Below are 54,434 nucleotides of genomic sequence, written 5' to 3' on the forward strand. Positions count from 1 at the left end.
CTGTACAGTGGGAGAGGGCTGGGGTGAGGGCATCAGACCGCATAAACACGTCCCCCGGCACTTTGTGATCGTCTTCTTTTTATTCATCTTTATAAGTAAAAACTCCTTTCCTTCCCCTCCCTCCGGGGTTATGGTCGGATAGATTTTTGACCATCCACTCAAAATATAAAGATAACAAACTGAATATTCAGGGGAAAATATGCGCAAGATCACACTGGCGCTCAGCGCCGCCTGCTTATTGTTCTCGCTTAATAGCGCCGTCGTCGCGCGAGCTTCCGCACCGACGCCGCTTTACACCGGCACCACCGCCGCCATCCTTGCCGAGCAGGCACCCATTCACTGGGTTTCCGTGGCCCAAATCGAAAACAGCCTGATGGGCCGCCCGCCAATGGCCGTGGGCTTCGACATTGACGATACCGTGCTGTTCTCGAGCCCAGGCTTCTGGCGTGGCAAGAAAACGTATTCTCCGGACAGCGAAGCGTATCTGAAGAACCCGGAGTTCTGGGAAAAAATGAATAACGGCTGGGATGAGTTCAGCATTCCGAAAGAGGTGGCCCGCGCGCTGATCGCCATGCACGTTAAGCGCGGCGACAGCATTTACTTTGTCACCGGCCGTAGCCAGACCAAAACGGAGACCGTCTCCAAAACCCTGCAGGACGATTTTCAGATCCCGGCAGCCAGCATGAATCCGGTCATTTTTGCCGGTGATAAAGAGGGACAAAACACCAAAACCCAGTGGCTGGAGCAGAAAAACATCAAAGTGTTCTACGGTGATTCGGATAACGACATTACCGCGGCGCAGGATGTGGGAGCCAGAGCGATCCGGGTGCTGCGTGCCTCTAACTCGACCTATCGACCGCTGCCGATGGCAGGCAAGTTTGGCGAGGAGGTGATTGTTAACTCCGAGTATTAGTTCTTGAGCGGCGGGTTTGATTCTTTTTTGAACAAATCCGCCGCTGCGGGTTTTACCTTTCGCCTTCTTGCTGCACACTTAGAAAGATTCATCTTTCAGAACGGAGCAGCTCATGTGGTATCAACAGACCCTGACCTTAAGCGCTAAACCCCGCGGATTTCACCTTGTGACGGACGAAGTCATCGGGCAACTCCGCGACCTGTCGCGCGTCAAAACGGGTTTACTGCATCTGCTGCTTCAGCACACGTCAGCCTCCCTCACGCTTAATGAAAATTGCGACCCTACCGTCCGGTCTGATATGGAACACCATTTCCTGAAGACGGTTCCGGACAACGCCCCCTACGAGCACGATTATGAAGGCGCAGATGACATGCCTTCGCATATCAAATCTTCTCTGCTGGGCGTATCGCTGATGCTGCCGGTTCATAACGGGCGGCTAATGCTGGGCACGTGGCAAGGGATCTGGCTGGGAGAACATCGCATTCACGGTGGTTCGCGTAAAATTATCGCAACGCTACAAGGGGAATAAAGATGACAATTTCGGAGATACTTCAGTACTGCATGAGCAAGCCTGGCGCGGAACAAAGTGTTCACAGCGACTGGAAAGCCACGCAGATCAAAGTGGGAGACGTGCTGTTTGCGATGGTGAAAGAGGTTGAAGGGCGCCCGGCGGCGTCGCTGAAAACCAGCCCGGAACTGGCGGATCTATTACGTCAGCAGCATGATGATGTGAGGCCGAGCCAGCACCTCAATAAGGCGCACTGGAGTACCGTTTATCTGGACGGCTCGCTGCCCGGCTCGCAAATTTACTATCTGGTGGATGCGTCCTACAAGCAGGCAGTTGAGCTGCTGCCGGAAGCGACCCGACAGCAGCTCTCCGTGTAACAATTACAACAACGGTTTAAGGAAGCGCGCGGTGTGCGAGGCTTCGCACTCTGCAACGGTCTCTGGCGTACCGGAGACGAGGATTTCACCCCCGCCGCTGCCGCCTTCCGGGCCGAGATCGACAATCCAGTCCGCGGTTTTAATCACGTCCAGATTATGTTCGATGACCACAATCGTGTTGCCCTGATCGCGCAGCTGATGCAGCACCTCAAGCAACTGCTGGATATCCGCAAAGTGCAGGCCGGTGGTCGGCTCATCCAGAATGTAGAGCGTCTGGCCGGTACCACGCTTGGACAGCTCGCGCGCCAGCTTCACGCGCTGCGCCTCACCGCCGGACAGGGTCGTTGCTGACTGCCCCAGGCGAATGTAGGTCAGGCCTACGTCCATCAGCGTCTGCAGCTTACGCGCCAGCGCAGGGACAGCGTCAAAGAACTCGCGCGCCTCTTCGATGGTCATGTCCAGCACTTCGTGGATGGTCTTGCCTTTGTACTTAATCTCCAGCGTTTCGCGGTTATAGCGCTTGCCTTTGCACTGGTCGCACGGCACGTAGATATCCGGCAGGAAGTGCATCTCAACCTTGATCACGCCGTCGCCCTGACACGCTTCACAGCGGCCGCCGCGCACGTTAAAGCTGAAACGTCCTGGCGTATACCCGCGCGAACGCGCTTCCGGCACGCCGGCGAAGAGTTCACGTACGGGCGTAAAGACGCCGGTATAGGTCGCCGGGTTGGAACGCGGCGTACGGCCAATTGGGCTCTGATCGATGTCGATAACCTTGTCGAAATGCTCCAGCCCCTGAATATCGCGGTACGGTGCAGGCTCGGCCAGCGTCGCGCCGTTCAGCGCCGTCTGCGCAATCGGGAACAGCGTATCGTTGATCAGCGTCGATTTACCGGAACCGGACACGCCGGTAATGCAGGTAAACAGGCCAACCGGCAGCGTCAGGGTGACGTCCTTCAGGTTGTTGCCGCGCGCCCCTGTGAGCTTCAGCACTTTTTCCGGGTTCGCCGCGACCCGCTGTTTTGGCACTTCAATTTTGCGCTTGCCGCTCATGTACTGGCCGGTCAGCGACTCGGGCACCGCCATAATGTCCTTCAGCGTACCTTCCGCCACCACCTGGCCGCCGTGCACGCCCGCGCCCGGGCCGATGTCGATCACGTGGTCTGCGGCGCGAATTGCGTCTTCGTCGTGCTCCACCACGATTACCGTGTTGCCGAGATTGCGCAGGTGGATCAGCGTGCCGAGCAGACGCTCGTTGTCGCGCTGGTGCAGGCCGATGGACGGTTCATCCAGCACGTACATCACGCCGACTAAGCCCGCGCCAATCTGGCTCGCCAGACGGATACGCTGGGCTTCACCGCCGGAGAGCGTTTCCGCCGAGCGGGAAAGCGTCAGGTAGTTCAGGCCAACGTTCACGAGGAACTTGAGGCGATCGCCGATCTCTTTCAGCACTTTTTCGGCGATTTTCGCACGCTGGCCGGAAAGCTTCAGGTTGTTGAAGAAGTCCATTGCGTGGCCGATGCTCATGTCTGAGATGGTCGGCAGCGCCGTGTTTTCCACAAACACGTGGCGCGCTTCGCGACGCAGACGCGTGCCCTCGCAGGTGGCGCAGGAGCGGTTGCTGATGAACTTCGCCAGCTCCTCGCGCACCGCGCTGGATTCGGTCTCTTTGTAGCGGCGCTCCATATTGTGCAGCACCCCTTCGAACGGGTGGCGACGCACGGAGGTATCGCCGCGATCGTTCATATATTTGAACTCTATGTTCTCTTTGCCGGAACCGAACAGGATCACTTTGTGCACGTTCGGGCTCAGGGTCGCCCACGGCGCTTCAACGTCGAATTTGTAGTGCTCCGCCAGCGACTTCAGCATCTGGAAGTAGTAGAAGTTACGCTTATCCCAGCCGCGAATCGCACCGCCCGCGAGCGACAGCTCGGGGTTCTGGATCACGCGATCCGGATCGAAATACTGCTGCACGCCCAGACCATCACAGGTCGGGCACGCGCCCGCCGGGTTGTTGAACGAGAACAGGCGCGGTTCCAGCTCGCGCATGCTGTAGCCGCAAATCGGGCAGGCGAAGTTGGCGGAGAAGAGCAGCTCTTCCGCTTTCGGGTCGTCCATGTCGGAGACCACGGCCGTGCCGCCAGAGAGTTCCAGCGCGGTTTCAAAGGATTCAGCCAGACGCGTGGCGAGATCGTCACGCACCTTAAAGCGGTCAATCACCACTTCGATGGTGTGTTTCTTTTGCAGCTCAAGCTTTGGCGGATCGGACAGGTCACACACTTCGCCGTCGATACGGGCGCGGATATAGCCCTGGCTTGCCAGGTTCTCCAGCGTTTTGGTGTGCTCGCCTTTACGCTCTTTGATGATCGGTGCCAGCAGCATCAGGCGTTTGCCTTCCGGCTGCGACAGCACGTTATCCACCATCTGGCTCACGGTCTGTGCCGCCAGCGGGACATCGTGGTCCGGGCAGCGCGGCTCACCCACGCGGGCATACAGCAGACGCAGGTAGTCATGGATTTCGGTAATGGTACCGACCGTTGAACGCGGGTTATGCGAGGTAGACTTCTGCTCAATAGAGATAGCAGGCGATAACCCTTCAATATGATCGACATCCGGTTTTTCCATCAGCGACAGGAACTGACGTGCGTACGCCGAGAGCGATTCAACGTAACGACGCTGTCCTTCGGCATACAAAGTGTCGAAAGCCAGTGAGGATTTGCCAGACCCCGAAAGCCCGGTCACGACGATGAGTTTGTCGCGAGGGATTATGAGGTTGATATTCTTGAGATTATGGGTGCGGGCGCCCCGAACTTCGATCTTATCCATTCACCTTTCCCGGTTGGAACACGGATTGCCTGGTTTGTTTGAAGGACAAACGGCTGTCAGAAACGGCTAATTATGACACAAAATGACCTGTTTGAATATACAGTATTGGAATGCATTTTCTGATTCACTGTGTAACAATGTTGAGTTCGCGGGAGAACTCTGGAACGTGCTACGCAACTATCAAAGTGCAGCATGGAAATGGTACACTCGCGCGTTTACACTATTAAGAAACGTATTCAGGAGACACGAACATGGCCAGCAGAGGCGTAAACAAGGTGATTCTCGTCGGTAATCTGGGCCAGGACCCGGAAGTACGCTACATGCCGAGTGGTGGCGCAGTTGCCAACATTACGCTGGCTACTTCCGAATCCTGGCGTGATAAAGCGACCGGTGAAATGAAAGAGCAGACCGAATGGCACCGCGTTGTGCTGTTTGGCAAACTGGCCGAAGTGGCCGGTGAGTATCTGCGTAAAGGTTCTCAGGTTTATATCGAAGGCCAGCTGCGTACGCGCAAATGGACCGACCAATCCGGTCAGGAAAAATACACCACGGAAGTGGTGGTGAACGTGGGCGGCACCATGCAAATGCTGGGTGGCCGTCAGGGCGGTGGCGCACCGGCAGGTGGCGGTCAGAACCAGCAGCAGGGTGGTTGGGGTCAGCCTCAGCAGCCGCAGGGCGGCAACCAGTTCAGCGGCGGCGCGCAGTCTCGTCCGCAGCAGCAGTCTGCTCCGGCACCGTCTAACGAACCGCCAATGGACTTCGACGACGATATCCCGTTCTGATCAACGGATGCTAAAACAAAAAACCCAGACATCGTCTGGGTTTTTTTATTGCTGAAGAGATCAGGTAATCACCATCGGCCAGTCTGGTGGCGTGTGGCTCATCGCTTCAACCATCACCACTTTAATATTTTCCCAGACGGCGGCCATATCCAGCAGCGTGATGCCCAGCAGGCCCGTCGCGAACCAACAGGCCGCCCCCAAGCCCAACAGGGTGCTGATCACCGCCAGACCCGTGTAGTCAGACTTACGAAACTGAATGTTCAGCGTGCTGGCTAAAAACATCAAAACCGCACTCAACAAGGGCCAGCGCAGGAGAACCATGCTGGTCGTAATGGTTGCCATAAAACCCATCCTCTACAAAACAGACGAACTGAATGAAACAGCGTTTCTCGTTACACAATATGTGTGAACTATATCACATTTGATGATTTATTCGCCAGTGTCTGTGCAACCCAAAAGGGGGATTTTATTACCCAAAAAAGCGTGTGTGGTACGGGGCTGCCTTTGCACAGCGGACCTGGGATCCACCACGTGTCGGTTTTTAGGCGTAGCCTTATTTTCTGATTATATTGTAGCGTTGGCTGATTATTTATAAATCAGCGAACAAAATATACCCGCGTAAATAGGATAAAACGTCATGCTGACGTTGTGCTTTTTTCATGCCACCAGAAGTTTTGCTTAATCAGCGATCCTCTGTTGTGTTCTCTTCAAACCTCCCGTACGTGATGGATAATTATTTTCCTTAATTGAAACGGAACGAATACTTACAGTTTAGCTTACGGGAAAATATTATCGTCATAACGAAATTTAAGATTTTTAATACTAAAAGTCAGTTGCTAACTTCGCATGATTCATGCAACGTAATCACCTGTTTAACAAAGCATCCGGCCTTCATTACTACAGGCGTACAACATGCAGGGATATAGGGCGGGAAATGAATCGTAGCGCGCGGCGCAAAATGCTCAGAGTGGTAGGGATCATCATGGTAGTTATGCTGCCGGTGATGCTTGCTCTATGGTTTGCCCAGCTACGAGCCGAGTCGGAAACGAGCGCTCAGCTACGGACATTTGCTGAACTGGCTTTAGACAAAACAGAACTGGTTATTCAACAAGTTGAACTGGCCAGGGGCGAGGCAGAAAAATATCAGGGTGAACGTTGTACGCCGGAACATCGTCAATATATGTTGAACGTTGTTCGTGGCCGCCTGTTTGTCGCCGATTTAATTTATGCTGAAGGTCAGAATTTTCTTTGTTCGACCGTTTTTACACCGGATCAACCCTACGTCATTCCGGTCGCTAATTACACGCGTAAACCTGACGTTGCTATCTATTATTTTCGCGATACGCCATTTTATACTGGCTATAAAATGACATATATGCAGCGCGGAAATTATGTCGTGGTGGTCAATCCGCTTTCTTACAGTGAAGTGATGTCTACCGATCATTCCCTCGCATGGGGGGTATACGACACGGTAACTAATGCCTTCTTTTCCGTCAGCCAGAAAGCCAATGCGACTTTATTAAATTCGATGATTCGGGATAAGGAATCGGTATTTCAAAAAGATAACTGTTTCTATACCGTCGTGAAATCGACAAATCGGCCTATTGCCGCCATCGTGTCGACGTCAGATAAACGTTTTTATGAAACGCTCTATCACCAGGCGACGTTGACGCTACCGCTGGGAATGATCTGCAGCATTATTATTTTGCTGGTGTGGTCCCGCACCCATCGTGAGCTTAATTCGCCGGGGCGCTTACTGCACCGGGCGCTGAACAAGCGCCAGCTTTGTGTGCACTATCAGCCGATTATTGATATCAAGAACAACCAGTGTGTGGGGGCAGAGGCGCTATTGCGCTGGCCTGGTTTCAATGGGCAGGTAATGAGCCCGGCTGAGTTTATTCCGCTTGCGGAAAAAGAGGGAATGAGCGAGCGGATCACGGATTATGTCGTTGAGGAGGTGTTCAGCGATCTGGGCCATTTCCTGGCGGCGCATCCGCATCTCTATATTTCGATCAACCTGTCGGCCACGGACTTCCACTCCTCGCGGCTGATCGCCATGATTTCTGACAAGGCCCGGCACTACGCCGTACGCGCCCAGCAAATTAAAATCGAAGTGACGGAACGCGGCTTTATCGATGTGCCAAAAACCACGCCGGTGATTCAGGCCTTCCGTCAGGCGGGCTATGAAGTGGCGATCGATGATTTCGGGACCGGTTATTCCAACCTGCACAACCTCTACTCGTTGAACGTGGATATTCTGAAAATCGATAAATCGTTTATCGACACCTTAACCACCAACAGTACCAGCCACCTGATCGCCGAGCATATTATCGAGATGGCGCAAAGCCTGCGGCTTAAAACCATTGCGGAAGGGGTTGAGACGGCTGAGCAGGTGAGCTGGCTGTTGAAGCGCGGCGTTGAGTTCTGTCAGGGATGGCACTTCGCGAAAGCGATGCCGCCCCAGGAGTTTATGACCTGGCAGCAGCAACCTTTGCACTGATATGCATTAATTCAACTGGTGGCGATAATCGCTCGGCGTACGGTCAAACTCGCGGCGAAACACGCGGGAAAAGGTTTGTTGCGAAACATAGCCAAGATCCATCGCGATATCAAAAATCGGCCGCTGCGTTGAGCGTAACGCCTGCGCCGCCAGCAGCAGCCTGCGCTGACGAATGTACTCCCCCAGCGTCTGGTGCATGACCGTGCGGAACATTCTCTGTAAATACCATTTCGAATAGCCCGATTTTTTTGCGACCACATCAATGTTCAACGGTTGGTCGATATGATCGTCAATCCATTCAATAAGTGTCTGAATAATTTGCTGATGCGACATAAGGTTGCCCCTCTGTAGATACAACTTTCTCGGTTGATTCGTCGTTTTCTCTGCGGGGGAGTATAATTCCTCAAGTTAACTTGAGGTAAAGAGGTTTTATGGAAAAGAGATTGCCGCGCATTAAAGCGCTTTTAACCCCCGGCGAAGTGGCAAAGCGAAGCGGCGTTGCGGTATCGGCGCTCCACTTCTATGAAAGCAAAGGGTTAATTAAAAGCATCCGTAACGGCGGAAACCAGCGCCGCTATACCCGTGACGTGCTCCGCTACGTGGCGATTATCAAAATTGCGCAACGCATCGGCATTCCCCTGGCGACAATCGGTGAGGCATTCGGCGTGTTGCCGGAAGGGCACACGCTTAGCCCGAAAGAGTGGAAAGAGCTTTCGTCCCAGTGGCGTGAAGAGCTGGACAGGCGTATCCACACGCTGGTGGCGCTGCGTGACGAGCTGGACGGCTGTATCGGCTGCGGCTGCCTGTCCCGTAGCGACTGCCCGCTACGTAACCCTGGCGACAGGCTGGGTGAGCAGGGGACCGGGGCGCGGCTGCTGGAGGAGGATTAAGTTCTTGCGGCAAAAAGCATAATAAAGAACTAAAGCGCCACTAAGGGCGCTTTAGTTTTTCCCGGTCTTTGTCTTTCTCTCTATCCCGCTGGTTCACGGGAGGGTTTCCCCCGACATCAGCACCCCTCGTGTCGAGCTGGTTGGGGAGGTTCCGGATTGTGCTGACACTTTAATTCTATGCAAGACCCGTTTTTTCGCCAGCCGCGCTAGCCGTTTTTTAGACGAAATTTTTTCGCGGTGTTGTTCGATTTTCTATAGTTAAAAAGTATGAATAACAGGAGAAAATCATGCTCACGGTACATCACCTTAACCAGTCGCGCTCGCACCGCGTGATCTGGGCGCTGGAAGAGCTCGCCCTGCCTTATGAGATTGTTCACTACCAGCGCGAAAAGAACATGCTGGCACCCGACTCCCTCAAAAAGGTGCATCCGTTGGGCAAATCGCCGGTCATTGAAGATAACGGGCTGATCCTTGCGGAGTCAGGCGCCATTCTGGAATATCTGCAGGAAACCTATGATGCCGAATCGCGGCTGAAGCCTTTAGACCCCGCGCATAAGGTGCAATACCGCTTCTGGCTGCATTACGCAGAAGGGTCTCTGATGCCGCTGCTGCTCATGAAGCTGGTCTTCAGCAGCCTGGGCAAGCCGCCCGTGCCGTTTGGCATCCGAACGCTGGGCAAGGCGCTGGGGCAGGGGGTACAGAAAGCGTATCTCAACCCCCAGCTGGAGACCCATGCGCGCTTTATTGACTCACATCTTGCTAAAAACAGCTGGTTTGCCGGAGAGACGTTAAGCATGGCCGACATTCAGATGAGCTTCCCCCTCTTTGCCCTGCTGGCGCGCGGCGGCATTGCTAATCTTCCGCATATTCAGGCATGGAAGCAAAAAGTGGAAACTAGTCCTGGCTGGCAAAGAACCCTGCAACAAGGTGGCCCGTTAACGATCCCGGGCGAGGATTGAAATGTAAACAAATTGCGCATAGACGATAACGTTTGCGCATCCTCTGTTTATTTCTTCATCGTCATAAGTGAATTTTAGCGAAAAACGACAAAGTTCAGTTGAAAAGGGCGGGTATTAGGCTGGATAATCGTTTGCCTTAATTTGACGACCCGTTTTATAAGCGCGGAGCTAAACGTTTGCTTTTTTTGTGACGCCCTTTCGTCGCAAACGCAACACACGGATTTGACGTTTTAGCTGGCAGCGGTGTCTCCACCACGCTTATGGACGTTCTATAAAAACTCTCAGGGGATGTTTTCTATGTCTACGCCATCTGCGCGTACCGGCGGTTCACTTGACGCCATGTTTAAAATTTCGGCTCGTGGCAGCACCGTGCGCCAGGAAGTCGTTGCCGGTCTGACCACGTTTCTGGCGATGGTTTACTCCGTCATCGTGGTGCCGGGCATGCTGGGCAAGGCGGGCTTCCCGCCTGCGGCTGTCTTTGTCGCCACCTGCCTGGTGGCTGGCGTGGGCTCCATCGTAATGGGCCTGTGGGCGAACCTGCCGCTGGCGATTGGTTGCGCCATCTCTTTGACCGCCTTTACCGCGTTCAGTCTGGTGCTGGGCCAGCAGATCAGCGTACCGGTTGCCCTCGGCGCCGTGTTCCTGATGGGCGTACTGTTTACCGTTATTTCTGCCACCGGCATCCGTAGCTGGATTTTGCGCAACCTGCCGCAGGGCGTGGCGCACGGAACCGGTATCGGTATCGGCCTGTTCCTGCTGCTGATCGCTGCCAACGGCGTGGGTCTGGTCATCAAGAACCCGCTTGACGGCCTGCCGGTAGCGCTCGGTCATTTCGCGAGTTTCCCGGTCATTATGTCGCTCATCGGTCTGGCGGTGATTATCGGCCTGGAAAAACTGAAGGTGCCGGGCGGCATTTTGCTGACCATTATTGGCATTTCCATTGTCGGCCTGATTTTCGATCCGACCGTTCACTTCTCCGGTATTTTCGCCATGCCGTCGCTGAGCGATGACAAAGGCAACTCCCTGATCGGCAGCCTGGATATCGTCGGCGCGCTGAACCCGGTGATCCTGCCAAGCGTGCTGGCGCTGGTGATGACCGCGGTATTTGACGCCACCGGTACCATTCGCGCGGTGGCCGGTCAGGCCAACCTGCTGGATAAAGACGGTCAGATTATTGATGGCGGCAAAGCGCTGACCACCGACTCCCTGAGCAGCGTCTTCTCTGGTCTGGTGGGTGCGGCGCCTGCGGCGGTGTATATCGAATCTGCAGCGGGTACGGCGGCAGGCGGTAAAACCGGCCTGACGGCCATCACCGTTGGCGTGCTGTTCCTGCTGATCCTGTTCCTCTCTCCGCTCTCCTACCTGGTGCCTGCGTATGCGACCGCGCCAGCGCTGATGTACGTCGGCCTGCTGATGCTGAGCAACGTGGCGAAAATCGATTTTGCGGACTTCGTGGATGCGATGTCCGGCCTGATTACCGCAGTGTTTATCGTCCTGACCTGTAACATCGTGACCGGCATCATGATCGGCTTCGCCTCGCTGGTGATTGGTCGTCTGGTTTCCGGAGAGTGGCGCAAGCTGAACATCGGCACCGTGGTGATCGCCGTTGCGTTGGTCGCCTTCTACGCGGGCGGCTGGGCAATCTAAATTATCCATTGATGCGAAAACGGGTGGCTCAGGCCGCCCGTTTTTATTTTCAGGACTCATCCCGTTGCCTTTTGCGTTACTCTGGAGAGGATAGAATAAGAGGCACGACGCCTCAGGTTTGGCTTAAAAAGAAACACAGCAAACAGGGAACGCATGGAAATTTTCTTCACAATACTCATTATGACCCTTGTGGTCTCATTATCCGGGGTGGTTACACGCGTACTGCCCTTCCAGGTCCCCCTGCCTTTAATGCAAATAGCCATCGGCGCGCTGCTGGCGTGGCCGACGTTCGGTCTGCACGTGGAGTTCGATCCGGAACTGTTCCTCGTGCTGTTTATCCCGCCGCTGCTGTTTGCCGATGGGTGGAAAACGCCGACGCGCGAATTTCTTGAGCACGGGCGAGAGATCTTCGGCCTGGCGCTGGCGCTGGTGGTCGTTACCGTGGTCGGGATTGGTTTCCTGATCTACTGGGCCGTACCGGGTATCCCGTTAATTCCCGCCTTTGCGCTGGCCGCCGTGCTGTCGCCGACCGACGCCGTGGCCCTTTCCGGCATTGTGGGTGAAGGGCGCATTCCGAAGAAAATAATGGGCATTTTGCAGGGCGAGGCGTTGATGAACGACGCTTCCGGCCTGGTGGCCCTGAAGTTTGCCGTGGCGGTAGCCATGGGCACCATGGTCTTTACCATTGGTGGCGCGACCCTGGAATTCTTCAAGGTGGCGATTGGCGGTATTCTCGCGGGCTTCGTGGTGAGCTGGCTGTATGGTCGTTCGCTGCGCTTCCTCAGCCGCTGGGGCGGCGATGAACCGGCGACGCAAATCGTTCTGCTGTTCCTGCTGCCGTTTGCCTCTTACCTTATCGCTGAACATATCGGCGTCTCGGGCATTCTGGCGGCGGTAGCGGCGGGGATGACCATCACCCGCTCCGGCGTGATGCGCCGCGCGCCGCTGGCGATGCGCCTGCGCGCCAACAGCACCTGGGCGATGCTGGAGTTTGTCTTTAACGGCATGGTCTTCCTGCTGCTGGGCCTGCAGCTGCCGGGCATTATGGAATCTTCGCTGATCGCGGCGGAGGCGGATCCAAACGTTGAAGTCTGGATGCTGTTTACCGATATCGTGCTGATCTACATGGCATTAATGCTGGTGCGTTTCGGCTGGCTGTGGACGATGAAAAAGTTCAGCGTCCGCTTCCTGACCAAAAAGCCGATGGAGTTCGGCTCCTGGACCACGCGCGAGCTGCTGATTGCCTCCTTCGCGGGCGTACGCGGGGCGATAACCCTCGCCGGTGTGCTCTCTATTCCGCTGCTGCTGCCGACGGGCGACGTCTTCCCGGCGCGCTACGAGCTGGTGTTCCTGGCGGCGGGCGTGATTCTCTTCTCGCTGTTTGTCGGTGTGATTATGCTGCCGATTTTACTCCAGCACATTGATGCCGGTGACTCGACCCAACAGCACAAAGAGGAGCGGATAGCCCGCGCGGCGACGGCGGAAGTGGCGATAGTGGCCATTGAGAAGATGGAGGAGCGTCTGGCTGCCGATGCCGAAGAGAACATTGATAACCAGCTGCTGAAGGAAGTCAGTTCACGCGTGATTGGTAATTTGCGCCGTCGTGCTGACGGACGTAACGACGTGGAAAGCTCGCTGCAGGAAGAGAACCTCGAGCGTCGTTTCCGTCTGGCGGCGCTGCGCTCCGAGCGTGCCGAGCTGTATCACCTGCGCGCGACGCGTCAGATCAGCAACGAGACGCTGCAAAAGCTGCTGCACGATCTGGACCTGCTGGAAGCGCTGCTGATAGAGAATCAGTAGCGCGTTGTTGCCCGGTGGCGCTGCGCTTACCGGGCCTACGTTTGAACCGTAGGCCGGGTAAGGCGAAGCCGCCACCCGGCACTATTCAGACCGCACCCAAAACCCCTCACAACATTGCAGCCACGCCTGTGCGCTGTGCGAAAGATACACCCCTTCACGCCAAATCATCCCTAACTGCCAGTGCAGGTCGCTCTCCAGCGGGATCCAGCGCAGCGTGTTTTTATCCAGCCGCTCGCAGATCGGCTGCGGCAGAATGGCAATTCCCACGCCCGCCTGCACCATTGCCGCGAGGAAATCCCACTGGCCGCTGCGCACCGCAATGCGCGGCTTCACGTTATGGTGGTTAAACAGGGTCATCAGCTGGCGGCTTAAGGCGAAGTCTTCGTTGTAGATCAGCAGCGGGTGTTCGCCGAGCAGATCGGGCTTCACTGAGTCTATCTTCAGCCAGTCGCCGGAGCGGGGCACCAGCACGCACAGCGGATGGCTGAACAGCGGCAGCGTTGCCAGCCCGCTCTCTTCCTCCACGGGAAGGGCCGTCATCGCCACGTCCAGCTCGCCGTTGATCACCGCCTGCTGCACGGTCAGGCCGCCAAATTCAGAAATTTTGAGCTCAACGCCAGGGTAGCGCTGACGGAACAGGCTTATCGGCCCGGCCATCATCATGCCAACCATCGGCGGAATGCCGAGCCGCAGCAGACCTTTCGTCAGGTGGTTGATGTCCGCAAGCTCGGCCTCAAGCTGGCGAAACTCCGCCAGGATCGCCAGCCCGCGCTCGAAGACCACGCGTCCGGTATCGGTCAGCAGCAGCTTGCGTCCGTCGCGGATCAGCAGGGTACAGTTCAGCTCGTCTTCGAGGTTTTTCAGCATTTTGCTGATGGTTGGCTGGGTAACGAACAACTTCTCCGCTGCGCGGGTAAAACTTTGCTGGCGAACCACCTCGACAAAATAGCGCAGCGTTCTTATGTCCATGATTATTCCTCGAAACTATACCTTCGATGATTTTAATTCATTTCAGTCGATGACGTACGCTCACTATACTGGCGCCTCGTCTCATTTCTGAGGAAAACCCCCATGGCCGTGGCGTTAAGCCGTGTTACGCCTGCCGTTGTGCAACGACTCCAGGTCCCGGTTCAGGTACTGCTCTACGCGGGACTGTTTATTTTTGCGGAATACCTTGTCGACTGGCTGCATCTGCCTTTACCCGCCAACCTGGTGGGGATGGTGCTGATGCTGGCGCTGATCCTCTGCCGCGCGTTGCCCCTCAGCTGGGTGCGCGCCGGCGCGCGCTGGCTGCTGGCGGAGATGCTGCTGTTCTTCGTTCCGGCCGTGGTGGCGGTGGTGAACTATGCGCAGCTGCTGATGGTCGACGGCTGGCGCATCTTCACGGTTATTGCCCTGAGCACGCTGATGGTGCTGGGTGCCACCGCCTGGGTGGTGGATAAGGTGTACCGGTTCGAAATCAGCAGGCAAAAGCATGACTAACTTTCAGATAAGCGTGCTGTGCCTGATCGTGACGATCGCCATCTACTTTGCCAACAAGCGCCTGTATCGCCGCTTTCGCACGCTGCCGCTGATGCCGCTGGTCTTCACGCCCATCCTGCTGGTGCTGATGCTGATCTTCGGCCATATCTCCTGGCAGAACTACATTGGTGAATCCCACTGGCTGCTGTGGCTGCTCGGCCCGGCAACCATCGCTTTTGCCGTACCCGTTTATGAAAACCTGGCCATTATCAAACGCCACTGGATGTCGCTCAGCGCGGGCGTCGTCACCGCGACGGTGGTGGCGGTCTGTAGCTCCGTCTGGCTGGCGCGGCTGTTTACCCTCTCCGATGAAATTCAGCGCAGCCTGGCCGTGCGCTCGGTGACCACGCCGTTTGCGCTGGCAGCGGCTAAACCGCTCGGCGGGCAGCCGGACCTGGTGGCGCTGTTTGTGGTGGTGACGGGCGTCTTTGGCATGGCGGTGGGAGATGTACTGTTCCTGCGGCTCTCTATCCGTGAAGGGATGGCGAAAGGAGCAGGGTTTGGCGCGGCATCTCATGGGGCAGGCACGGCGCGTTCGTATGAGCTGGGTCAGCAGGAAGGGGTCGTTGCAAGCCTGGTGATGATGCTCTCGGGCGTGACGATGGTGCTGATTGCGCCGCTGGTGGCGTGGGTGATGTTTTAAGCTCCCCGGCCAGAGCAACCGGGGAGAAAGGCTTAGTGCGCGCGGCCCTGCTCAACGCCGAGGCCGGTCTGCGAGCGGATAAACTGGGCGCGGAATTTCTCACGCTCCAGGTTACCCTCCGGCGAGTTGTCGGTAGCCGAGAAGACCCAGATACCGATAAACGCCACGGCAATGGAGAACAGCGCCGGGTACTCGTACGGGAAGATAGCGCTTTCGTGACCGAGGATCTGCACCCAGATGGTCGGGCCGAGGATCATCAGAATTACCGCTGTCAGCAGGCCGAGCCAGCCGCCTATCATCGCCCCACGGGTGGTCAGTTTGGACCAGTACATGGAGAGCAGAATGATTGGGAAGTTACAGCTTGCCGCAATCGAGAAGGCCAGTCCCACCATAAAGGCGATGTTCTGCTTCTCAAACAGGATCCCCAGCAGAATAGCGACCACGCCCAGCACCAGCACGGTGATTTTGGAAACCTTCAGCTCGTCGCGCTCGCTCGCGCCTTTACGGAAGACGTTGGCGTAGAGGTCGTGCGATACTGCAGACGCGCCCGCCAGCGTCAGCCCGGCGACCACCGCAAGGATGGTGGCGAAGGCCACGGCGGAGATAAAGCCGAGGAACAGGTTGCCGCCCACCGCGTCGGCCAGGTGCACCGCCGCCATGTTGTTACCGCCAATCAGCGCGCCCGCCGCGTCTTTAAACGCCGGGTTCGCGCCCACCAGCATGATCGCGCCGAAGCCGATGATAAAGGTCAGGATGTAGAAGTAGCCCATAAAGCCGGTGGCGTAGAAGACGCTCTTACGCGCTTCACGCGCGTCTGACACCGTGAAGAAACGCATCAGAATGTGCGGCAGGCCAGCGGTACCAAACATCAGGCCGAGACCGAGAGAGAGCGCGGAGATCGGATCTTTCACCAGCCCGCCCGGGCTCATGATCGCTTCTCCTTTCGGGTGGACAGCCATCGCTTCGGTGAACAGGTTATTGAAGCTGAAGCCGACGTGTTTCATCACCATAAAGGCCATAAAGCTCGCGCCGAACAGCAGCAGTACGGCTTTGATGATCTGCACCCAGGTGGTGGCCAGCATGCCGCCGAACAGAACGTACATCACCATCAGCACGCCCACCAGCACCACCGCGACGTGGTAGTTCAGGCCAAACAGCAGTTCGATAAGCTTGCCCGCGCCCACCATCTGGGCGATCAGATACAGCGCCACCACCACCAGCGAGCCGCAGGCGGAGAGGGTACGAATCGGCCCCTGCTTCAGGCGATAGGATGCCACGTCGGCGAAGGTGTAACGTCCCAGGTTGCGCAAGCGTTCGGCAATCAGGAACAGAATGATCGGCCAGCCGACGAGGAAGCCGAGGGAGTAGATCAGGCCGTCATAGCCGGAGGTGTACACCAGCGCGGAGATTCCGAGGAACGAGGCGGCGGACATAAAGTCACCCGCAATCGCCAGCCCGTTCTGGAAGCCCGTTATGTTGCCGCCCGCGGTGTAGTAATCGTTACGGGAGCGCACGCGTTTCGATGCCCAGTACGTAATGTACAGCGTCAGCACCACGAAAATCAGGAACATGATAATCGCCTGCCAGTTGGTGGGCTGGCGCTGTACCTCGCCGGTAATGGCATCCGCCGCGTGGGCGGCAAAGGGAAGTGTGGCGGCTAGCGCCGTCAGGACTCGCTTCATGATGCTTTTACCTCTTGCAGTACCGCTTTATTAAGACGATCGAACTCACCGTTCGCACGCCAGACGTAGACGCCGGTCAGCACAAACGAAATCACGATCACGCCAATGCCAATGGGGATACCGCGCGTCACGCTGGTGCCCTCATGTAACGGGGTGCCCAGCCAGTGCGGCGCAAAGGCGATGAGCAGAATAAAGCCGACATAGATAATCAGCATGATGATGGAAAGGGTGAAGGCAAACCGTTGCCGCTTATCGACGAGCTCCCTGTAGTGCGCACTATTCTCTATCTGCTGACAAATATCGTTATTCATCACAGAAATCTCCAGAGGTAAGGTTGGTTTGTTTTATCCCCTCTCCCCTATGGGGAGAGGGTGAGGGGAGAGGGAGAAAACACTAGGATGGCATCGCGATGGCCTGCTTCTCTTCGAGCAGTTTGTCCACCACGCCAGGATCGGCAAGCGTTGAGGTATCGCCGAGGTTGCTGGTATCGCCTGCCGCGATTTTGCGCAGGATACGGCGCATAATCTTGCCGGAACGGGTTTTTGGCAGCGAGTCTGTCCAGTGCAGTACGTCCGGCGTGGCAAGCGGGCCAATCTCTTTACGTACCCAGTTGCGCACCTCGGTATACAGCTCCGGCGACGGCTCTTCACCGTGGTTTAGAGTGACGTAGGCGTAAATCGCCTGGCCCTTGATGTTGTGAGGAATGCCGACCACCGCCGCTTCGGCAATCTTCGGATGCGACACCAGCGCGGACTCAATCTCTGCCGTACCCAGACGGTGGCCGGAAACGTTCAGCACGTCGTCCACGCGTCCGGTGATCCAGTAATAACCGTCTTCATCCCGGCGCGCGCCGTCGCCGCTGAAGTACATGTTTTTAAAGGTCGAGAAGTAGGTCTGCTCGAAGCGCTCGTGATCGCCAAACAGCGTGCGCGCCTGGCCCGGCCAGGAGTCTGTGATCACCAGGTTACCCTCGGTGGCGCCTTCCTGCGGATTACCTTCGTTATCCACCAGCGCAGGCTGCACGCCGAAGAACGGACGGGTTGCCGAGCCGGCCTTCAGCTGCGTGGCACCCGGCATTGGGGTGATCATGAAGCCGCCGGTTTCGGTCTGCCACCAGGTGTCCATCACCGGGCACTTCTCGTTACCGATTTTCTTCCAGTACCACTCCCAGGCTTCCGGGTTGATGGGCTCGCCCACGGAGCCGAGGATGCGCAATGAGGAGCGGTCAGTGCCCTCGATGGCCTTATCGCCTTCCGCCATTAACGCGCGGATCGCCGTTGGCGCGGTGTAAAGAATGTTGACCTGGTGCTTATCGACCACCTGACACATGCGCGCCGGGGTCGGCCAGTTCGGTACGCCCTCAAACATCAGCGTCGTTGCGCCGCAGGCCAGCGGACCGTACAGCAGGTAGCTGTGTCCGGTGACCCAGCCCACGTCGGCGGTACACCAGTAGATGTCGCCCGGATGGTAGTCGAAGACGTATTTAAAGGTGGTGGCCGCATAGACCAGATAGCCGCCGGTGGTGTGCAGTACGCCTTTCGGTTTACCGGTTGAGCCGGAGGTGTAAAGAATAAACAGCGGATCTTCCGCATTCATCTCTTCCGGCTGATGCTGGTCGCTCGCTTTTTCAATCAGGTCGCTCCACCACAGGTCACGCCCCTCGTGCCAGTCGATCTTGCCGCCGGTACGCTTGAGGACAATGACGTTATTGATGGATTTGACGTTCGGGTTTTTCAGCGCTTCATCGACGTTTTTCTTCAGCGGAATACCGCGCCCGGCGCGTACGCCCTCGTCGGCGGTGATCACCAGCTTCGAGTTCGAGTCAACGATGCGCCCGGCAACCGCCTCAGGGGAGAAGCCGCCGAAGATGACGGAGTGGATCGCGCCGATACGCGCGCAGGCGAGCATAGCTACCGCCGCTTCCGGCACCATCGGCATGTAGATCGCCACCACGTCGCCTTTTTTAATCCCCTGGTCCAGCAGCACGTTGGCGAAGCGGCAGACGTCGCGGTGCAGCTCTTTATAAGAGATATGTTTGCTCTGAGAGGCATCGTCGCCTTCCCAGATAATGGCCGTTTCGTTGCCGCGTTCGGCAAGATGGCGGTCCAGGCAGTTCGCCGCCAGGTTCAGCGTGCCGTCTTCATACCATTTAATGGAGACGTTGCCTGGCGCGAAAGAGGTATTCTTCACCTTCTGATAAGGTTTTATCCAGTCAAGGATGTGACCCTGCTCGCCCCAGAAGGCGTCCGGGTTGGTAACAGATTGCTGATATTTCTCGTGGTACTGCTCCGGGGTGATCAGGCAACGGTCCGCAATGTTTGCGGGAATGTCGTGTTTGTGTATTTGGCTCATGGCTTTTTTTCTCCTTGTAAGATGTTAATAATATGTCGCAAAAACGTTAATAGTAGGGGCTTTACAAGCTTTGTTTAGTATTTGGGCGACAGATCACGCATTGTTTGAACTGGTTGAAAATTGAGCGAATGAAACTTTGAAGGGAAATAATTCACGATGCCGATTATTCACAATTCTTTATAAAAAAGCGTTTTTATAACAAAAGGTTATTTATCAGAATTATGACAAACTCGCGTCATAACCGCTTTTGATAGTGAAATGCGTCGTTCTTTAAGGCTTGCGCAACAGGTCGTGCAAATGATACTCATACGCCGCGTTAAAAAATCCCATAAACCAACGCAACACAATTCATACCCTTTCAGTATGTCTCCATATTCATGCAGTTTTGCTGGTGCGGAGATTTCATTGAGGAAGTCAGTTTCTATGAAAAATTTGAAAGTCAGCCTGGCCTGGCAGATCCTGCTGGCCCTTGTGCTGGGCATCTTGCTGGGCAGTTATCTTCATTATCATAGCGACAGCCGCGAGTGGCTGATTGCGAACCTGCTCTCTCCGGCAGGCGATATTTTTATTCATCTGATTAAGATGATTGTGGTGCCCATTGTGATCTCGACGCTGGTGGTCGGTATCGCGGGCGTCGGCGATGCGAAGCAGTTAGGCCGCATTGGCGCGAAAACTATTCTCTATTTCGAAGTGATCACCACGGTTGCGATTATCCTCGGCATAACGCTGGCGAACGTATTCCAGCCAGGCTCCGGGATCGATATGTCACAGCTGGCGACGGTGGATATTTCGAAATACCAAAGCACCACCGCTGACGTGCAGAGCCATTCCCACGGTCTGATGGGGACTATCCTGTCGCTGGTGCCGACCAACATCATTGCTTCCATGGCGAAAGGCGAGATGCTGCCGATCATCTTCTTCTCGGTGCTGTTTGGTCTGGGGCTCTCCTCGTTGCCAGCGACGCACCGCGAGCCGCTGGTGACCGTGTTCCGCTCTATCTCCGAAACCATGTTCAAAGTGACCCACATGGTGATGCGCTACGCGCCGGTTGGGGTGTTCGCGCTTATCGCCGTGACCGTGGCGAACTTTGGTTTTGCCTCCCTGTGGCCGCTGGCGAAGCTGGTGATCCTGGTGCACTTCGCCATTCTGTTCTTCGCGCTGGTGGTGCTGGGGATTGTGGCGCGCCTGTGCGGGCTGAGCATCTGGATCCTGATCCGTATCCTGAAGGATGAACTGATTCTGGCGTACTCCACCGCAAGCTCCGAGAGCGTGCTGCCGCGCATTATCGAGAAGATGGAGGCGTACGGTGCGCCAGCGTCGATAACGAGCTTCGTGGTGCCGACCGGCTACTCCTTTAACCTGGATGGCTCGACGTTGTACCAGAGTATTGCGGCGATCTTTATCGCGCAGCTGTACGGCATTGACCTGTCGCTGTGGCAGGAGATCGTACTGGTTCTGACGCTGATGGTAACCTCAAAGGGCATCGCAGGCGTGCCGGGCGTCTCCTTCGTGGTGCTGCTGGCGACGCTGGGCAGCGTGGGTATTCCGCTGGAAGGCCTGGCGTTTATCGCCGGTGTGGACCGTATCCTCGATATGGCGCGTACGGCGCTGAACGTGGTGGGTAACGCGCTGGCGGTGCTGGTTATCGCCAAGTGGGAACACAAATTCGACCGTAAAAAAGCGCTGGCGTATGAACGTGAAGTGCTGGGTCGTTTTGATAAGACGGCTGACCAGTAACATTATAAGCCCGGTGGCGCTGCGCTTACCGGGCCTACGGGTTTTGTAGGCCCGGTAAGGCGAAGCCGCCACCCGGCACGTTATTCTCCGCTCAACGCATCAAACTCCTCACACCCCGTATCAAACCCTTCGGTACAGCTCAGGTTTAGCCAGTAGAGCGCTTTCTGCTTATTCGGCGTGATAAAGCCTTTCTCACCCTGCTGGAACAGCATTCCTGCCCAGTATTCCGCATAGCCCGTACGTGACAGCGACGAGCTACGCTTAAACCATGACGCCGCCTGTACGTCATCCTGCGGCACCTCTACGCCGTTGGCATAAATCAGCCCCAGCAGCAGCTGCGCATCGACCGCCGAGTCGTTGTCGATATCTTCGGCCGCCGTTTGCAGGAGCTTGATGGCCTGAGGATAGTCGGTTTTACCCGCCTGCGTGTTCACCATAATACGCGCCAGCATAATCGTGCCGCGCTTGCTGCCGGCGATGGTGGCCTGCTGCGCCAGCGCTTTAGCCTGAGCGTAATCCCCCTGCGTAAAGAGGATCTGCGAGAGTAACCCCATGGCGTCGACATCACCGCCTTTCGCGGCTTTCTCGGCCCACAGCGCTGCCTGCTTTCTGTCACCGGAGCTGAAGTAGGTATCGGCGAGATAATACTGGGCGCGGGCATCGCCGGCTTCCGCCTGCTTCTGATACTGGCTGCCTATCTCATCCGCGCGGGCGAACGACGTAAAAAATAACAACAACAGAAAAATGGCTTTCATGGATTCTTATCATCTGGGTACACGCCGCGCAGTATAATCGCGGTAGCAAAAGAAAAAAATGGGTGCATTAAGACCTCAGCATCCTACAAGCCGGGCGAAACCGTGGTTTCGCCCGTAGAGGTTAGCCTGCCACGCAGGCTAATTTCGCCGCCACCTCCTGATGTTCACTCTTTATTGAAAACTCGCACAGTCTACCGCGAGTAATAAAGGTAAATATCACTATCGTCAGGCAGATAATAAAGACGATGCCTAACGCAGTTTTTAATGGCGTCATGCCTTTTACTCCTTGTCAAAAAAAGAATAAGAGGCTACTCTCAACCTGTTGGTAGTTGAGGGGCAGCCTCGGGTGAATGAAAATTTCCCGGGGCTTTCCACTTTCTGTCCCTCAACAATGCTCAAGACAGAAAGTCTTAAGCACCCGCCGCACATCTTATCCTTCTGAATTAAAATGCAAAGATGTAATTCTGTTCTGCGCGAATTACATTATTTTGCGAGCCGCTTTCCAGATTAATAATTTATATTTTTAATGTTTTAAGCGGAAATAAAAAGGGAGTGAATAACTCACTCCCTTTATTCAGCGATTAATTAACGGCTTCAACCCATTGCGCTTTCACGCAGCCGTGCTTTCAGCTTGTTATATTCGTCGATCACATACTGTTCCGCCGCGTGCTGATCCGCAATCGACTCCACGTTGACGGCGCAGTATTTGTACTCCGGCGTTTTGGTTATCGGGCTGAGGTTCTCCGTCACCAGCTCGTTACAGGCACCAATCCACCACTGGTAGGTCATATAGACCGCCCCTTTGTTTGGACGGTCGCTGACCTGCGCGCGGGTAATGATGCGGCCTTTGCGCGAATTCACCCACACCAGCGCTTCATCCTCAATGCCGAGGCGCTCCGCATCGGCGGTGTTGATCTGCGCGTAGCCCGGTTCGTCCGCCAGCGCCGCCAGCGCGGCGCAGTTGCCGGTCATTGAACGGCAGGAGTAGTGGCCTACTTCACGAACGGTAGAGAGCACCATCGGGTACTCCTCGGTGAGTTTATCGATCGGCGCAACCCAGTCGCAGGTGAAGAACTGCGCCAGCCCGTTCGGCGTGTCAAATTTCTCTTTAAAGAGATACGACGTCCCCTGGTCGGCCTCCGACTCGTCCCGGCACGGCCACTGGATGTAGCCCAGCTCACCCATTTTTTCATAGGTTGCCCCATAAAAGTCCGGGCACAGATGCCGCAGCTCGTCCCAGATCTCCTGGGTGTTGTTGTAGTGCATCGGGTAGCCCATGCGGGTGGCGATTTCGCTGATGATCTGCCAGTCCGTTTTCAAATCCCACTTCGGCTCGACCGCCTTAAAGAAGCGCTGGAAGCCACGGTCCGCCGCCGTGTAGACGCCTTCATGCTCGCCCCAGGATGTCGACGGGAGAATCACATCCGCCGCCGCCGCGGTTTTGGTCATGAAGATATCCTGGACAATCACCAGCTCCAGATCCTCAAAGCCTTTGCGCACCGCAGACAGCTCGGCGTCGGTCTGGAGCGGATCTTCACCCATGATGTAGGCCGCCCGCACTTCACCGTGCGCCGCGCGGTGCGGCAGCTCGCTGATGCGATAGCCGGTGTGTGCCGGCAGGCTCTCCACGCCCCAGGCCTTCGCGAACTTCTCGCGGTTTTCCGGGTACTTCACGTACTGGTAGCCCGGATACGTGTCCGGCAGCGCGCCCATGTCGCAGGCACCCTGGACGTTATTCTGGCCGCGAACCGGGTTAACGCCGACGTGCGCTTTGCCCAGATTCCCGGTCAGCATCGCGAGGCTGGTCAGGGAGCGCACGGTTTCCACGCCCTGGTAGAACTGGGTCACGCCCATGCCCCACAGGATGGCGGCGGTTTTCGCTCCGGCATACATCCGAGCCGCCTGGCGGATCTCCTGCGCGCTCACGCCGGTTATCGCCTCTACCGACTCCGGCGTGTAGCCTTCGACAATTTTCCGGTACTCTTCAAACCCTTCCGTACGCGTGGCGACAAACGCCTGGTCGTACAGGTTTTCCTCAATAATGACGTGCCCCATCGCATTCAACAGCGCGATATTCGAGCCGTTTTTCAGCGCAATGTGCATATCCGCAATGCGCGCGGTTTCGATTTTGCGCGGATCGCAGACGATGATTTTCGCCCCGTTCTGTTTAGCGCGAATCACGTGGTTCGCGACGATAGGGTGAGAATCCGCCGGGTTATAACCGAAGATAAACACCAGATCGGTGTTATCTATCTCGTTGATAGCATTACTCATTGCGCCGTTACCGACCGACTGGTGCAGACCTGCAACCGATGGGCCGTGTCAGACGCGAGCGCAGCAGTCGACGTTATTGGTACCAATAACGGCGCGCGCGAATTTTTGCATCACGTAGTTGGTTTCATTCCCGGTCCCGCGTGAGGAGCCGGTGGTCTGAATGGCATCCGGGCCATACTTGGCCTTAATGGCACTCAGGCGCGTGGCGACGTAATCCAGCGCCTCGTTCCAGGAGACGGCTTCCAGCTTGCCGCCGCGCTCGCGGCGGATCATCGGGTTTTTCAGGCGCGGGGTGAGGATTTGTGTATCGTTAATAAAATCCCAGCCGTAATACCCCTTCAGGCACAGCGTGCCCTGGTTGGTTTTCCCCTGCGCGGCCTCCGCCCGGACAATTTTGCCGTTATCGACCACCAGGTGGATCTTGCAACCTGAGGCACAATAAGGGCAAACCGTGACGACTTTTTTCATCAGTCTGCTCCAGTTAATCAAATCTTTCGCACCGACTAATGCAGCTTCTATGCCATGTTTTTAGTGGGGTTACTCACCGGCTTTACGGTGCATTCACGGCGAAATCCCTGACGAAAAGCAGACAATCGTCAAAATTGACGTGTCGAATGAGCGGCGGATGTGACATGGGTTGAATTTCCGTCACGGAAAAATCCATTTCACTGGAGCCGACGGCAGAATGGTTCAGACTTAACATAATCCCCTGACGGAAGCATATGATGAAACCGGCGATTCTGGTGGTTGATGACGATATGGCAGTGTGTGAACTGCTGCAGGATGTGCTGAGCGAGCACGTCTTTAGCGTGCTTGTCTGCCACAACGGCCAGGATGCGCTGCGACAGGTCCAGCAGGAGCCGGCTATCGCCCTTGTTCTGCTGGATATGATGCTGCCGGACATCAACGGCCTGCAGGTTTTGCTGCAGCTGCAAAAGCAGCGCCCGGCGCTACCGGTGATCATGTTAACCGGGCTGGGCAGTGAATCAGACGTGGTGGTGGGGCTGGAGATGGGGGCTGACGATTATATTGGCAAACCGTTTAATCCACGCGTGGTGGTGGCCCGCGTTAAGGCCGTGCTGCGTCGTACCGGAGCGCTGGCAGCCGAAGCGCCGATGCCACGTGCGGCGGGGATAACCTTCAACGACTGGACGCTGGACACTGCCCGCTGTGAACTGATTGATCCGCAGCGTAACGCCGTGCCACTGACTCAGGGTGAATATGGCCTGCTGCTGGCGCTCACGCAAAATGCCCGCCGGGTACTGAGCCGCGAGCAGCTGCTTGAGCTCACCCACAGCGAAAGTACCGAGGTATTCGACCGCACGATTGACGTGTTGATCATGCGCCTGCGGCGAAAAATCGAGGTCAACCCGCATCAGCCTAAGCTCATCAAAACCATGCGCGGTCTGGGCTACGTTTTTGCCGCCGATGTGTCTCATAGCGAGAAAGCGGCCTAAGTATTCTCTTTAATAAACAGCTGCAGCTCGGCCAGCGTTTTCGCGCCGTCAATCGCATTGGCCGCCAGCAGGCTGGCCCGCGCGCAGGCGTGCGCCAGATAAATACTTTCTGTCAGCGGCAGCGATTCATGGCAGCCGTATAAAAAGCCCGCGCAAAACGCGTCGCCCGCGCCAACGCTGCCGATAATCTCGTTCTGCTCCAGCTTCCACGACGGAACCCATCGGCCCGCTTCTCCCGGTGTTTCACCCCATGCCCCTTCCGGGCAGTGGATTACCACCCGCTGACGAACGCCTGCCGCCAGCAGTTGCGCCGCGGCATCGGCGATATGGGCGATGTTCAGCGCATCGTCGGCGTCGCGCATCTCCAGCCCGCTAAACTCACCAGCCTCGAGCTCGTTAATCACCAGATAATCCAGATGGCGCAGGGCAGGGAGTACCAGTGGCTGATAGCGCGGGTCGCCCTTGCGGGACACCAGGTCAAGGGAGGTTTCATACCCCTGCTCGCGCATCTGCGCCAGCAGCCGCGCGCTGCGGGTGCCAAACTCGTCATCCGGCATATCCAGGCTGTCGAGCAGCAGCAGGTAGCCGAGATGGAAGATCTTCATCGATCCATCGAGACGATCGAAGGCGGGAAGATCCAGCAGACGGTTGGCGCCCGGCGAGTGGAAAAAGGTGCGCTGCCCGCTGGGATCGGTCATCACCTGCGACATGGAGGTTGGCGCAAAGGTGGTGCGTTGTACGCGCTGGCGGTTGACGTGGTACTGGTCGAGCATCGCCAGAATGTAATCCCCGTCGCCGTCTTCCCCGATCAGCCCCACCGCCTGCAGCGGCAGGCCGGCGTGCATTTTCGCCAGCGTCAGCAGCACGTTGAGCGGCGCGCCGCCGGTGGAGCGTTCGCTGTGGGTGATTTCCGCCAGCCAGCCGCGCTCCGGCCACTGCACGATCTGGTGAACGTGATCCACCAGCATATTGCCTGCGGCGATGATGCCTTTGCGTTCCATTATGCCTGCCCCGCGCTGCCGAAGATGCGCATCTGCTCGGCGACCGTATCGGTTATCGCCTCTTCTATCCCCAGCAGCAGTTCGGCAAACTCATCGTACAGCGGCTGGCGGTTCGCCATACGCTGCTCAACGGCGGCGAGCGCGGCCTGCGACATGCCGGTGTAGAAGTTGATTTTATGAATGCCCAGCTCGATGGCGCGGCGGAAGTCGGCATCGCTAATCCCGGAGCCGCCGTGCAGCACCAGCGGCAGCCCCGTCTGCTGACGAATGGCGTCCAGGCGCGGGAAATCGAGCTTCGGTTCGCCTTTGTATTTGCCGTGCGCGTTGCCGATGGCGACCGCCAGCGCGTCGATGCCGGTCTTATCAACAAACTCCCGCGCCAGCTGCGGGTCGGTAAAGAACGCTTCATCCGCATGTCCGTACAGCGCGCCGCCTTCATCCCCGCCGACCGCACCCAGCTCCGCCTCCACCGAGACGCCCACCGCGTGGCACATCTTCACCACTTCCCGGGTCTGGCGAATGTTCTCCTCGTAGCTCAGCGTCGAGCCGTCGAACATCACCGAGCTAAACCCCAGGCGCAGGGCGCGCACGACGGCCTCGAAATGCAGACCGTGGTCGAGATTCAGCATCACGGGAATATCGTGACGGGCGGCTTCGAACTTAACCGCTTCGACCAGCGAATCTAGGGAAACATACTTAAAGTGCACTTCGGCGATGTTGATGATAAACGGCGAGCGTTCCTGCTTTGCGGCGGCAAACAGCGCGCGCAGGAAATGGGAGTCGAGCACGTTGAACGCGCCCAGCGCGTAGCGGTGTTTCCTGGCGTGCTCAAGACCGTCGGCAAGAGAAATCAGTGGCATCATTCACTCCTTATCTCCGAAACAGGTTGTACTCGTTGCACAGCACCAGCACCGCCGGTTCGTCTTCTTCGATGTTGTTATAGCGGGCAACGGGCTGCAAAAAGTGGTTGTCGTGCTCGTCGTCATTCACCGACGACACTTCGCCCACCAGCACGTCGCCAAAGCCGCGTTCGCCCCAGAAGCTGTGATACAGACCGGGCGTGAGACAGATGCTTTCCCCTGGTGTGAGGCGCAGCTGGCTGCCGGGAGCATGGGTTTGCCGACAGCCGTCAATCGTGACGGTCACGTCGGTGTTTTCGGTCTCCTCATGCATCCCGGCATTCCATAACTCAATAATCAGGTTCCCGCCCCCCCGGTTAATGATGTCCTCCCGCTTGCGCCAGTGAAAATGCATCGGCGTCACCTGGCCGTCGCGCACGTGCATGATTTTTTCGGCGTAGCATTTCTCATACGGCACGCCGTTGGGGGAGCCGTTGCGCAGGGTAAACAGCGTCAGACCCTGTGCGGCGAAATTGTTGCCGCCGAAAGCGGTCACGTCCCAGCCGAGCTTGAGGTCAAACACTTCCTGCCACGCGGCCCGATCAAGCTGCTGCCATTTTGTGGGTGGAAAGCTGGCAAACGGCGGGAGATGCACGTCGTGCATGGAAAAGAACTGCCGCGTGTGGCCGAGGATTTCATTGATGTCGGAGCGTTTCATGGGGACTCCTTGAAAACAGTTCCCTCTCCCTGTGGGAGAGGGAAAAGGATCATTTAACCGTCCACCCCTTATACGTGCCGACGTTCTTTTTATCGATCATCGTCACCGGGATCAGCACAGGCTCTTTCGGCGCAGGTTTGCCCTGCAGAATGTCATAGCCGATCTCCACCGCCTTCGCCGCCATCACCTGCGGATCCTGCGCCGGGGTCGCCACAAACAGGGAGTTTTCGCGCTTCAGCGCCTCTTCACCGTCCGGGGAACCGTCCACGCCGACGATAAAGAACTCGTTGCGCTGGGCCTGTTTCGCCGCCAGATCGGCGCCGATCGCGGTCGGATCGTTAATCGCGAATACGCCGTCGATCTTCGGATTGGCCGCCAGCAGGGAGGTCATCACTTCCAGCCCACCTTCACGACTGCCTTTGGCATTTTGGTTGTCCGAGAGCACCTTGATGTCCGGATGTTTTTTGAATTCCGTCTGGCAGCCTTCCACGCGGTTCTGCACCGCGGAGACCGGCGGTCCGTTGATGATCACCACGTTGCCTTTGCCTTTCAGGCGGTCGGTAATGTACTTACAGGCCATTTCCCCCGCCTGGGTATTATCGGAGGTGATGGTCGCATCGGCCCCTTCCGCCGCCACGTCCACCGCCACGACCACGATCCCCGCTTCTTTGGCCCGCTTCACCGCCGGGCCGATCCCTTTGGAATCCGCAGCGTTGAGGATGATCATGTCCACCTTCGCGGCGATGAAGTTATCGATCTGCGCCACCTGCTGGCCCAGATCGTAACCGCTGGAAACCAGCGTCACCTTGACGTTATCGCCAGCCAGCTTGCGTGCTTCCAGCTCGGCACCTTTGGTGATCTGCACGAAGAACGGGTTAGCCAGGTCGCCCACCGTCACGCCGATGGACTTCAGATCTTTTGCCTGCGCAAACGGCGTTGCGGCCAGCAGGGCGCCAGCACAGAGCGCGGTCACTAAGGGTTTCAAACGCATCTTGTCTTCCTCGCTTGTAGGGTATTGTTGTTATGCACTTTGATGGTGTCGGGTACGGTATTTGTCGATCAGCACCGCTATGATGATCACCGCCCCTTTGATCACCAGCTGCCAGAAGTAGGAGACGCCCATCAGCGTCATGCCGTTGTTGAGGGTGGCGATGATCAGCGCCCCCACCAGTGTGCCGGTGATCGTGCCGATCCCGCCGACGAAGCTGGTGCCGCCGAGGATCACCGCCGCAATCGCATCCAACTCGTAACCCGTGCCGAGGTTGCCGTTGGCGCTGTAGAGGCGCGAGGCGCTCATCACCCCGCCGAGGCCGGAGAGCAGGCCGCTCATGCCGTAGACAAACAGCAGTACCAGCCAGACCTTGATACCGGTTAAGCGCGCCGCCTGCATGTTGCCGCCGACCGCGTAGATATGAACGCCGAGCGTGGTGCGGCGCAGGATGAACCAGCAGATAGCGATGACCGCCAGGGCAATGACGACGAGCCACGGAATCGGGCCGAGATAGTTATTGCCGATCCACTCGAAGCTGATGCTGGAGTTAATCACCGTGGTGCCGTCCGCCAGCAGATACGCCGCGCCTCGCAGCGCCGTATAGGTGCCGAGCGTGACGATAAACGGCGGCAGCCCGGCGAAGGCCACCAGCGCGCCGTTGAACAGCCCCAGCACCATGCCGAGCATCAGCGCCGCCGGAATGGAGAGCATCGCGAATTCAGGAATAAGCGAGACCACCATCGCCGCCACCGCCGTGGTGCCCAGAATCGAGCCCACGGAGAGGTCAATCCCGCCGGTCAGGATGATGAAGGTCATTCCCGCCGCCAGCACGATGTTGATCGACGCCTGACGGGTAATGTTGAGCAGGTTACTTTCGGTAAAGAAGTTCGGGGCGATAAAGCCAAACACCGCCACAATCAGGATTAAAATCGGCAAAATGCCGACCGTTTGCATCAGATCGCTCATCAGCATTTTTTTGGCGGAGGCGGATTTCGCCACCTGCTGCGGATGGGTTGGAGTTGTCATGATTGCACCGCCTGATGATGTGTGTCGTTCACGCCGGTTGCCAGCGTCATAATATTTTCCTGTGAGATGTCGCGCCCGTGCAGTTCACCCGCAATGCTGCCTTCCCGCATTACGTACACCCGGTCGCTCATCCCCACCACTTCCGGCAGCTCGCTGGAGATCATCAAAATCGCCACCCCCTTGCGCGCCATCTGGTTCATGATGCGGTAGATCTCGCTTTTGGCACCGACGTCCACCCCGCGCGTGGGTTCGTCGAGAATCAGAATGCGCGGGCCAATCGCCACCCAGCGGGAGATCAGCAGCTTTTGCTGGTTGCCGCCGGAGAGCCCGCCCGCGCGCACCTGAGAATGGGGCACGCGGATGTTAAGCAGGGCGATAGCGTCATCGGAAATGGACTGGGCTTTTTTGCGGTTAAGCATGCCGAAGGTGGCGTCGCGCTCCAGCGTCGCCATGGTGATGTTCTCCTGCGCCGCCAGCTCCAGAAACAGCCCCTGCTCCTTGCGGTTCTCGGTGAGAAAACCAATCCCGTTTTCAATGGCCGCGCGCGGGGAGTGGATCACCACCGGCTCGCCGTCCACCTCAATCATCCCGCCGGTGGCCTTGCGCACGCCGAAAATCAACTGCGCCAGCTCGGAGCGTCCGGCCCCGACCAGCCCCGCCAGCCCGACGATTTCACCGGAGCGCACCTGCAGGCTGCATGGCTGCACTTTTTTACCGTCGGTGAGATGGTGCACGTTGAGACGCGGGCTGCCGAGAGGGATATCGCGCTCTTTGTTGAACAGATCGCTGAGCGGGCGGCCCACCATCATCTTCACCAGTTCAGACGCGTTCAGCTTGTCGCGCGTCAGGCTGCCGACGTACTGCCCGTCGCGCAGAACGCTCACGCGGTCAGAGAGTTCATACACTTCCGCCATGCGGTGGCTGATATAGATGATCGCCATCCCTTCATCGCGCAGGCGCAAAATCAGTTCGAACAGGCGGTGGGTTTCGCGGGAGGAGAGGGCGGCGGTGGGTTCGTCCATCACCAGGATGCGGCTGTTGCGGTGCAGCGCGCGGGCGATTTCCACCTGCTGCTGCTCGGCGATGGTCAGCTTCATCACCAGGTCGGTGGCGCTGAACTGCGCGCCGAGACGGTCAATCACCGCCTGCGCCTGGGCGGCCATCTCCTTGCGCTGCACCAGCCCGCCGCGCGACAACTCGCTGCCGAGGAAGATATTTTCCGCGACGGTCAGATTGGGGGCGAGCTGCATCTCCTGGTAAATCAGGGTAATGCCTGCGGCCAGCGCGTCCTTCGGCCCTTTAATGTGAAACGGCTGGCCGTCGATCAGGATCTCGCCGCCGGTGGCGGTATAGGCCCCCGCGAGGATCTTCATCAGCGTGCTTTTTCCCGCGCCGTTTTCCCCCATCAGCGCGTGGATCTCACCGGGGAAGACCGTCAAATCCACGCCCTTGAGCGCGTGGAAATTGCCAAAGGTTTTGGCAATGTGGCGCATCTCTAAAACCGGGGTTCTGCTCATGGCGGATCTCCTGTGAATGTCGATATCTGCACTTCATCACAGGTGCGTAAATGCAAAATGTCAGAAGCTGTTCATATTTGTCATAGTTATGAATAGCGAATGTGGATCACAGTTACGGAGTCAACATGTCTTCACGCCCCCCGTTCTTCTCCAGCGCCCGCGGTCGCCTGCTGATATTTAACCTGCTGGTGGTCGCCGTCACGCTGATGGTGAGCGGCGTGGCGGTGCTCGGCTTTCGTCATGCCAGCCAGATCCAGGAGCAGGTCCAACAGCAAACGCTGGACGACATGACCGGGAGCATGAACCTCGCGCGCGACACGGCCAACGTGGCAACGGCGGCGGTGCGGCTTTCGCAGGTGGTAGGGGCGCTGGAGTACAAAGGCGAGGCCGAGCGGCTGAAGCAGATGCAAACGGCGCTGCGCCGCTCGCTGGAACAGCTGGCGGATGCCCCGCTGGCGCAGCAGGAGCCGGCGCTGGTGGCGCGGATTATTCGCAGAAGCAATGAATTACAGCAAAGCGTAACGGGGATGCTGGAGCGTGGGCAAAAGCGGCATCTTGAGCGTAACGCGCTGCTGAGCTCGCTCTATCAAAGCCAGAGCTATTTACGCCATCTTCAGGACATCAACCGCCGCTTCGGCAGCAACGTGCCGGACGCGCGGCAGCTGATGGAGATGGATCGGCTGATCGCGGCCGCGATTGATACACCTTCGCCGCGTGCTACCGTTCAGCAGCTGGACGCCGTGACCGCCACGCTGCCCCGAAGCGCCATACAGCCGGTCGTGGAGGGCGTTCTGCCCGATTTTAACGCCGAGCTGCGCAAGCTTGCCCCGCTGTCGAAGCAGCTGGAGGAGAGCGATCTGTCCATCAGCTGGTATATGTTCCACATTAAGGCGCTGGTGGCGATCCTTAATAGCGATATTAATCAGTACGTTGAGCAGGTGGCGCAGGCTTCCCGGCTTCGCACGGCCCAGAGCCATCACGAGTTGCAATCCATCAGCGTGTTTATCAGCATCTTCGCCGTGCTGGCGCTGATCATCACCGGCTGCGCCTGCTGGTATATCTACCGCAATCTGGGCTCCAACCTGACGGCCATCTCCCGGGCGATGTCGCGACTTGCCCACGGTGAACAGGATGTTTCTGTTCCTGCGCTGCAGCGGCGCGACGAGCTGGGCGAGCTGGCGCGCGCGTTTAACGTTTTTGCCCGCAACACCGCCTCGCTTGAGCACACCACGCGTCTGCTGAAAGAGAAAACCACGCAGATGGAGATCGACCGCATCGAGCGTCAGGGGCTGGAAGAGGCGCTGCTGCACAGCCAGAAGATGAAGGCCGTCGGACAGCTGACCGGCGGGCTGGCGCATGATTTTAACAACCTGCTGGCGGTAATTATCGGCAGCCTTGAGCTGACAGACCCCGAATCAAACGACGCGCCGCGCATTACCCGTGCGCTGAAGGCTGCCGAACGCGGCGCGCTGCTGACCCAGCGGCTGCTGGCGTTTTCCCGCAAACAGTCCCTGACGCCGCATGCAGTAGAGATGCTGCCCCTGCTGGAAAACCTTCGGGAACTGATGCGCCACTCGCTGCCCGCCACGCTTACCCTGGAGATTGAAGCGCAAACCCCGGCATGGCCCGCGTGGATTGACGTCAGCCAGCTGGAGAACGCCATTATCAACCTGGTGATGAACGCCCGGGATGCGATGGAAGGCCAAAGCGGGGCGATCAAAATTCGCACCTGGAACCAGCGCGTGACCCGCAGCGACGGACGCAGGCAGGATATGGTAGCGCTGGAGGTCATCGATCGCGGCAGCGGGATGTCGCAGGAGGTGAAATCCCGGGTTTTTGAACCGTTCTTCACCACCAAGCAGACCGGGAGCGGAAGTGGGCTGGGCCTGTCGATGGTGTACGGTTTTGTGCGTCAGTCCGGGGGGCGGGTAGAGATCGAAAGCGCGCCGGGACAAGGAACGACCGTGCGGCTCCACCTCCCGCGCTCGACGCTGCCCGCCGTCTCGGAGGATGAAGCGCTGGCTGCCACAACGTCCGTGGATCACGAGCGGCTTGTACTGGTGCTGGAAGATGAGGCGGACGTTCGCCAGACCCTGTGCGAACAGCTGCATCAGCTTGGCTACCTGACGCTCGAAGCGGACAGCGGCGAACAGGCCCTGAACATGCTGGCGGCGTCGCCGGATATTGGTATGTTTATCAGCGATCTGATGTTGCCCGGAAGCCTGAGCGGGGCCGAAGTGATTAACCATGTGCGCAGCCATTATCCGCAGCTTCCGGTGCTGCTGATCAGCGGGCAGGATTTGCGCCCGGCGCATAACCCGCAACTGCCGGACGTTCCGTTACTGCGTAAGCCGTTTACCCGCCAGCAGCTGGCGCAGGTGCTGCGGAAGGTGATGGTAATTTGAGATTCCTCCGCTACCCCGGTTCCCAGCCGTTCATTACCGTAAAGCCAGTCAACCTGCGAGACTGGCCTTATGAAACGTTACTCTACCGTCCTGTTATTTGGTCTGCTGACTTTAACCAGCCAACTGGCGCATGCCGATGTGATTGATGACGCCATTGGCAACATTCAGCAGGCGATCAACGATGCCTACAACCCCAGCAGCAGCCGTAATGACGATGACGACGATCGTTACGACCGCAGCCGTCAAATCGACAGCCGACAGTACGACGATCGTCGTCGGCAGCTCGAAGACAGACGCCGCCGCTTAGACGAGCGTCAGCGCCAGCTGGACGACGACAGGCGTCGGTTAGAAGAGGACGAGCGCAGGTTGGAAGACGATTACGATCGCGGCTAAGTGCGGCCTGTTGCCCTCACCCCAACCCTCTCCCACGGGAGAGGGAGAAAACCTAATCCAGCACAAGTACCATCCCGTCATATCCCGCTTCAATGCCGTCCGGCAGCGGGTTATCCATCATCCATGCGTCAAACTGATGGCTAATGTGCGTCAGGATCACCTTCGGACAGCCAATCACCTCGTTCAGGGAAATCACCGTATTTAAATCACTGTGGTTGCGCGGCGTCTCCGGACGCGGTTCATGGCTGCAGTCGATGATTATCGCCTGTGGCTGATTGTTGAGCAGAAACGTCACCGTTTTATCCGGCAGCCCGGCGGTATCAGAAAGCCACGCCACGCGGCTATGGGCCGATTCCAGCAGATACCCGAAGGTCAGTTTTGAATGGTTGAGCGGCAGCGGCGTGACCCGCAGCCCCTGCAGCTCAAACATCACGAACGGCTCGACCGTGTGGCTGAAATCCAGAATGCCGGGGTGTTTAAACAGATCGTCACAGCCTGCGTCGTCCGGCGGGCCGTACACCGGGATGGTCGCGCCCACGCCCCAGCGCAGGGGGAATAGCCCCTGGACGTGATCCATATGATAGTGCGTGAGCAAAAACTGCTGGAAGCTCCCCGCCGGCCAGTCGTCCATCAGGTGCGGAATGCCCGCATCCAGCAGGGTGACTGCATCGTTGAATTTGACCACCGCGCTACAGGGGCGACGGCGATAGTTGTCCTGCAAACGCGCCCTGCGACACGCCGCGCAGTCGCAGCCAAAGACCGGGACCAGCTGCGCGCTTCCGGTTCCCGTTAACGTGATGGTCAGACTCATAACGCACCTCTACAGCGGTTTGGTGAATCGAAAATGGCTCTGCGTATATCCCTCACGAACGTAAAAGCGGTGGGCGTCCGTGCGCTTCACGCTGGTGGAGAGTTCGGTCAACTCCACGCCCGCCTCTCGTGCTACGTCTTCCGCCCAGGCCAGCAGCTGGCTGCCAATCTTTAACCCGCGCGCCTGCGGCATCACCACCAGCTCCTGGATCTCGCCGATCCAGCGGGCATGATGCAGGTGAAACTGCATGTGCAGGCCGATCATGCCGACGACCTGTCCGTCCAGCTCGGCAAGCTGGTAGCGCATGTTGTGATCCTGAAGGTTGGCCAGAAATCCGGCGTGAAACGCCTGGTGATCGAACTCTGCCTGCTTCAGTTCACAGATCAGGGCGTAAACAATTTGCGCATCGTCGGCGGCGGCGGGTCGAAGCTGGCAGTCAGGCATGCTGTCTCTCCTTCTGGCGAATAAGCGATAAAAAGGTCTCGACTGACTGTAGCAAACTTCCGTCGTTATTGAGGACGTGACAGCCCGACGGGGTGTAGCGCGCCGCACGTTCCAGCCGCTGGTCGATCTCACGCGCATTTTCGCGCCCCCGGCTTTGCAGGCGGCTGCGCAGAATATCCGGAGAAACCTGCAGGCAGACCGGCAGCAGCGCCGCTTCGTACCGGGCTTTTGCCTGCGGCAGATGCGCGCGCGAGCCGTTAACCAGCACGTCGAAGCCCGCGTGCAGCCAGAGGTCGATCTCGATGCCGACGCCGTAATAAAAGCCGTTCGCGTGCCAGCTCAGCGCCAGCAGATTTTGCCCGGCGCGGGTAAAAAACTCCTGCTCGCTCAGGGCGATATGGTTTTCACTGCCAGCGTTCGCCGCGCGGGTAATGTAGCGGTGCGCCACCAGCAGCTGTGAATGTTCCCGCTGCCGTAACGCCGACAGCAGGCTGTCTTTTCCCGAGCCGGACGGGCCCATTAACCAGATGAGTCTTCCCATCAGAACACCCTTTTTCCCTGACGCCAGACGTGGTCGATATGAACGTGCTCGCCCTTGCGGTGCGCCAGCACCAGGTCTGCCCGTTTGCCTTCGGCAATCTCACCGCGGTCGTGAAGGTTGAGCGCGCTGGCCGGGTTTTTCGTCACCAGTCGAATCGCCTGCGGCAGCGTAAAGTGGTTGTCCTCGTCGTCCGCGACGCGGAAGGCCGCGTCCAGCAGGCTGGCGGGGTAGTAGTCAGACGAGAGGATATCCAGCAGGCCGAGGGAAGCGAGTTTGCTTGCCGCCACGTTGCCGGAGTGCGATCCGCCGCGCACGATGTTCGGCGCGCCCATCAGCACGTTCATGCCGTGTTTGCGGGAGGCTTCAGCCGCTTCGAACGTGGTGGGAAATTCGGCGATCACGCTGCCTAGTTGATGGGATTCGCGCACGTGATCGTGCGTGGCGTCGTCATGGCTGGCCAGCGCAATGTTGCGGTTCCGACACATCGCGGCAATGGAGAGACGGTTCGGCTGCGACCATTGTGCTGCCAGCGCCAGCTGCTCTTCTTCGTAGCGCGCCATCTCCGCGTCGTTGAGCGAGTATTTGCCCTGATAGTATTCACGGTACTTTTCAATGTTGGCGAACTGGCGCTGCCCCGGGGAGTGATCCATCAGGGAGACCAGCGACACCGGCTCGCGGCCGACCAGCTTTTCAAACAGCGGCAGGGTGGTGTGATGCGGCAGCTCGCAGCGCAGGTGCAGGCGGTGCTCGGCGCGGTTGAGGCCGCGCTTTTGCGTCTCCTCTACGGCGTTGATCATCTTTTCCAGATTTTCCAGACGATCGCCGCCGTCGCGCACGTCGCCGATCGCCACCGCGTCCAGCACCGTGGTGATGCCGCTGGCGACCATCAGCGCGTCGTGGCTGCTCATCGCCGAATGGGCGGGCCAGTCCACCTTCGGGCGCGGGGTGAAGAATTTATCCAGATTATCGGTATGCAGCTCAATCAGCCCCGGCAGCAGCCAGCCGCCTTCGCCGTCCATCGCCTCCGGGGAGCGGCTCTGGGTTTCGGCAAAGGCGCGGATGACGCCGTCCTGGATTTCAACCGAACCTTTCACGACCTCATTTTCCAGCACCAGCCTGACATTATTGATAATCATGCGTTTGTCCCCATCGGGTGCAGCCTGTCCGCCACGCGATTGCGGACGGCGTCGTCGTGGAAGATCCCGACGATCGCCGCCCCGCGCGCTTTGGCCTGTTCGATCAGCGCTATCACCGCTGCGCTGTTTTTAGCGTCGAGCGAGGCGGTGGGTTCATCCAGCAGTAAAATCGGATAGTCGACGATAAACCCGCGCGCGATATTCACGCGCTGCTGCTCGCCGCCGGAAAAGGTCGACGGGGCGAGGTGCCACAGGCGCTCCGGCACGTTGAGGCGCGTCAGCAGGCTGGCGGCCCTGGCGGCGCAGGTTTCGCGCGGCACGCCAAGATCCAGCAGAGGCTGCATCACCACGTCCAGGGCGGAGATCCGCGGGATCACCCGCAGGAACTGGCTAACCCAGCCGATCGTTGAGCGGCGCACTTCCAGCACTTTGCGCGCCGGGGCCTGAACCAGATCGACCCACTCTTCGTTATGGCGAATATGGATGTGGCCTTCGTCCGGTAAATAGTTGGCGTACAGGGAGCGCAGCAGGGTCGATTTACCGCTGCCGGAGTGGCCGTGCAGCACCACGCATTCACCCTGACTCACCTCTAACGAGGCGTTTTGCAGCACCGGCAGGCGCACGCCATTTTGCTGGTGGAGCACAAAGGTCTTACTGACATTTTCAACGTGGATCATGTTGGCCTCTTAATTCTGTAATACCGACGACACCAGCAGCTGGGTGTACGGATGATGTGGGTCGTCGAGCACGCGGTCGGTCAGCCCACTTTCCACCACCTGACCCTGCTTCATCACCAGCAGGCGGTCCGCCAGCAGGCGCGCAACGCCCAGATCGTGGGTGACAATCACCACCGCCAGGTTCAGCTCCACCACCAGGCCGCGCAGCAGGTCGAGCAGGCGGGCCTGCACGGAGACGTCCAGCCCGCCGGTGGGTTCATCCATAAACACCAGCTTTGGATGGGTGACCAGATTGCGGGCAATTTGCAAACGCTGCTGCATACCGCCGGAAAAGGTGGTTGGCAGGTCGTCAATGCGCGAGGCGGGGATCTCCACCTCCTCCAGCCAGTGCTGTGCGGTGGCGCGGATGTTGCCGTAGTGGCGCGCGCCGGTGGCCATCAGCCGTTCGCCGATATTGCCTCCCGCCGACACCTGACGGCGCAGGCCGTCCATCGGGTGCTGATGCACCACGCCCCACTCGGTGCGCAGCAGGCGACGGCGCTCGGCCTCGCTCATGGCATACAGGGATTTTCCTCCATACAGAATGTCGCCGTTCTGCGGCGTCAGGCGCGCGGAGATAGACTTCAGCAGGGTGGTTTTGCCGGAGCCGGACTCGCCGACAATGCCCAGCACTTCGCCCGGCCACAGCTCGAACGACACGTCGCTGAAGCCTTTTCCCGGCGCATAAAGGTGGGTCAGGTTATTAACCGAAAGCAGCGGTTTCATTGGCCGTTCGCCTCGCTCTGTTGGCGGCAGTAATCGGTGTCGGAGCAGACAAACATTCGTTTGCCCGTGTCGTCCAGCACCACTTCATCCAGATAACTGTGCTTTGAACCGCAGATGGCGCACGGCTCGTCCCACTCCTGCACCGTAAACGGGTGATCGTCAAAATCCAGACTTTCGACACGCGTATACGGCGGTACGGCGTAGATGCGTTTTTCACGTCCGGCACCAAAGAGTTGCAGGGCAGGCATCATGTCCATCTTCGGGTTATCGAATTTCGGGATCGGCGACGGGTCCATCACGTAGCGGCCGTTGACCTTCACCGGGTAGGCGTAGGTGGTGGCGATATGGCCGAAGCGGGCGATGTCTTCATACAGTTTGACCTGCATGATCCCGTACTCTTCCAGCGCGTGCATGGTGCGGGTCTCGGTTTCGCGCGGCTCGATAAAGCGCAGCGGCTCCGGGATCGGCACCTGGAAAATCAGAATCTGATCTTCCGTCAGCGGAGTCTCCGGAATGCGGTGGCGAGTCTGGATCAGCGTCGCGTCTTCGGTTTTTTCGGTGGTGTTGACGCCCGTCACGCGCTTAAAGAAGTTGCGGATCGACACGGCGTTGGTGGTATCGTCCGCGCCCTGGTCGATAACCTTCAGCACGTCCGCTTCGCCAATCACGCTGGCGGTGATCTGAATGCCGCCCGTGCCCCAGCCGTACGGCATCGGCATTTCACGGCCACCAAACGGCACCTGATAGCCCGGAATAGCCACTGCCTTAAGGATGGCGCGGCGGATCATGCGTTTAGTTTGCTCATCCAGATAGGCAAAGTTGTAGCCGCTTAAGTTAGCCATTGGCGCGCTCCCGTTGCAGGCGTTTCAGCAGTTCCAGTTCGGCCTGGAAATCGACGTAGTGCGGCAGCTTGAGGTGCGAGACAAAGCCTGCGGCCTCGACGTTGTCCGCGTGGGCCAGCACGAACTCTTCGTCCTGCGCCGGGCCGGCAATGTGCTCGCCGTAGTCCGGCGCCTGCAGGGCGCGGTCAACCAGCGCCATCGCCATCGCCTTGCGCTCGCCGAGGCCAAACACCAGCCCGTAGCCGCGGGTAAAATGCGGGTCTCCATTCTCTGGCGCGACGAAACCGTTGACCATTTCGCACTCGGTCATCAGCAGTTCGCCGACGTTCACCGCAAAACCCAGCTCTTCCGGCACGATTTCGACGTCGAGATAGCCGCTGCGGATCTCTGCCGCGAACGGGTGGTTGCGCCCGTAGCCGCGCTGTGTGGAGTAGGCCAGCGCCAGCAGATACCCTTCGTCGCCGCGCATCAGCTGTTGCAGGCGGGACGAGCGTGAGCACGGGTAGACCGGCGGCGTGCGGGTGACGTCGTCCGGCGTGGCGCCAGTGTCTTCTTCCGCTTTCGCCAGCCCCTGGTTTGCCAGCAGGCTGAAGACGTGCGGAGACGGTTCCTGTTCGACGTCTGAAGTGCTGAGCGTTGGGGCTTCGCCGTTCGCCAGCAGCGTGAAGTCCAGCAGACGATGGGTGTAGTCGTAGGTAGGGCCAAGCAGCTGGCCGCCGGGGATATCTTTATAAACGGCAGAGATTCGGCGCTCCAGGCGCATTTCCGCCGTGTTCACCGGCTCGCTGACTGCCAGACGTGGAACGGTGGTGCGCCAGGCGCGCAGCAGAAAGATGGCTTCCACGTTATCGCCGCTGGCCTGCTTCAGCGCCAGCGCTGCAAGCTCGCGGTCAGCAACGCCGCCCTCGGTCATCACGCGGTCAACCGCGAGGTTAAGCTGTTGCTCAATCTGGGCGACGCTCAGCTCGGGAAGCTGTTCATCGCCCCGGCGTCTGTGCTCCTGTAAGGCATGAGCGGCGGCGATCGCCTTTTCGCCTCCTTTGACGGCTACGTACATCAGCACACCTCCACGTGGGTAGTCCGCGGGATTGCCAGCAGGCGCTCGCCGCAGGTCAGGATCAGGTCAATGCCGAGCGGGAACGGGTGCGGGCGCTCGGTCAGCTCATGGATAATGCACTCCGGCAGCTGGGGCGCGACCATCCGCTCGTCGGCGATGCCTGCGCCCGTCAGGCGAAGCATGCGGCCACCGCTCAGGCTGGAGACTTGCAGGATCAGCGTGGCGCTGGTTTCCGGTGCGACGGCGCTGCCTTCGCTCAGGGCGTTAAGCTGTTCATGGCTGATCTGTTCGTCGGCCACGGCAAAGACCGCCTGCTGGGGCTGATCGACCAGCGGCGCGCTGGTGTGAAAGCGCAGGTTCTGGCTGGCGATATCGTTCAGCAATGCGCCTGACAGCCATACCGGAGTGTCGTTGTCCGCCAGCGTCAGCAGCACGCTGGTAGTGGCGAGGTTTAGCGGCAGCCAGCCCTGCGAAAGCTGGTGCAGCGAGACGATCACGCCGGGCTCGCTCATGGCCTTCAGCAGGCGACGGAAACTCTGTTGGGCATCCTGGACGGCCAGGGTAAAAGCAGGTTGAAGCGTCATGCGTTGTCTCCGCGAACGAGCGTAAAGAAGTCGACCCGGCTGGTGTTCACTTCGGCCTGACGCGCGGCAAGGCGTGCGGCGCGGTCGGCTTCCAGTGGGGCAATAAGGGTTTCCATTAACGTCTGGAAATGCGGGTGTTCCTGTAAAAGCGCGTCGATCACCGCGCAGCGCTCGGCGTGCGTTTTGTCTCGCCCAAGTACGTAGCTATAACCCAGCGTGCCGCTGTTAAGGCGGATAGCCGCGCGGGTGAGGGTGGCATCGCCGGCGAAGAAGCGCTCGCCGGTGCCGCCCATGCGTGCCTGGATTTGCACCAGGCCGATTTCCGGCGCGCGGATCGTGACGTAGTCCGGCGTCAGGCCGAGTGCGTTCATGCGGGCGGCCAGCGCAGCAGGCTGGCTATGGGCCAGCACGCGCATCCAACGCTGTCGGGTGGAGGTGTCGAAGTGCATTCAGTGCTCCATGGTGAATTCAATCATGTCGGCGCGGGTCAGACTGACGGAGTATTCCGTCGCGTTGATCTCGCCGTCACGGTGGTTGAGGGTGCGCACGCAGAGCAGCGGGGCCATGTTGGGGATCTCCAGCACCTTGCTCTCTTTCGCCTGTGCACGGCGGGCGCTGATGCGCGTCTGGGTGCGTTTGAGCGCAATACCCGTCGCGTCTTGAAGGAAATCATGCAGGGAACCGCTGGCGAAATGTTGCAGCACGGGCCAGAGGGTTAGGTCCGCGAAGTAGTGGTCGATCTGACAGACCGCCACGCCGTTGACCCGGCGCAACGTACGCAGGTGTACGACGTTGTCGCCCTCCTGAATCCCGAGCGCATCCGCCACGTGGCGGGAGGCCGGGCGCAGTACCGAGAGCAGCTTTTCGCTGGTTGGATGGCTGCCCTGATCCAGCAGGTTCTGGCTAAAACGCGCCTGGGCGTTGAGCGGGTAGTCAAACGGGCGCATCAGCACCAGCACGCCGACGCCCTGACGGCGCTGGACCCAGCCGCGCTCCACCAGCTGGTCAATGGCGCGGCGCAGGGTGTGGCGGTTCACTTCGTAGCGGTCGGCAAGCTGCTGCTCGGCGGGCAGGTAGTCACCGCAGCGGTAATGCGTGCGCAGCTCCACTTCGAGCCTGGCCGCAATCTCTTGCCAGCGGGTAGGGTAACTGGTCGGATGTCTGGATAAGTGCATACCAATCAAAGCCTCGCTAATCAGATGAAGTGCTTACGCAAGCGTTGAGAGAGGAAATCCAGCAGGCTGACGGTGACGATGATGAGCACCATCAGGGCGCAGGTTTGCTGGAACTGGAAACCGCGAATCGCTTCCCACAGGGTGACGCCAATCCCGCCTGCGCCCACCATACCGACCACGGTGGCGGAACGAACGTTGGACTCGAAGCGGTACAGCGAGTAGGAGATCAGCAGCGGCATCACCTGCGGCAGGACGCCGTAGAGGATCTCTTCGATTTTGTTGGCGCCCGTTGCGCGAATACCTTCCACCGGGCCGGGCTCGATGGCTTCAACCGCTTCCGAGAGCAGCTTGGAAAGCACGCCGGTGGTGTGGATGAACAGTGCCATCACGCCGGCGAACGGACCCAGGCCAACGGCGACCACGAATAGCATCGCAAAGACCATTTCGTTGATGGCGCGACAGGCGTCCATCAGGCGACGCATCGGCTGGTATACCCACCACGGCACGATGTTCTCGGCGCTCATCAGGCCGAACGGAATGGAGAGAACGACGGCGAGGGCGGTGCCCCAGACGGCGATTTGCAGGGTGATGGCCATTTCGCTGAGGTAGTCCTGCCACTGGCTGAAATCCGGCGGGAAGAAGTCGGCGGCGAAGGTCGCCATGTTGCCGGAATCTTTGAAGAGCAGCAGCGGATCCATCTCCGCGCCCTTCCAGGAGATAACGAGTACCGCCAGCAGGATGGCCCAGCTTATGAGCGAGAACCAGCTGCGCTTCGGCGGCGGGAGGGTGATGGTTTGCATGTTGGCTCCTTAATCTGTTCTCCCTCTCCCCCAAGGGAGAGGGGACTTGTGTTACTGCACCGCTTTATTCACGCTCGTCATCGCACCCAGCGCGGCGGTCAGGCGGTCGAGGTCTTCCAGTTGGGACTGGATTTCAGAGACTTTGCTGGTCTTCTCCTCTTCCTTCAGCCCTTTGTTGTCCTTCACGGCCTGCATCTGCTTAAACAGCGCCAGCTGGCGAATCGGGACCAGCTGCAGATCGCTGGACGCGCGGAACGGTGCCCAGCCCAGACGTTCCAGAACCGCTTTCTCTTCCGGCGTTTTGCCGTAGTTCATAAAGAAGTCGTAGACCTTGTCCTTGGTGCTTTCGGAGAGATTTTTGCGCCAGACGATCGGGTCGCCGGGGATCAGCGGGGATTTCCAGATGACCTTCAGCTCTTTCAGCTTGTCAGGGGCGGAGGTTTTCAGCTTGTCGAGGTTTTCGGTGTTATTGGTGGCAACGTCCACCTGCTTGTTCGCCACGGCCAGCGCGTTGGTTTCGTGGCTGGCGTTGACGGTGCGCTTAAAGTCGCTGGCGGAGATGTTGTTTTTCGCGAAGACGTAGTAGCCAGGGACGAGGAAGCCGGAGGTGGAGTTCGGATCGCCGTTGCCAAAGGTCAGATCTTTGCGTTTGGCGATCATGTCGTTGAGGTTGTTGATCGGGCTGTCTTTGTTGACGATCAGCACGCTCCAGTATCCTGGAGAACCATCTGCCGCAACGGTCTGGGCAAAGACCTGACCGTTGGCGCGGTCCACCGCTTCCATGGCGGAAAGGTTGCCGTACCAGGCGATGTCCACTTTGTTAAAGCGCATCCCCTGGATGATGCCCGCGTAGTCCGGGGCGAAGAAGGCGTTCACTTTGATCCCCAGTTTGGTTTCCATATCTTTCAGGAACGGTTCCCACTGCGGCTTCAGGTTTTGCTGTGATTCCGTTGAAATGATGCCAAAGTTCAACGCTTTTTCCTGCTCTTCGGCGTACGCCGGGCTTAACAGGGTGCTGATGCTGAACATGCTGGTGAAGGCCAGCGCGGCAACGGCTTTGTAGTTCATTTCCATTCCTCGTTATCGGGGCGTTAAGCAGCCTGCGCGCGTTCTTCGACGCGGTTTACGCTGCGGTAGAGATGGTCAAAACGTTCGTTATCAAACTGATGGCTGGCGCCATCGAAGAACACGTGGCCCTGACGCAGGGCGACGATGCGCTCGCAGTAGCGCAGGGCGTAATCCACCTGATGCAGCGTCACCACCACGGTGATGCCGTCGTTCTGGTTGATGTCGCGCAGGGTTTCCATCACGATGCGGGCCGACTCCGGATCCAACGAGGCGATGGGCTCATCGGCGAGAATGATTTTGGCTTTCTGCATCAGGGCGCGGGCGATAGCGACGCGCTGCTGCTGCCCGCCAGACAGCGTGGACACGCGCTGGTGGGCGAAGTGCGCCATGCCGACGCGGGTCAGTGCCTGTAACGCTTCCTGCTTCTGTGATGGGGAGAACCAGCGCAGGCAGGTGCGCCAGAACGGGGTGCTGCCGAGCGCGCCAATCAGCACGTTCTCCAGCACCGTCAGGCGGTTCACCAGATTGAACTGCTGAAAGATGTAGCCCGTCCGGGCGCGGCTTTCGCGAATATTGCTCGCCAGACGGCCTGCATGCTGCACGGTGTTACCCAGCAGCTCGACGCGGCTTTCCGGCGCTTTATCGCAGGTAATAAGGCCGCTTAAGTGATGCAGAAGGGTGGATTTTCCTGAACCGGACGGCCCCAGCAGCGCCACCATTTCGCCCTGCTGGACGGTCAGATCAACGGCATGCAGCGCCTTGTTGTGATTGAAGGTCTTGCTCAGTTTCTCGACGCGGATAACAGTGTGCATGTGCTGGGCCTCACGATAAATGTGGCCTCATGCTGGCGCATCAATATGACATTTGGGTTAAGTGCAGGTTGCGGGAGTTTGAAGAGTTGAGGGGAGTTTGATGACAGGCGGAGGCAGACCGCCCACCGCCCGAAAATTAGTGCTGCTGCTTAACGACGTTAATCATCCACGGCACGCCGTACTTGTCGGTGACCTTACCGAAGCCGTGCGCCCAGAAGGTTTCCTGCCAGGCCATGTCGATATTCCCGCCATCGGCAAGGTTGTCGAACCAGCGCTTGCCTTCTGACACATCCTGCGTGTCGAGCACCAGCGTGAAGCCCGCGTACTGTGCGCTGCTGCCCGGCGGCAGCCCGTCGCTCATCATGATATCGCTGTCCGCAATGCGAACGTTGGAGTGAGCTATAGCCGAATCCGGAAACTGCATGCCGGACGGACAGCCTTCTTCGCTGTTATCGCTTTTTGGCATTTCGCCGAAGGTGATTTTATAGAGGAGTTCTGCGCCGACGGCCTGCTGATAGAAGGCGGTAGCCTCTGCACAGTTGCCGGCAAAAGAGATGTAGGGACTTAACGGCATAATCTTTACCTCACGTAAGAAAAGCCCGTTAAGTGTAGTTCCCGAAAGCCCGGTAAGCGAAGCGCTACCGGGCGGGTTAAATCAGTTCTTTTTCACGAACTCAGATTTCAGTTTCATCGGACCGAAGCCGTCAATTTTGCAATCGATATTATGATCGCCTTCCACCAGACGGATATTCTTCACTTTGGTGCCGATCTTCAGCATGGAAGAGCTGCCTTTCACCTTAAGATCTTTCACCACGGTGACGCTGTCGCCATCCGCCAGCAGATTACCGTTGGCATCTTTGACGATCAGTGCATCAGCGTCCTGCGCTGGCTCGGCATCATTCCATTCGTGTGCACATTCCGGGCAGATGAACATGCCATTATCTTCGTAGGTGTATTCAGAATTGCATTTTGGGCAGTGTGGGAGTTGCATGTCGGTATCCTCAAAAGTGTTAACGCGCTGGAAAGTGCCAGCTAAATGACGGCAGAGTGCCGAAAAAGGCGGCAAGTATAACGCAAATCCACACTTTTGTCGGTGCTATTGGGAATTTAAAAAACGCAGAAAATGTGTTGCGAGTGACACTTACTGTCAGTCAGCTAAGCGATGCTAACGTCATTAACACGGTGGAAAGAGAAGTCGCTAAATATATCGAATATTTTATTGCGGCAAATTGCTACGCACCTTCATTTCGGATAAGGTGAAGCAACGCATTGTTATTTATCTTCGAACTTTACTGCCATGCATTTCTTATGTTGGCGGCCTATCCCTCTCTTTTTAGGTGGGTAAATAATGATGATATATCCTGAAGCTTCTTAAAATGGGCCAGGCTTTTTATCTTATGGCTTTCTGGCCTTGAGGAGAGCTTTACACGCCATGCAGGGATAGCCATTTATTTCTGATTATCTTCAATTAGTTATATTTTGGTGAACATGTTTTCCACACGTGATCATATAAGCCTGAACATCATAATTAATACAAGTGGCTTAATAAAAGTAATAAATTTGCGTTAAGGAAAGGCTTTTATCATGCACACACAGACCATTTTTGAATTAAGTCAGGAAGCTGAGCGTTTGTTACAGCTTGCCCTGCAAAATCTCGATACCCTGAAATCAATGCCGACAGCGAAGCTGGAGAGCACGACGGCTGCTATTACAGGTGAAAAGAACAACGTGCTGCCTTTGCATTTTAGTGCGCGAGGTGTCGAAGCGCAGCAGGCAACGCTGAATAATGAATTACGCAAAATAACACGTCTGGAAATGGTTCTGGCTATCGTTGGCACGATGAAAGCGGGGAAATCGACCACCATTAATGCCATTGTGGGTACCGAAGTGTTGCCGAACCGAAACCGCCCAATGACGGCGCTGCCTACGCTGATACGTCATACGCCAGGCCAGAAAGAGCCGGTACTCCACTTCTCACATGTCTCTCCTATTGATGATTTGATTCACCTGCTGCAGAAAAAGCTTGGCGATTACGATCGCGGCAAGCTGGCTCTGCAACTGGAAATTGATAAGGACATGAATACGCTGCTGGAGCGTATTGAGAAAGGCGAGGCCTTTGAAAAGCATCATCTCGGGGCGCAGCCAATATTTCATTGCCTGAAAAGTCTTAATGATCTGGTAAGGCTCTCCCAGGCGCTGGGCGTGGCGTTTCCGTTCTCTGAATACGCGGCCATCGAACATATTCCGGTGATTGAAGTGGAGTTCGTGCATCTTGCGGGTCTTGATGCCCACCTCGGGCAGCTGACGCTGCTCGATACTCCCGGCCCCAATGAGGCCGGACAACCGCATCTGCAAAAAATGCTTAGCGAACAGCTAGCCCGCGCGTCGGCGGTGCTGGCGGTGATGGATTATACCCAGCTTAAATCTATATCTGATGAAGAGGTCCGTCAGGCTATTTCGGTTGCGGGGAAATCAGTGCCTCTGTATGCGCTGGTGAATAAATTCGACCAGAAGGATCGCAATAGCGACGATGAAGAGCAGGTCAGGGCGATGATCTCCGGTACCTTAATGAAAGGCACTATTTCGCCTGGCCAGATCTACCCTGTTTCCTCTATGTGGGCGTATCTGGCAAACCGCGCCCGCAACGAGATGAATGCCCGTGGACGCCTGCCGGATCATCAGGAGCAGCCCTGGGTGCAGGATTTTGCCGAAGCCGCACTCGGACGCCGCTGGCGTTCGGCGGACCTGGACGATATAAACCATATCCGTCACGCAGCCGATTTGCTCTGGGAAGATTCGCTGTTTGAACAGCCGATACGCAAACTGATTTACGCCGCCTATGCCAATGCCTCGCTATTCGCGCTGCGCTCGGCCTCGCATAAGCTGCTCAACTACGCGCAAAATGCCCGGGAGTATCTCGACTTCCGCTATCAGGGGCTGACGGTGGCCTTTGAGGGACTGGAACTGAACATCGCGCGTCTTGAAGAGGATATGGCGCTGCTGCAGACGCGCCAGAGCGCGGTGAGCGATGAGGTGAAACATGAAGTTGAGCAGGCGCTGAACGCGACCGCGGACTTTATGGAGGCCGAAAAATCGGCGCTTCACCAGGCCGTGGGCCATGTGTTCAGCCCTCAAAATATTCTTGATTTGGCAGGCGTTGAGCGGCTGAATCGCCGCAGTGACAAACTGCAAGAGTGGGAACCGCTGGTTCTGGATGATGAAGGTCAGGCGCAGATCGTCCTGAGTAAAATTCGCTCTTCCTGTGAACTCATCATGCTGGATGCACAGGCAAAAATCGCCCGGGAGCTGGCGTTACGCTTCGATCAGCTGGAATCTACGCTGGCGCGCTCGCTGAATGAAGCTATCCGCCCCATTGAAACGCGTATAAAAGAGCATCTGAGCCATGCCGGCTTCCGGGCGCGGATCAGCTTCCCGGCTTTTCAGGCAAACCAGCTTGACTTCAATACGCGCGCACTGTTTAACGATGCCATTGCACAGGATAACCGCCCGGCAGGTCAACTTTCCGCCGGGAGCAGTATGCGTGAAACCGTTTCGCGTTGGCTCAATAATCCGGGCTGGGGCTGGGATGAGTATGTTGTCACGCGCACGCACTATGTTATCGACATTGCGCAACTGCATGACAAATTTAAGCAACATATTGATCAGTTTTGTGAACAAATACGTAAAGCTTTGTCCGCGCAGGTCGATGTCTCTGTTACGGCCGGAATGGCGACGTTCTTTGCAGAATTTTCGTTATGCCTGACCGGGTTACAGGAAAGCTTGCGTGATAGCCTCGCAGTGCGTCAACAAAATGAGCATTCAACCCGAGCGCTCAGCCAGCTGTTGAAGCAAAGCATTACGACTGCGACGTGGATTCAGGAAGATACCCGACTGTTACGCGATGACATTCAAACTCTATTCGCAGCAGAGCAACCATGACAACACAGCTACTGGACGGTCCCGGGCGGACGCTGGAGTGTATTCATCCCAGGTTTATGGTCGATCTTGTGCAGGGCGTGGACGCGGCGCGCCATCCCCATCTGGGGCCGCAGCAGCTGCAGTTTCGTGAACGTTTGACTCAGGAGATCATGACGCATACCCGGCTACGGCCTTGGGCGATGGCGGGAATGCTTAACGAGAACGCGGCCCTGCGCCTGGGGCTGGCGGAAAAACTCGCCGGCATGTTGGATCCGGGCCATCTTGCGCTGACGCTGATGGCCGATAAACTGACTGCACTGTGCCAGCAGGCTCACCTGCGCGCTCAGCCATCTCCCGGCCTGCTTGAACAGTATGCGGAGCTCTCCTCTCATTTTACCCAACGTGCCGCCTATAAAGAAAAGGCGCTGACCCAGCGTGGACTGACGGTACAGGCGGGCGAGCACAGTGAACAAATTTTCACCCGCTGGCGAGCCGGTCACTATGATGGCTGGTCTTTGGCCGGGCGCTGCTTCATTGTTCTGGAAGAGCTGCGCTGGGGAGCATTTGGCGATGCCTGCCGTCTGGCGAACAACGATGTGTCGGCAATGCTCAAGGATAATTTACGCAGCATGGCCGCCAACTACCTCGCGCAGGGCATCAATGCGTCTCCCACAACGCGCCATTTCTATCATCAATGGCTGACCACACCCGCTTCGGCGGGTTTAATCGATCACAAAGACATGCTGGGCTGGCTGGGCGACTGGTGTCAGGCGGATATACACCCGGTGAGTTGGTCAGTGACGCAAAACTGGCAGACCGTCGCGCTGGGTATGCCGAGGCTGTGTTCGGCAAAACGGCTGGTGGATGCAATGGTGGAAGAGATTTTTGGTTGAACCCCTCATCCTGACCCTCTCCCCATAGGGGAGAGAGGATGGCTGGCGCGGTGTGTTAGTGATTCATTTCTATCGGTTTCGGTTCAGGCGGGATCTCTTGCACATTTCCGTAGCGTTTCGCGTATAGCGCCGTGATGATGGGCACCAGGATTGCGGTGACAATCACGCTGGCGGCAACCAGTGCCGTCGCGGACGCGGCCACCGGTTCGAAGGCCGGGTTAATCTGGGCGATAATCACCGGGTTTGCAACGGCAGCGCCTGCGGCTGAAGAGGCGGCGACGCCCGCCGTGCCGTTTCCTCCCCCGATTACGCGGTCTGCAACGATCAGCGGAATACCGGTGATGATGATAACCGCGACACCCAGCACAATCCCCAGCAGTCCCGTATCAAGAATCACGTTCAGGTTGATGGTGTTACCCAGCGCAAAGCCAAAGAATGGGATCAGCACCGGCGTGGCTTTGCTGAAGAAATCACGCAGATCGTGATCCAGATTGCCCAGCGCGAAGCCGATCAGGAATGGCAGGATCGCGCCGACAAAATGATGGGGCTCAAAAGAAGCCAGGCCAGCGGATCCCAGGATCAACATCGTCATGAGCGGGCCGGACTCCAGAGACATCAAAACAAACGCGCCGGACTCCTCTTTCGTTCCGTACTGGTTCATCAGGCTGGCATACAGCCCGCCGTTGGTCATGTCCATCGCCGAGACAATCGCCAGGACGGATAACCCGGCGAAGAAACCGGTCTGAATTCCATTTTCAGGAATGAACATCGCGCATATCATTGCGACCACCCAGGCAACCGCTATTTTGGTTATCACCAGCGTTCCGGATTTGCGTAATACGGTACCGGTTGCCCGCAAATTAATGGATGCGCCGATACAAAAGAACCAGACCGCCAGGATGGGAACGGTACCCGTAATCATCCCCTTTGTGAAACCACCAAAATAAGCCCCGGTTTCAGGTGCTAATGTATTCAAAATAGCACCGAGTACCAGCGGCACCAGCATCATACCACCCGGTATGCGTTCTATCGTGGCTTTAATCTTCATCTCTAACCCTCACAATTTCGCCTCTCATGGTGAGCGGCAGGTGCGAATAAAAAAATCAATAAATTCAATTTGATGAAGGGTGCTCTTGATGATTGGTTTGTGATAACCCTGCACCGAAATTCAGTCAGCGCTCTCGTTTTCTCTCGTCAGAAAACATGCGTCGCTATGTTTCAGGAATTATCATGCGATCGATGGAATATTGATTCAATGAAAATAAAACGATGTTTTAGTTATCTTCATCACATATTGAATGTAAACTTTACGGCCCGTTGTGAGAGCTGAAAATTTATGTAAATCTCTTGTAAAAAATATGGCTTTTTATTCTGTTGGGAAAAGAAAAAGGATGAGGGCGAAAATGGGGGCTTTGGAAGGTTGAGAAAGTACTTATGTGCGGTAGTTGACAAAAACTGTCTTCACCTGACGCAGTATAAATATATGTGTGAAGTTGATCACAAATATAAACGCTGGTAGGGTAAAAAGGTCATTAACTGCCCAGACAGGCGTCAACAGGTTCGGTTGTATCGACGGAAAACGTCAATGTAAGTAAACCTGCTACGCTTGAAGATGGAGGTTCGCATGGAGCGGATCTCGGGTTCACAGAGTGCGAGTTGGCTGTGGAACGGACAGGGCTAAGTCTACGAGGAAAGCTATGCTAAGAAGGAAAAAGGTTAAACCCATTACGCTTCGCGACGTCACCATTATTGATGACGCTAAACTGCGTAAAGCGATCACCGCCGCCTCGCTCGGTAATGCGATGGAATGGTTCGATTTCGGTGTCTACGGCTTTGTTGCCTATGCATTAGGTAAAGTGTTCTTCCCCGGTGCTGACCCTAGCCTGCAGATGATTGCCGCGCTGGGTACATTCTCCGTTCCTTTCCTGATCCGCCCGCTAGGTGGTCTGTTCTTCGGTATGCTCGGTGACAAATACGGTCGCCAGAAAATACTCGCTATCACCATTGTCATTATGTCGATCAGTACGTTCTGTATCGGCCTAATACCGTCCTATGCCACGATCGGCATCTGGGCACCTATTCTGCTGTTGCTCTGTAAGATGGCGCAGGGCTTCTCTGTCGGGGGCGAGTATACTGGGGCGTCGATCTTCGTCGCGGAGTATTCCCCTGACCGTAAGCGCGGCTTCATGGGCAGCTGGCTGGACTTCGGTTCGATTGCCGGGTTTGTGATGGGTGCGGGCGTCGTGGTTCTGATTTCAACCGTGGTCGGTGAGGAGAACTTCCTCGACTGGGGCTGGCGTATTCCGTTCTTTATCGCGCTCCCACTGGGTATTATCGGTCTTTACCTGCGACATGCGCTGGAAGAGACACCTGCGTTCCAGCAGCACGTTGATAAACTGGAGCAGGGCGACCGCGAAGGGCTGCAGGACGGCCCGAAAGTGTCCTTTAAAGAGATCGCGACAAAGCACTGGCGCAGCCTGCTGACCTGTATTGGTCTGGTGATTTCCACCAACGTCACTTACTACATGCTGCTGACCTACATGCCGAGCTATCTGTCGCATAACCTGCACTACTCGGAAGATCACGGCGTACTGATTATTATCGCCATCATGGTGGGTATGCTGTTTGTACAGCCGATTATGGGTCTGCTGAGCGACCGCTTTGGCCGTCGACCGTTTATCATCCTGGGTAGCGTAGCGCTGTTCGCGCTGGCGATCCCGGCGTTTATTCTGATCAACAGTAACGTGCTGGGTCTGATTTTCGCCGGTCTGCTGATGCTGGCGGTGATCCTGAACTGCTTTATCGGGGTGATGGCATCCACATTACCTGCGATGTTCCCGACGCACATTCGTTATAGTGCGCTGGCGGCGGCGTTCAACATCTCCGTTCTGATTGCCGGCCTGACGCCTACGCTTGCCGCCTCTCTGGTGGAAAGCACGCAGAACCTGATGATGCCAGCCTACTACCTGATGGTTATTGCGGTAGTCGGCCTGGCGACCGGCCTGACCATGAAGGAGACGGCGAACCGTCCTCTGAAAGGGGCGACGCCTGCGGCATCTGATATTCAGGAAGCGAAAGAAATCCTGCGCGAGCACTACGATAACGTTGAGCAGAAAATTGAGGATATCGACGCAGAGATTGAAGAGCTGCAGAAGAAACGCTCCCGTCTTGTTGATCAACATCCCCGCATTAACGAGTAATAAAGAAACCCGCCAACGGCGGGTTTTCTTTTATTAGCATCCGGCGGCGATGTAGTCGCCGTTGGCGCTAATGGGGATGACGGTCAGGAACAGGACGGTCGCGAACAGGATCAGGATGATACCTCCGGCAATTTTAACTGCCGGCACCAGCCATCTGAACGCGCTATCTCCCCCGAACCATGCCACCGTGCGTTCACGGGCATAACGAACCGCCAGTGATAGCCCCATAATAGAGAGTGCCGTTCCTAAAGACATGGTCATAACGGCCGCCATTCCCCAGGTGACAATGCCCAGCGCGTTCGAAAACATCAGAATCATGATTGCACCGCTGCACGGACGTGCGCCAATCGCCAGAATGACGCCCAGACGCGTTTTCCATTCACCTTGTGTCAGATCTGCGCCCACGCCGTGATGACCACAGCCACAGTGTTCATCGTGCTGATGAAGGGGAGTGATGGCTGAGATCCTCATTCTTTGAGGCCGCAGGCTTTTCAGTGCCTGGTAAATGATGAAAGCACCAAATGCGCCAATCAGCACGGCGCTTATCTTCTCGACATACCAGCGGCTGGTGCTGATATCCCCTGACGCGAGGTTAAATCCTACTGCCAGAATAAAGACAAACAGAATGGCGCTGACGCCCTGCATCAGGCTGCCAAGAAAGGGAACGGTGCGTGCGGCCAGTTCGCTCTCCTTATTTGTGCTCAGGTAGGTTGTCACGATGAACTTCCCGTGCCCCGGCCCGATGGCGTGAAGGACGCCATAAAAGAAAGCGCCTGTTAAGAGCCATAATCCACCGCTGTACTGGTTGTTATTAAGCTGCAGGAGATACATCACCAGATAACGGTGCAGCGTAATCTGCGTGGCAAGGCACCACTGAATAAAGGCGTTCCAGTGCGTATGTAGCGTAAAAGTGGCGAAGAGGATGGCCAGCAGCATCAATCCGGCCGTAGGGAGGCGCCAGTCTCGAGGCAGGCGTTGTGTATTCATTAGGGGGAGCTCTGCGGAGAAGAATATTTGCCGCTAGTATAGTTGATCTTCTCTTTCAGTTCGCAGGATCGCATCAGGATCTTGCTGTAATTGTGGATAAGTCTGTGCGTAAAAGGGTATAAGGCGGGATTTTGCTGGGGAATGCATCAGTCAGTCATTTTTTTGCAACTTTTCTGTTGCGGGCTGCGGAGAACTCCCTATAATGCGCCTC

Annotated in this window: 52 protein-coding genes; 18 read left to right on the top strand and 34 right to left on the bottom strand. The window is 57.4% G+C overall.

Features of this window, described 5'->3' with window-relative positions; all coding sequences use genetic code 11:
• Positions 1 to 199: 199 nt before the first annotated feature.
• The 3 genes from aphA to IM273_RS12390 all read left to right on the top strand — a co-directional run bounded on the left by aphA (position 200) and on the right by IM273_RS12390 (position 1,798).
• Positions 200 to 913, top strand: a complete 714-nt coding sequence (gene aphA / locus IM273_RS12380) for an acid phosphatase AphA (protein ID WP_041911537.1) — start codon at positions 200 to 202, stop codon at positions 911 to 913.
• Between the two features lie 112 nt (positions 914 to 1,025).
• Positions 1,026 to 1,442 (top strand): secondary thiamine-phosphate synthase enzyme YjbQ, encoded by a 417-nt coding sequence (locus tag IM273_RS12385; protein ID WP_041911536.1) that lies wholly within the window; start codon positions 1,026 to 1,028, stop codon positions 1,440 to 1,442.
• A gap of 2 nt (positions 1,443 to 1,444) precedes the next feature.
• Positions 1,445 to 1,798: an MmcQ/YjbR family DNA-binding protein gene (locus IM273_RS12390; protein WP_028015174.1), complete on the top strand. Its 354-nt coding sequence runs from the start codon at positions 1,445 to 1,447 to the stop codon at positions 1,796 to 1,798.
• A 3-nt stretch (positions 1,799 to 1,801) separates the two neighbouring features.
• Here IM273_RS12390 and uvrA read toward each other — a convergent pair whose 3' ends face one another.
• Complete coding sequence (gene uvrA / locus IM273_RS12395) at positions 1,802 to 4,624, bottom strand: excinuclease ABC subunit UvrA (protein ID WP_028015175.1); 2,823 nt, start codon at positions 4,622 to 4,624, stop codon at positions 1,802 to 1,804.
• A 251-nt stretch (positions 4,625 to 4,875) separates the two neighbouring features.
• On the opposite strand from uvrA, the gene ssb1 reads away from it, so the two are divergent.
• Complete coding sequence (gene ssb1, locus IM273_RS12400; RefSeq protein WP_006810470.1) at positions 4,876 to 5,406, top strand: single-stranded DNA-binding protein SSB1; 531 nt, start codon at positions 4,876 to 4,878, stop codon at positions 5,404 to 5,406.
• Between the two features lie 60 nt (positions 5,407 to 5,466).
• Here ssb1 and IM273_RS12405 read toward each other — a convergent pair whose 3' ends face one another.
• Positions 5,467 to 5,748 (bottom strand): YjcB family protein, encoded by a 282-nt coding sequence (locus IM273_RS12405; RefSeq protein ID WP_025757848.1) that lies wholly within the window; start codon positions 5,746 to 5,748, stop codon positions 5,467 to 5,469.
• A 592-nt stretch (positions 5,749 to 6,340) separates the two neighbouring features.
• Here IM273_RS12405 and IM273_RS12410 point away from each other — a divergent pair.
• Complete coding sequence (locus IM273_RS12410) at positions 6,341 to 7,906, top strand: EAL domain-containing protein (RefSeq protein WP_045261051.1); 1,566 nt, start codon at positions 6,341 to 6,343, stop codon at positions 7,904 to 7,906.
• A 6-nt stretch (positions 7,907 to 7,912) separates the two neighbouring features.
• Here the strand turns inward: IM273_RS12410 and soxS are convergent, their stop codons facing one another.
• On the bottom strand, positions 7,913 to 8,239 hold the full coding sequence (gene soxS, locus IM273_RS12415; protein WP_008503387.1) for a superoxide response transcriptional regulator SoxS: 327 nt from the start codon (positions 8,237 to 8,239) through the stop codon (positions 7,913 to 7,915).
• Between the two features lie 98 nt (positions 8,240 to 8,337).
• Between soxS and soxR the strand changes: the two genes are divergently transcribed.
• The 4 genes from soxR (at position 8,338) to IM273_RS12435 (ending at position 13,202) form a co-directional block, all read left to right on the top strand.
• Positions 8,338 to 8,796, top strand: coding sequence for a redox-sensitive transcriptional activator SoxR (soxR, locus tag IM273_RS12420; RefSeq protein WP_023331806.1), 459 nt, complete (start codon positions 8,338 to 8,340; stop codon positions 8,794 to 8,796).
• A 287-nt stretch (positions 8,797 to 9,083) separates the two neighbouring features.
• Positions 9,084 to 9,755, top strand: coding sequence for a glutathione S-transferase family protein (locus IM273_RS12425; protein WP_049137624.1), 672 nt, complete (start codon positions 9,084 to 9,086; stop codon positions 9,753 to 9,755).
• Between the two features lie 297 nt (positions 9,756 to 10,052).
• The gene (gene ghxP, locus IM273_RS12430; RefSeq protein WP_028015179.1) at positions 10,053 to 11,402 is read left to right on the top strand and encodes a guanine/hypoxanthine transporter GhxP; all 1,350 of its coding nucleotides are present in this window, start codon (positions 10,053 to 10,055) and stop codon (positions 11,400 to 11,402) included.
• A 153-nt stretch (positions 11,403 to 11,555) separates the two neighbouring features.
• Positions 11,556 to 13,202, top strand: coding sequence for a Na+/H+ antiporter (locus IM273_RS12435; RefSeq protein WP_028015180.1), 1,647 nt, complete (start codon positions 11,556 to 11,558; stop codon positions 13,200 to 13,202).
• Between the two features lie 81 nt (positions 13,203 to 13,283).
• Here IM273_RS12435 and IM273_RS12440 read toward each other — a convergent pair whose 3' ends face one another.
• A complete protein-coding gene (locus IM273_RS12440) occupies positions 13,284 to 14,171 on the bottom strand; it encodes a LysR family transcriptional regulator (protein WP_041911529.1) in 888 nt (295 codons plus the stop codon).
• Between the two features lie 102 nt (positions 14,172 to 14,273).
• On the opposite strand from IM273_RS12440, the gene IM273_RS12445 reads away from it, so the two are divergent.
• Positions 14,274 to 14,684 carry a CidA/LrgA family protein gene (locus IM273_RS12445; RefSeq protein ID WP_155026727.1) on the top strand — a complete coding sequence of 137 codons (411 nt, stop codon included), beginning with the start codon at positions 14,274 to 14,276 and terminating at the stop codon, positions 14,682 to 14,684.
• Complete coding sequence (locus tag IM273_RS12450; RefSeq protein ID WP_193051648.1) at positions 14,677 to 15,366, top strand: LrgB family protein; 690 nt, start codon at positions 14,677 to 14,679, stop codon at positions 15,364 to 15,366. The genes IM273_RS12445 and IM273_RS12450 overlap by 8 nt, the downstream gene beginning before the upstream one ends.
• Positions 15,367 to 15,398: 32 nt before the next feature.
• Here IM273_RS12450 and actP read toward each other — a convergent pair whose 3' ends face one another.
• The 3 genes from actP to acs form a co-directional block, all read right to left on the bottom strand.
• Complete coding sequence (gene actP, locus IM273_RS12455) at positions 15,399 to 17,048, bottom strand: cation/acetate symporter ActP (protein WP_045261053.1); 1,650 nt, start codon at positions 17,046 to 17,048, stop codon at positions 15,399 to 15,401.
• Positions 17,045 to 17,359, bottom strand: a complete 315-nt coding sequence (locus tag IM273_RS12460) for a DUF485 domain-containing protein (protein WP_028015185.1) — start codon at positions 17,357 to 17,359, stop codon at positions 17,045 to 17,047. The genes actP and IM273_RS12460 overlap by 4 nt, the downstream gene beginning before the upstream one ends.
• A gap of 82 nt (positions 17,360 to 17,441) precedes the next feature.
• Positions 17,442 to 19,400, bottom strand: a complete 1,959-nt coding sequence (gene acs / locus IM273_RS12465; RefSeq protein ID WP_041911526.1) for an acetate--CoA ligase — start codon at positions 19,398 to 19,400, stop codon at positions 17,442 to 17,444.
• A gap of 423 nt (positions 19,401 to 19,823) precedes the next feature.
• On the opposite strand from acs, the gene gltP reads away from it, so the two are divergent.
• On the top strand, positions 19,824 to 21,137 hold the full coding sequence (gltP, locus tag IM273_RS12470) for a glutamate/aspartate:proton symporter GltP (RefSeq protein ID WP_028015187.1): 1,314 nt from the start codon (positions 19,824 to 19,826) through the stop codon (positions 21,135 to 21,137).
• A gap of 80 nt (positions 21,138 to 21,217) precedes the next feature.
• Here the strand turns inward: gltP and IM273_RS12475 are convergent, their stop codons facing one another.
• The 3 genes from IM273_RS12475 to fdhF form a co-directional block, all read right to left on the bottom strand.
• On the bottom strand, positions 21,218 to 21,892 hold the full coding sequence (locus IM273_RS12475) for a tetratricopeptide repeat protein (protein ID WP_045261055.1): 675 nt from the start codon (positions 21,890 to 21,892) through the stop codon (positions 21,218 to 21,220).
• Between the two features lie 121 nt (positions 21,893 to 22,013).
• On the bottom strand, positions 22,014 to 22,166 hold the full coding sequence (locus tag IM273_RS12480; RefSeq protein ID WP_028015189.1) for a Hok/Gef family protein: 153 nt from the start codon (positions 22,164 to 22,166) through the stop codon (positions 22,014 to 22,016).
• 320 nt (positions 22,167 to 22,486) lie between these two features.
• Positions 22,487 to 24,634: a formate dehydrogenase subunit alpha gene (gene fdhF / locus IM273_RS12485; protein WP_193051649.1), complete on the bottom strand. Its 2,148-nt coding sequence runs from the start codon at positions 24,632 to 24,634 to the stop codon at positions 22,487 to 22,489.
• A gap of 257 nt (positions 24,635 to 24,891) precedes the next feature.
• On the opposite strand from fdhF, the gene IM273_RS12490 reads away from it, so the two are divergent.
• Positions 24,892 to 25,623 (top strand): response regulator, encoded by a 732-nt coding sequence (locus tag IM273_RS12490; RefSeq protein ID WP_048960190.1) that lies wholly within the window; start codon positions 24,892 to 24,894, stop codon positions 25,621 to 25,623.
• On the opposite strand, the gene IM273_RS12495 is transcribed toward IM273_RS12490, so the two are convergent.
• From IM273_RS12495 to IM273_RS12520, 6 genes are read right to left on the bottom strand one after another with little or no spacing between them, the layout of a single operon-like run.
• Positions 25,620 to 26,627: a carbohydrate kinase family protein gene (locus tag IM273_RS12495; RefSeq protein WP_182034418.1), complete on the bottom strand. Its 1,008-nt coding sequence runs from the start codon at positions 26,625 to 26,627 to the stop codon at positions 25,620 to 25,622. The two genes, IM273_RS12490 and IM273_RS12495, sit on opposite strands and share 4 nt — an antisense overlap.
• Positions 26,624 to 27,484 (bottom strand): ketose 1,6-bisphosphate aldolase, encoded by an 861-nt coding sequence (locus tag IM273_RS12500; protein WP_193051662.1) that lies wholly within the window; start codon positions 27,482 to 27,484, stop codon positions 26,624 to 26,626. The genes IM273_RS12495 and IM273_RS12500 overlap by 4 nt, the downstream gene beginning before the upstream one ends.
• Before the next feature lie 10 nt (positions 27,485 to 27,494).
• Positions 27,495 to 28,181 (bottom strand): D-lyxose/D-mannose family sugar isomerase, encoded by a 687-nt coding sequence (locus IM273_RS12505; RefSeq protein WP_059357318.1) that lies wholly within the window; start codon positions 28,179 to 28,181, stop codon positions 27,495 to 27,497.
• Between the two features lie 49 nt (positions 28,182 to 28,230).
• Entirely contained in the window at positions 28,231 to 29,172 is a 942-nt protein-coding gene (locus IM273_RS12510) for an ABC transporter substrate-binding protein (protein ID WP_193051650.1), read from the bottom strand.
• A 30-nt stretch (positions 29,173 to 29,202) separates the two neighbouring features.
• Complete coding sequence (locus IM273_RS12515; protein WP_028015198.1) at positions 29,203 to 30,198, bottom strand: ribose ABC transporter permease; 996 nt, start codon at positions 30,196 to 30,198, stop codon at positions 29,203 to 29,205.
• The gene (locus IM273_RS12520) at positions 30,195 to 31,715 is read right to left on the bottom strand and encodes a sugar ABC transporter ATP-binding protein (protein WP_028015199.1); all 1,521 of its coding nucleotides are present in this window, start codon (positions 31,713 to 31,715) and stop codon (positions 30,195 to 30,197) included. Before IM273_RS12520 ends, IM273_RS12515 begins: the two co-directional genes overlap by 4 nt.
• A 125-nt stretch (positions 31,716 to 31,840) precedes the next feature.
• Here IM273_RS12520 and IM273_RS12525 point away from each other — a divergent pair, with 125 nt between their 5' ends.
• Positions 31,841 to 34,120 carry an ATP-binding protein gene (locus IM273_RS12525; protein ID WP_193051651.1) on the top strand — a complete coding sequence of 760 codons (2,280 nt, stop codon included), beginning with the start codon at positions 31,841 to 31,843 and terminating at the stop codon, positions 34,118 to 34,120.
• A gap of 69 nt (positions 34,121 to 34,189) precedes the next feature.
• On the top strand, positions 34,190 to 34,513 hold the full coding sequence (gene yjdP, locus IM273_RS12530) for a DDRRRQL repeat protein YjdP (RefSeq protein ID WP_028015201.1): 324 nt from the start codon (positions 34,190 to 34,192) through the stop codon (positions 34,511 to 34,513).
• Between the two features lie 52 nt (positions 34,514 to 34,565).
• Here the strand turns inward: yjdP and phnP are convergent, their stop codons facing one another.
• The 16 genes from phnP to IM273_RS12610 form a co-directional block, all read right to left on the bottom strand.
• The gene (phnP, locus tag IM273_RS12535; protein WP_193051652.1) at positions 34,566 to 35,324 is read right to left on the bottom strand and encodes a phosphonate metabolism protein PhnP; all 759 of its coding nucleotides are present in this window, start codon (positions 35,322 to 35,324) and stop codon (positions 34,566 to 34,568) included.
• Between the two features lie 9 nt (positions 35,325 to 35,333).
• Positions 35,334 to 35,768 carry an aminoalkylphosphonate N-acetyltransferase gene (phnO, locus tag IM273_RS12540; RefSeq protein ID WP_193051653.1) on the bottom strand — a complete coding sequence of 145 codons (435 nt, stop codon included), beginning with the start codon at positions 35,766 to 35,768 and terminating at the stop codon, positions 35,334 to 35,336.
• Positions 35,761 to 36,312: a ribose 1,5-bisphosphokinase gene (gene phnN / locus IM273_RS12545; protein ID WP_028015204.1), complete on the bottom strand. Its 552-nt coding sequence runs from the start codon at positions 36,310 to 36,312 to the stop codon at positions 35,761 to 35,763. The genes phnO and phnN overlap by 8 nt, the downstream gene beginning before the upstream one ends.
• Positions 36,309 to 37,445: an alpha-D-ribose 1-methylphosphonate 5-triphosphate diphosphatase gene (phnM, locus tag IM273_RS12550; protein ID WP_193051654.1), complete on the bottom strand. Its 1,137-nt coding sequence runs from the start codon at positions 37,443 to 37,445 to the stop codon at positions 36,309 to 36,311. The genes phnN and phnM overlap by 4 nt, the downstream gene beginning before the upstream one ends.
• Positions 37,442 to 38,122 carry a phosphonate C-P lyase system protein PhnL gene (phnL, locus tag IM273_RS12555; RefSeq protein WP_047366876.1) on the bottom strand — a complete coding sequence of 227 codons (681 nt, stop codon included), beginning with the start codon at positions 38,120 to 38,122 and terminating at the stop codon, positions 37,442 to 37,444. Before phnL ends, phnM begins: the two co-directional genes overlap by 4 nt.
• Positions 38,123 to 38,131: 9 nt before the next feature.
• A complete protein-coding gene (phnK, locus tag IM273_RS12560; protein WP_048210808.1) occupies positions 38,132 to 38,887 on the bottom strand; it encodes a phosphonate C-P lyase system protein PhnK in 756 nt (251 codons plus the stop codon).
• Positions 38,884 to 39,729, bottom strand: coding sequence for an alpha-D-ribose 1-methylphosphonate 5-phosphate C-P-lyase PhnJ (phnJ, locus tag IM273_RS12565; protein WP_041911512.1), 846 nt, complete (start codon positions 39,727 to 39,729; stop codon positions 38,884 to 38,886). Before phnJ ends, phnK begins: the two co-directional genes overlap by 4 nt.
• Positions 39,722 to 40,786 carry a carbon-phosphorus lyase complex subunit PhnI gene (locus tag IM273_RS12570; RefSeq protein WP_193051655.1) on the bottom strand — a complete coding sequence of 355 codons (1,065 nt, stop codon included), beginning with the start codon at positions 40,784 to 40,786 and terminating at the stop codon, positions 39,722 to 39,724. The genes phnJ and IM273_RS12570 overlap by 8 nt, the downstream gene beginning before the upstream one ends.
• Positions 40,786 to 41,370, bottom strand: a complete 585-nt coding sequence (gene phnH, locus IM273_RS12575) for a phosphonate C-P lyase system protein PhnH (RefSeq protein WP_045261068.1) — start codon at positions 41,368 to 41,370, stop codon at positions 40,786 to 40,788. The genes IM273_RS12570 and phnH overlap by 1 nt, the downstream gene beginning before the upstream one ends.
• A complete protein-coding gene (gene phnG / locus IM273_RS12580) occupies positions 41,367 to 41,819 on the bottom strand; it encodes a phosphonate C-P lyase system protein PhnG (RefSeq protein ID WP_193051656.1) in 453 nt (150 codons plus the stop codon). Before phnG ends, phnH begins: the two co-directional genes overlap by 4 nt.
• Positions 41,820 to 42,545 carry a phosphonate metabolism transcriptional regulator PhnF gene (gene phnF / locus IM273_RS12585; RefSeq protein ID WP_041911508.1) on the bottom strand — a complete coding sequence of 242 codons (726 nt, stop codon included), beginning with the start codon at positions 42,543 to 42,545 and terminating at the stop codon, positions 41,820 to 41,822.
• Between the two features lie 20 nt (positions 42,546 to 42,565).
• Positions 42,566 to 43,345: a phosphonate ABC transporter, permease protein PhnE gene (gene phnE, locus IM273_RS12590; RefSeq protein WP_028015213.1), complete on the bottom strand. Its 780-nt coding sequence runs from the start codon at positions 43,343 to 43,345 to the stop codon at positions 42,566 to 42,568.
• Positions 43,346 to 43,396: 51 nt separating this feature from the next.
• Complete coding sequence (gene phnD / locus IM273_RS12595; protein WP_193051657.1) at positions 43,397 to 44,413, bottom strand: phosphonate ABC transporter substrate-binding protein; 1,017 nt, start codon at positions 44,411 to 44,413, stop codon at positions 43,397 to 43,399.
• A 23-nt stretch (positions 44,414 to 44,436) separates the two neighbouring features.
• Entirely contained in the window at positions 44,437 to 45,225 is a 789-nt protein-coding gene (gene phnC, locus IM273_RS12600) for a phosphonate ABC transporter ATP-binding protein (protein WP_193051658.1), read from the bottom strand.
• A 136-nt stretch (positions 45,226 to 45,361) separates the two neighbouring features.
• The gene (gene yjdN, locus IM273_RS12605) at positions 45,362 to 45,799 is read right to left on the bottom strand and encodes a VOC family metalloprotein YjdN (protein ID WP_193051659.1); all 438 of its coding nucleotides are present in this window, start codon (positions 45,797 to 45,799) and stop codon (positions 45,362 to 45,364) included.
• Between the two features lie 81 nt (positions 45,800 to 45,880).
• Complete coding sequence (locus tag IM273_RS12610) at positions 45,881 to 46,216, bottom strand: zinc ribbon domain-containing protein YjdM (RefSeq protein ID WP_047366881.1); 336 nt, start codon at positions 46,214 to 46,216, stop codon at positions 45,881 to 45,883.
• 593 nt (positions 46,217 to 46,809) lie between these two features.
• Between IM273_RS12610 and crfC the strand changes: the two genes are divergently transcribed.
• A complete protein-coding gene (crfC, locus tag IM273_RS12615) occupies positions 46,810 to 49,164 on the top strand; it encodes a clamp-binding protein CrfC (RefSeq protein ID WP_193051660.1) in 2,355 nt (784 codons plus the stop codon).
• On the top strand, positions 49,161 to 50,036 hold the full coding sequence (locus tag IM273_RS12620) for a diguanylate cyclase regulator RdcB family protein (protein ID WP_028015219.1): 876 nt from the start codon (positions 49,161 to 49,163) through the stop codon (positions 50,034 to 50,036). Before crfC ends, IM273_RS12620 begins: the two co-directional genes overlap by 4 nt.
• 55 nt (positions 50,037 to 50,091) lie before the next feature.
• Here the strand turns inward: IM273_RS12620 and kdgT are convergent, their stop codons facing one another.
• Positions 50,092 to 51,084, bottom strand: a complete 993-nt coding sequence (kdgT, locus tag IM273_RS12625) for a 2-keto-3-deoxygluconate transporter (RefSeq protein ID WP_049137606.1) — start codon at positions 51,082 to 51,084, stop codon at positions 50,092 to 50,094.
• A 649-nt stretch (positions 51,085 to 51,733) separates the two neighbouring features.
• Here kdgT and proP point away from each other — a divergent pair.
• Positions 51,734 to 53,236, top strand: coding sequence for a glycine betaine/L-proline transporter ProP (gene proP, locus IM273_RS12630; RefSeq protein WP_028015221.1), 1,503 nt, complete (start codon positions 51,734 to 51,736; stop codon positions 53,234 to 53,236).
• A 33-nt stretch (positions 53,237 to 53,269) separates the two neighbouring features.
• Here the strand turns inward: proP and IM273_RS12635 are convergent, their stop codons facing one another.
• Positions 53,270 to 54,223 (bottom strand): nickel/cobalt transporter, encoded by a 954-nt coding sequence (locus tag IM273_RS12635; RefSeq protein WP_193051661.1) that lies wholly within the window; start codon positions 54,221 to 54,223, stop codon positions 53,270 to 53,272.
• Between the last annotated feature and the right edge of the window lie 211 nt (positions 54,224 to 54,434).

This window comes from Enterobacter cloacae complex sp. P13B, from assembly GCF_014895915.1.
Lineage (GTDB): Bacteria > Pseudomonadota > Gammaproteobacteria > Enterobacterales > Enterobacteriaceae > Enterobacter > Enterobacter bugandensis.

Bases quoted from the DNA above. Each gene is read 5' to 3' on its own strand.
- IM273_RS12425 (WP_049137624.1), top strand. From the start codon at position 9,084: ATGCTCACGGTACATCACCTTAACCAGTCGCGCTCGCACCGCGTGATC.
- IM273_RS12490 (WP_048960190.1), top strand. From the start codon at position 24,892: ATGAAACCGGCGATTCTGGTGGTTGATGACGATATGGCAGTGTGTGAA.
- phnC (WP_193051658.1), bottom strand. From the start codon at position 45,225: ATGCACACTGTTATCCGCGTCGAGAAACTGAGCAAGACCTTCAATCAC.
- IM273_RS12505 (WP_059357318.1), bottom strand. From the start codon at position 28,181: ATGAAACGCTCCGACATCAATGAAATCCTCGGCCACACGCGGCAGTTC.
- IM273_RS12460 (WP_028015185.1), bottom strand. From the start codon at position 17,359: ATGAATAACGATATTTGTCAGCAGATAGAGAATAGTGCGCACTACAGG.
- IM273_RS12635 (WP_193051661.1), bottom strand. From the start codon at position 54,223: ATGAATACACAACGCCTGCCTCGAGACTGGCGCCTCCCTACGGCCGGA.
- yjdP (WP_028015201.1), top strand. From the start codon at position 34,190: ATGAAACGTTACTCTACCGTCCTGTTATTTGGTCTGCTGACTTTAACC.
- IM273_RS12440 (WP_041911529.1), bottom strand. From the start codon at position 14,171: ATGGACATAAGAACGCTGCGCTATTTTGTCGAGGTGGTTCGCCAGCAA.
- crfC (WP_193051660.1), top strand. From the start codon at position 46,810: ATGCACACACAGACCATTTTTGAATTAAGTCAGGAAGCTGAGCGTTTG.
- acs (WP_041911526.1), bottom strand. From the start codon at position 19,400: ATGAGCCAAATACACAAACACGACATTCCCGCAAACATTGCGGACCGT.
- phnJ (WP_041911512.1), bottom strand. From the start codon at position 39,729: ATGGCTAACTTAAGCGGCTACAACTTTGCCTATCTGGATGAGCAAACT.
- soxS (WP_008503387.1), bottom strand. From the start codon at position 8,239: ATGTCGCATCAGCAAATTATTCAGACACTTATTGAATGGATTGACGAT.
- phnO (WP_193051653.1), bottom strand. From the start codon at position 35,768: ATGCCTGACTGCCAGCTTCGACCCGCCGCCGCCGACGATGCGCAAATT.
- soxR (WP_023331806.1), top strand. From the start codon at position 8,338: ATGGAAAAGAGATTGCCGCGCATTAAAGCGCTTTTAACCCCCGGCGAA.
- IM273_RS12435 (WP_028015180.1), top strand. From the start codon at position 11,556: ATGGAAATTTTCTTCACAATACTCATTATGACCCTTGTGGTCTCATTA.
- phnH (WP_045261068.1), bottom strand. From the start codon at position 41,370: ATGACGCTTCAACCTGCTTTTACCCTGGCCGTCCAGGATGCCCAACAG.
- uvrA (WP_028015175.1), bottom strand. From the start codon at position 4,624: ATGGATAAGATCGAAGTTCGGGGCGCCCGCACCCATAATCTCAAGAAT.
- IM273_RS12525 (WP_193051651.1), top strand. From the start codon at position 31,841: ATGTCTTCACGCCCCCCGTTCTTCTCCAGCGCCCGCGGTCGCCTGCTG.
- IM273_RS12445 (WP_155026727.1), top strand. From the start codon at position 14,274: ATGGCCGTGGCGTTAAGCCGTGTTACGCCTGCCGTTGTGCAACGACTC.
- IM273_RS12520 (WP_028015199.1), bottom strand. From the start codon at position 31,715: ATGAGCAGAACCCCGGTTTTAGAGATGCGCCACATTGCCAAAACCTTT.
- phnM (WP_193051654.1), bottom strand. From the start codon at position 37,445: ATGATTATCAATAATGTCAGGCTGGTGCTGGAAAATGAGGTCGTGAAA.
- IM273_RS12410 (WP_045261051.1), top strand. From the start codon at position 6,341: ATGAATCGTAGCGCGCGGCGCAAAATGCTCAGAGTGGTAGGGATCATC.
- phnG (WP_193051656.1), bottom strand. From the start codon at position 41,819: ATGCACTTCGACACCTCCACCCGACAGCGTTGGATGCGCGTGCTGGCC.
- yjdN (WP_193051659.1), bottom strand. From the start codon at position 45,799: ATGCCGTTAAGTCCCTACATCTCTTTTGCCGGCAACTGTGCAGAGGCT.
- kdgT (WP_049137606.1), bottom strand. From the start codon at position 51,084: ATGAAGATTAAAGCCACGATAGAACGCATACCGGGTGGTATGATGCTG.
- gltP (WP_028015187.1), top strand. From the start codon at position 19,824: ATGAAAAATTTGAAAGTCAGCCTGGCCTGGCAGATCCTGCTGGCCCTT.
- IM273_RS12620 (WP_028015219.1), top strand. From the start codon at position 49,161: ATGACAACACAGCTACTGGACGGTCCCGGGCGGACGCTGGAGTGTATT.
- IM273_RS12570 (WP_193051655.1), bottom strand. From the start codon at position 40,786: ATGTACGTAGCCGTCAAAGGAGGCGAAAAGGCGATCGCCGCCGCTCAT.
- actP (WP_045261053.1), bottom strand. From the start codon at position 17,048: ATGAAGCGAGTCCTGACGGCGCTAGCCGCCACACTTCCCTTTGCCGCC.
- IM273_RS12390 (WP_028015174.1), top strand. From the start codon at position 1,445: ATGACAATTTCGGAGATACTTCAGTACTGCATGAGCAAGCCTGGCGCG.
- phnE (WP_028015213.1), bottom strand. From the start codon at position 43,345: ATGCAAACCATCACCCTCCCGCCGCCGAAGCGCAGCTGGTTCTCGCTC.
- ssb1 (WP_006810470.1), top strand. From the start codon at position 4,876: ATGGCCAGCAGAGGCGTAAACAAGGTGATTCTCGTCGGTAATCTGGGC.
- phnD (WP_193051657.1), bottom strand. From the start codon at position 44,413: ATGAACTACAAAGCCGTTGCCGCGCTGGCCTTCACCAGCATGTTCAGC.
- IM273_RS12480 (WP_028015189.1), bottom strand. From the start codon at position 22,166: ATGACGCCATTAAAAACTGCGTTAGGCATCGTCTTTATTATCTGCCTG.
- IM273_RS12385 (WP_041911536.1), top strand. From the start codon at position 1,026: ATGTGGTATCAACAGACCCTGACCTTAAGCGCTAAACCCCGCGGATTT.
- phnP (WP_193051652.1), bottom strand. From the start codon at position 35,324: ATGAGTCTGACCATCACGTTAACGGGAACCGGAAGCGCGCAGCTGGTC.
- IM273_RS12515 (WP_028015198.1), bottom strand. From the start codon at position 30,198: ATGACAACTCCAACCCATCCGCAGCAGGTGGCGAAATCCGCCTCCGCC.
- IM273_RS12500 (WP_193051662.1), bottom strand. From the start codon at position 27,484: ATGCCACTGATTTCTCTTGCCGACGGTCTTGAGCACGCCAGGAAACAC.
- ghxP (WP_028015179.1), top strand. From the start codon at position 10,053: ATGTCTACGCCATCTGCGCGTACCGGCGGTTCACTTGACGCCATGTTT.
- IM273_RS12510 (WP_193051650.1), bottom strand. From the start codon at position 29,172: ATGCGTTTGAAACCCTTAGTGACCGCGCTCTGTGCTGGCGCCCTGCTG.
- phnL (WP_047366876.1), bottom strand. From the start codon at position 38,122: ATGATCCACGTTGAAAATGTCAGTAAGACCTTTGTGCTCCACCAGCAA.
- IM273_RS12610 (WP_047366881.1), bottom strand. From the start codon at position 46,216: ATGCAACTCCCACACTGCCCAAAATGCAATTCTGAATACACCTACGAA.
- phnF (WP_041911508.1), bottom strand. From the start codon at position 42,545: ATGCACTTATCCAGACATCCGACCAGTTACCCTACCCGCTGGCAAGAG.
- IM273_RS12475 (WP_045261055.1), bottom strand. From the start codon at position 21,892: ATGAAAGCCATTTTTCTGTTGTTGTTATTTTTTACGTCGTTCGCCCGC.
- phnK (WP_048210808.1), bottom strand. From the start codon at position 38,887: ATGAAACCGCTGCTTTCGGTTAATAACCTGACCCACCTTTATGCGCCG.
- IM273_RS12405 (WP_025757848.1), bottom strand. From the start codon at position 5,748: ATGGCAACCATTACGACCAGCATGGTTCTCCTGCGCTGGCCCTTGTTG.
- aphA (WP_041911537.1), top strand. From the start codon at position 200: ATGCGCAAGATCACACTGGCGCTCAGCGCCGCCTGCTTATTGTTCTCG.
- IM273_RS12450 (WP_193051648.1), top strand. From the start codon at position 14,677: ATGACTAACTTTCAGATAAGCGTGCTGTGCCTGATCGTGACGATCGCC.
- proP (WP_028015221.1), top strand. From the start codon at position 51,734: ATGCTAAGAAGGAAAAAGGTTAAACCCATTACGCTTCGCGACGTCACC.